Here is a 57,086-nt window from a genome sequence, read left to right as displayed (position 1 = left end):
ACTCGCCAGCAAGGGTGTTGATATCTTCGCGCAGGAATTCAATTCCAGTTCCGTCGACTTTCTCGTCCGATGGTGGGCCGGATCGACGCCGCGTGCGGGTTGGGAAAGCAAGGACAAGGTCATCCGTGCGATCAAGGCCGCGCTGGATGACGCCGGGATCGAAATTCCTTTCCCCTATGTGACGCATACTTTTAAAGAGACGGTGCCCGTCAGTCTGTTGGGTGACACGACGCAAAAGACGCCATAAAGGTCCGAACACAGGACCGGCTTTCGCGGTCAGATTCAGGGAAATATCGGTGACCCATGCACCAGGACGTTGGGCGTGAGCCAGCCTACGCGACTGACCGGCGCTCAGGAAACTTCACTGGCAATTGCTGCGGCAGTGGTCACTGCTAACGCTTACTACATCCATCCGATAATCGCCGAAGTGGCCGATTATTTCGGGGTCAGTCATTCCCGAATCGGTTTAGTCCCGGCACTCAACCAGATCGCTCTGGCCGTAGGCATTTTTCTGCTCCTTCCGCTTGGCGATCGTATTTCGAACCGCAGGCTGACGATCACCTTTGCTGCTGGTCAGACCGCTTCGATCGCCCTGATGGCCATCGCCAAAGGTTTCACGCTGTTCGTCATCGGGTCCACGATGCTCGGCTTTTTCACCATAGCGCCCTATCTTTTGCCGGCCTACGCTTCGAAGCGTGTTGCGCCGGAACGACTGGGTCAGGTGACGGCGAAATTGGCTGCGGGCGTTATTCTCGGGATCCTTATTGCACGGGTGGGTGCTGGTGTGGTTGCCGAGCATTTCGGATGGCGAATGATCTATTGGATCGCAGCGGCACTGATGTTGGCTGTCACACTCGCCTTGCCGCGACTTATGGAAGGTGGGGAACGATCTGCACGAGACCGGCAGTCCTATCTTAATCTCTTAGTCTCAGTATTCCCATTGATAGGCAAGCATCGGGAGATACTGTTTTCGGGCGCGATCCAGGCGCTGAACTTCGGTCAGTTCATTGCCGTATGGCTCGGCCTTGCACTTTATTTGACCTCTCCCGAAATGGGGTATGGGACGGACACGGTCGGGTATCTTGCGGGCCTTGCTGCGATCTCCATTTTTTCCACGCCCCGGCTTGGCCGATGGGCCGACGAAGTCGGCGCCCGCAAGGCGCGGGCGATCTTCGCGTTCTGTCAACTCGCAGGCATCTTGCTCCTCTGGCCCCTCGGGGGCTCGCTCTGGACCCTCATAATCCCGCTCATGATCACGAATTTCGTGGGCCCGGGTGTCGATGTAACCGGTCGAATGACTTTCCTCGCACTCGATCCGGGTGTGCGAACGCGGTTGACCACGGTTTACGTCGTCATGATGTTCATCGGTGGCGGCATCGGCAGCTATGCTGGCACGGCCGTTTACGACGCGTTCGGATGGGCAGGAACCTGTGGCCTACTTGCTCTGTGCTCGCTTGCACTAGCTTCTCTCGCGACCGCAGCCAAACGGTTCGGCCGATAAATGGTCACGGCGCCTTTTGATCTCGCATCGCATCACGTACACCCCGACCCGTCCCACTCAATGAGCACCCACGTTCTGACCTGACCATACTTTTAAGTATAATGGTGCGGTTCTGCAGTAGCGCGCTCTTAACATGCTGCAGGTTAAGCTCCGACGATCTCATTTAAACTAGGAACGTCAGTGGTCGCAGGATCAATAGAAGAGAGGCGTTTGGCAGCGCCCGCTTCCAAAGAAAAGTTCGGGGCGGGATCGGAACCCGCCTATGACGCGATCACCAAATTCGCTTCGAACGTGTTTGACGTTCCCATAAGTATTCTTTCGCTTGTTTTAGAAGATGAGCATGGGTTCAAGTCTGGCCATGGCCTCGACATGTACAACGTTGAGAGGGCGCGCGCTTTGTGCGCGCATGTACTCGGTACGCTCGAGCCGCTAATAGTCCTGGACGCCCGCTTCGATCAACACGTCCCCGGCGCTCCAGCCTTTGACGGCGAGGAGGAACTACGTTTTTTTGCCGGGGTTCCGCTCCTCAATTCGAGTGGTCACCCCCTGGGTGTGTTATTCATCGGCGACACCCGCCCGCGCGAAAGCTTTGATGCCAACACATGTGAGAAGCTTGAAGATCTTGCCGCGCTAGCCACTGCCTTGGTGGAGGAAAGCCGCACCAGTCTGCCAGATCGTGCAATCAGCAGTTTTGCGAAAGTTATGGGGCTGGCGTTGATAACGTCGAACGCAGCTGGGAAAATCACTTACTGGAACCCCGCCGCAGAGGATATCTTCGGACATTCGGCATCGGAAGCCATCGGTAAACCCATCGAAATCATCATCCCGGAAAGGTTCCGTGAACATCATGTCGCGGGAATGAAGCGTGTTTCCACGACCGGTGTCTCCAATTTGTCGGGCAAGACGATTGAGCTTGTCGCTGTTCGCAAGAACGGAAGTGAATTTCCTGTCGAAATGAGACTTGCGAGCTGGCTTGGTCCCGATGGGATCGAAATCGGCGCCCAAATCCACGACATCACCGACCGTCGGGAGCGCGAACTTCGACTGGAACACCTTGCCCATCATGATGCGCTTACCGGTCTAGCCAATCGCAATGGCTTCTCCAAAAAGCTGGAAGCGGTGATCGCTCGCGGACACGCTACGGTATTCGCCATCGATCTTGATCGCTTCAAGGAAGTCAATGACACGTTCGGTCATGCGGTTGGCGACACTTTACTCCAAGGCGTCGCCGTTCGCCTCGTTGGCCTACTCGAACCTGGCGCAACAGTTGCACGTCTGGGGGGAGACGAATTCGCAATCCTGCTTCCGGGGAATGGCGCACAAAGCAGTGCGACGGCAACGGCAAAGCGACTGAATGACGCCTTTAAAGAGCCCTTCGTGTTGTCCGGGCACCGCATGCAAATCGGACTGAGCATTGGAATTGGCCTCGCGCCGCTTCATGCCGAAGATGCCGAAGAACTATTGCTGAGGGCCGATCTTGCCCTTCTCGAAGCGAAGAAGACCGGCCAGGACAATATCCGCGTCTTCGACCCTCCGATTGCCAACCAATTGACCGCGCGGCGAGCGTTCAAAGACGAGCTGCGCTTGGCGACCGAGCGCGGGGAATGGGAGCTCACGTATCAGCCTCAGGTCCGGCTGTCCGATCAGGAACTGATCGGTGTGGAAGCGTTGTTGCGTTGGAAGCACCCGGAACGCGGGCTGCTCTTCCCGGCGGACTTTTTGAACACCCTCGAAACACATCTCGTTGCTCATGAGGTCGGCGAGTGGGTCATAGATGAAGCGTGCCGACAAATGGCGGTCTGGCGAATGCAGGGCCTGGATGTGCAACGCATGGCATTGAACCTGTTCGCGGCCCAATTCACTAACGGCAATTTGGGGAAGGCTATCAGTCATGCATTGGAGAAACACGCGCTCTCGCCAGCGGACATCGAAATAGAAATCACGGAAACGATTGCGCTGCGCTCGGACGATCAAATTTTGACAGCATTGAGTGAGCTACGGGATTGCGGAATCAACATTGCTTTTGATGATTTCGGGACCGGCTTTGCATCGCTTTCCACTCTGGCACGTCTCCCTGTTACAAGGCTGAAAATCGACCGTTCCTTCGTTCACGATCTTTGCAACAGGCCTCAAGGCGCAGCGATTGTATCAGCCGTGATTTCACTCGGGCGGAGCCTCAACTTGGAGGTAACTGCCGAAGGGATCGAAACCGACGAGCAAAGAATTCGCCTGCTTGCTCTCGGTTGCCGGGAAGGACAGGGTTATCTATTCGGTAAACCCGTTCCGGCTAGCGATGATTGCTGGCTTGATCGTAAGTGGCTCCCAGCAAGAAGCGCTTCAAGCGGTTAGTTTCGACTGAAGATCCAATTGCCGGTTCACCGGTTTGCGCCTGAAACGACAAATCCGAGAATACTGCCAGTTTTCGAAAAATGGTGCGCCCGACAGGATTCGAACCTGTGGCCCCCAGATTAGGAATCTGATGCTCTATCCTACTGAGCTACGGGCGCGCCGGTGCCTCGTATAGCGGCTCGAACCGCCGAGGCAATCAGTTGAGTTCTTCTGGTGGTGCTACCGGTACGAGAAGAGGTGCTACGGAAATTCCTTCGGCCATCATGTCCTCCGCCTCGTCTCTGGTGGCGCGACCGTGAATCGGGGCCTCATCGGCTTCGCCGTAATGCATTTCGCGGGCTTTCTCTGCGAATTTGTCGCCGACCCATGTGCTGCTCTCCAGCGCTTTCGCCTGAGCTTTCGCCAGTTTCTCCAGCGCCTTTTTCACCTCGGCCGGCATTTCGCCTTTAACTACCTGAGTGGTTTCGACGGGCGCATGCGATCGGGTATTGCTCTTGGCTGGCACTGAAGGGGCCATTGGCGCCTTGCCGATTTCCTCGCTGCCGCACTGCGGGCAGACGAGCAAACCGCCTGCTTTCTGATCAGCATAATCGTCCGACGAGCCGAACCAGCCTTCGAACCGATGGCCTTCGCTACAAGAGAGATCGAACACTATCATTGTGGCGGCCTATTTCGCTATTTCTCGGCGATTGGCAAGGCTTGGCACCTGCGCACGAACTTCAGCAATTCTGGCAAGATCGAGATCACAGTAAGCAAGCGCCGCGTCGTCGCTCTCCATTTCAAGCAAGACGTCACCCCAGGGGTCCACGACCATGCTATGGCCATAGGTCCGGCGCCCGTCGGCGTGTTCACCCACCTGCGCCGCGGCAACGACGAAAGCGCTCGCTTCAATCGCCCGGGCCCTTTGGAGAACATTCCAATGGGCCCTTCCGGTTGGTACGGTGAAGGCGGCAGGAATGGCGATGCAATCGCACTGCGCCCTACCCAACTGCTCGTACAGTGCGGGAAAACGAATGTCGTAGCAAACCGACAGGCCCAATCGCCCAACCGGAGTTCCGGGGACCGTTACCACCTCTTGCCCTGGCTCGTAAGCGTTCGATTCGCGCCAGCTTTCCCCGCTGTCGAGATCGACGTCGAACATATGTATCTTGTCGTAGCGGGCCGCGATATCTCCGTTCGGATCGATCACGAATGCGCGGTTTGCCCACCTGTCATTTGGAGACTTTACGGCAAGCGATCCGAGCGCAACCCAAATGCCCGCCCGATGTGCGGCATCCCGCGCCTTGGCCAGCGCTGGAGTGTCGCTTTCCAAGACTATCGACTTCGCTGCCCGCTTTCGATCGCGATCGATCAGGCCCGACATTTCCGGCGTGAATATCATGGCAGCGCCATTGTCAGCTGCCGAGCCAATGGCGTTTTCAATGGCTGTAGCGTTGTCTTCGGGATCGATACCCGAAGTCATCTGCAAGATGCCGATGCGGGCCATTCAACCCGTCAGCATAGCGTCGAGTTTTCCATCCCGCTCGAGCGCAGAGAGGTCGTCCGATCCACCCACATGGGTATCGCCGATAAATATCTGCGGCACGGTCGTGGCTTGCGGTGCCCGAGCCAGCATTTCGTCACGCTTTGACCCACCCATGGTGATGTCGAATTCGTTATACTCGACCCCTTTTTCCTCGAGCAGGCGCTTGGCGCGAAAACAGAATCCGCAACCAAACTTGGTGTAGATATCGACTTGCGGCTGACTCATGGAATTCCTCTATCTTTCCAACGCCCGAAATAGCGTGCGCTTGGTCTACTTGAAAGCCCGATCCGCAAACCTATTTCGGAATCGTTGTCATGCCTCGCATGGCGACGACGAGGTGCCGAATGCGGGCCTCGTCTGGTTAAAATCGCTCACAAGAGGATTTGTTTCGATGAACCGTATGGACCTTACACCTTTCCGCCGCTCCACCGTAGGTTTCGATCGTGTATTCGATCTGATGGAACGACAGGCGCGCAACGCTGGCGGAGATAACTACCCCCCCTTCAATATCGAGCGCCGCGGCGATGACGATTATCGCATCACGCTGGCAGTTGCAGGGTTCCGCTCGGGTGATCTCGACATCGTCGCGCAGCAAAATTTGCTGGTCGTTACCGGCAAGAAGCGTGACGAATTCAACGAAGGCGAAATGCTGCATATCGGCATTGCCAACCGTGGATTCGAACGCCGGTTCGAACTGGCGGATTACGTGCGGGTGGACAATGCGGACCTTGCTGATGGGCTGCTTGTCATCGACCTCGTTCGCGAAGTGCCCGATGCGATGAAGCCGAAGAAGATCGCTATCGGCGGGCAGCAACCGCTCGAAGTGGTCAAGACTGACAAGGAAGACGGCACCAAGGCCGCCTGATCATCTGGTCAATCTGGTGAAAATGTAGGGGGCGGAACAAAAGTTCCGCCCCCGCGACGCTTTACGCCGCCCAGCCCCGAAATCGGCCGTCCGGGTCGCAGAAGACGACCGTCATCGGGGCAAGCCCCACCGCATGTTGGCGAAGCGCATCTCTCTACCCTCTGTCCTCTGATGCGGATCTGACAGGATTTTGCACCAGATGTATCAAAAGATAAAGCGTCGACGGCTGGGCGCGATGATTTTGTCGCCTCGTTACAAGCGCCCGAAAATCATTGATCTGCGATTTCAGTCGGTTGCCGGATCGGCTGCTTTTTACCCCGTCAGACCAGCCTGGCCTGTTCGAGCGCAGCGCCAACAAAACCGGCGAACAGCGGGTGCGGATCGAACGGCTTGGACTTCAGCTCCGGATGGAACTGTACGCCTACGAACCATGGGTGATCCGGCCGTTCTACGATCTCGGGAAGCAACCCGTCCGGCGACATTCCCGAAAACACGAGACCCTGACTTTCCAGGGAATCGATATAGGCGCTGTTGACCTCGTACCGATGACGATGGCGCTCGGAAATCATCGTATTGCCGCCGTAAATTCGCGACACGTGGCTGTTCGCGGAAAGCTTGGCATCATACGCGCCCAAGCGCATCGTTCCGCCCAGATCGCCGCCTGCCTCACGCGTTTGCAGGCCTTCTTCCGTCATCCATTCGGTAATGATACCGACGACCGGCTCGGCCGTTTCGCCGAACTCGGTCGAGCTGGCGCCGGCATAGCCTGCGGAACGTGCCGCTTCGATGCAGGCCATCTGCATACCCAGACAAATGCCGAGAAACGGCACCTTGCGTTCGCGTGCGAAACGGACTGCGGCGATCTTGCCTTCGCTGCCACGCTCGCCAAAGCCACCGGGTACCAGGATAGCGTGCATGGGCTCCAGCTTCGCGGCAATATCGGCGTCGTCGCCTTCAAATATTTCGGCATCGATCCACTTTGTGTTGACCTTCACCCGGTGGGCCATACCGCCGTGAACCAACGCTTCATTGAGCGACTTGTACGCGTCCTGCAGGCCGACATATTTCCCGACCACGCCGATCGTGACTTCGCCTTCCGGATTGGAATGGCGGTCCACTACATCGTACCAGCGCGACAGATCGGGGTCTGGCGCATCGGTAATCCCGAAGGCGCGCAGCACTTCGGCGTCCAGCCCTTCACCGTGATATTGCAACGGCACGGAATAGATCGAGGGCGCGTCCAGTGCCGGAATCACGGCCTCCTGTCGCACGTTACAGAACTGCGCGATCTTGCGCCGTTCGCTGTCGGGGATTGGGTGTTCCGCCCGGCAAAGCAGGACATCGGGCTTGATCCCGAGGCTCGCCAGCTCACGTACCGAATGCTGGGTCGGCTTCGTCTTCAACTCACCCGCAGCAGCGATATAGGGCACGAGGGTGACATGCACGCTCAGCGTCTGCCATGGCTCCAGCTCATTTCGAAGCTGGCGGATGGCCTCCATGAACGGCAGCCCTTCGATATCGCCGACAGTGCCGCCGATCTCACACAGGATGAAATCGTGATCGTCCTGCCCGGCAAGCGCGAAGGCCTTGATCTCGTCCGTGACGTGCGGAACCACCTGCACCGTCGCGCCGAGATAATCCCCCCGCCGCTCTTTGGCGATGATGTCCTGATAGATACGACCGGATGTAATGTTGTCGCCCTGATGCGCCGACACCCCGGTAAAGCGTTCGTAATGGCCCAGATCCAGGTCCGTTTCCGCCCCATCGTCCGTCACATAGACTTCGCCATGCTGATACGGGGACATCGTCCCTGGATCGACATTGAGATAGGGGTCGAACTTTCGAATACGGACCTTGTAGCCACGCGCCTGGAGGAGAGCAGCGAGCGATGCTGCCATGAGACCTTTGCCGAGCGAGGAGACCACGCCGCCGGTGATAAATATATACCGCGCCATGGGAGTCGGGCCTTAAGCTTAGTGTTTGAGTCGGGGCAAGCGCAAACAGCTGCAAATCGCGCCGAGCATGCGGCGCAATCCACAAGCCTGCGATGTTCTGAAGATTATTCGGCTGGGGTTGCCAGCGGATCGGGATTCGCGGGCGCTTCCTGTCCGGTGGCGGCAGGCTGATCGGTGGTTGCCGGACCGAGCGGGTCTGCGGGCGCGGCCGGGGCGACCGTACGATCAAGTGTCGATTCGATTGCATCGCCGCCCGTCGTCTCGACCGCAACTGCGGCAAGGCCGATCGACAGGACCACAAAAAGAATGGCAAGCCACTTGGTGGACCGGGTCAGAAAGTCCGCGGCACCGCGGGCACTCAGCATGCCGGACGGGCTGCCGCCCACTCCGAGGCCGCCGCCTTCCGAACGTTGCATCAGGATGACGCCGACTAGCGCGGCTGCGACGATCGCCTGAACGACGGTAAGGAAGAGGAACATGCGAGTACTCTTGGAATGTGATTGGCTGGGCTCACGCGCATTTAGGCGCGCGAGCGGAAAACGGCAAGGCGGGCCTGCTTATACCTCTTCGGCTTCCGAGGCGCCCACGACGATGCCGAGGAAGTTTTCGGCCGAAAGGCTGGCACCGCCGACAAGCGCGCCACCCACTTCGGGCACCGCAAGAATCTCGCGCGCGTTATCCGGCTTCACCGAACCGCCATAAAGAATGCGAACCTTGGCAGAAACATCTTCGCCAAACGTCTCATCCAGTAGAGCGCGTATAGCGCGGTGCATGGCGGCAATGTCTTCGACCGTCGCGGTACGACCCGTGCCGATGGCCCAGATCGGCTCATACGCGATCGTGAGCCGGTCTGCCGGATCCTGAAATATCGGCAACGCTGCGCGAAGCTGACCCAGAACGAAGCTTTCCGCCTCTCCCGCATCGCGGGTTTCCAGCGATTCGCCACAGCACAATATCACGCGAAGACCAGCTTCCAGCGCCGATTCGATCTTCGCGTTGATCAACTCGTCGGTCTCGGCATGGTCCTGGCGCCGTTCGCTATGTCCCAGTATGACGAACTTCGCGCCGGCGTCGGCCACCATCGATGCGTTGATATCACCAGTGTGCGCGCCTTCGGCGCCGGAATGGCAATCCTGTGCACCGATCCCGATCTGCTCGGCTTCCTTATGAACCGCGTGAATCAGAGTGTAAGGTGGCGCGACGGCAACCTCGACCTTCATGTAGCGCTGGGCCGCACGATCGATAGCGCGCGCTTCCGAAAGCATGGCGCGCGTGCCGTTCATTTTCCAGTTTCCAACGATGTAGGGCCGTTCGGCCATGTGTACGTCCTGCAAATTGTCTGAGTGAGGGCCCCGCTATATGGGGCAAGAGTTGCGCTCCGCTAGACAAGGTTTCTTCCCGCGTCAAAACCCTTTGCAGCCTGTTGCTCATGGGTCGCAGGGCGGATAAAGCGCCCCAACCCGTTCCGGCCCCGCCAGAACGACAGCAGCAACCCGATGGGATCGCCCGCAGATCATGTTCCAGTTCTTCCGCAACTTCTTCAAGACCAAACTCGGCCTTGCCATTTCTCTGGCATTCCTTGGACTTATAGCCCTCGCCTTTGCCAGCGCAGACGTTTCCAGCACCGGCACGTTCGGTGGAATCGCAGGCGGCGATCGCGTCGCCGTGGTCGGCGATGAAAAGATTGGGACTGCCGATCTTGTAGTGGCTGCGAATAATGGCCTCGACCGTCTTCGGCAGGAAGATCCCACGCTTTCCATGCCGGAATTCGTTGGCAGCGGTCAGCTGGAACTGGTTCTGGAAGCTCTGATCGATCGCAACGCGATCCAGGGATACGCCAGAAAATATGGGTTCCGTGCCGGAGAGAATTTGCTGAATAGCGAAATTCGCATGATCCCCGCCTTTCGCGGCGCGGACGGCAATTTCGACGAACAGACGTATCGCCAGGCGCTGGCCGTGCAACGGATCAGCGATGCTCAGGTCCGCAGCGATCTCGGTGTCGGCTTGCTTTCGCAGCAATTGCTGATTCCGGCCAGTTTCGGGGCGTCGGTGCCGAACAAGCTGGCCTACCGCTATGCACAGTTGTTCAAGGAACGCCGCCAGGGTTCCATCGCCCTTCTGCCCGCTGCAACATACGCCCCGTCGGGCGCCGCCGATCCTGAAGTTCTACGTGCTTATTACAACGCCAACCGGGAAGCTTTCGTCCGCCCCGAGCGCCGCGTGATCCGCTACGCTACGTTCGATTCTGATGCCTTGGGCGACCGGATCGAACCGACCGAAGCCGAGATCGCAGCCCGCTACAAGCGCGACGCCGAACAATATGCCGCAAGCGAAACGCGGAACTTCACGCAATTGATCGTACCCACCGAAGCTGCGGCAAAGTCGATTCGCGACCGCGTTGCTGGCGGCGCCTCCTTCGAACAGGTCGCACGGGAAGCGGGTCTGCGCGCGTCGCCGGTGGTGGACGTCACACGCAGTGCTTTGGCCGCGCAATCCTCTCCCGCCGTTGCCGCAGCATATTTCGCCGCGGCAGATGGCGCGATGACAACACCGGCCCGCAGTTCGCTTGGCTGGCACGTCGCACGTATCGATTCGGTGGATGCCACCCCGGCACGCAGCCTTGCCGATGTCCGCGGAGAAATCTCCGACACGCTTCGCGAAGAAAAGCGCGTTCGCGGCCTCGCCGATCTCGCTACCGAGATTGAGGAGCAGCTGCGCGACGGCGCTACGCTCGCCGAAGTTGCCGACGATCTGGATCTTCAGCTGTCGAACACCGGACCGACGCTCGCCGACGGCCGCATGTTCGAAAATCCGGAACAGTCCGTGCCAGACGTCCTGCGCCCCGCACTCGCCACGGCTTTTCAGATGGAAGTGGAAGAGCCCGAGATCGCACCGGTCGATGGCGGACAGACTTATCTCGTCTATGAAGTCGGCGACATCACCGGCGCCGCTGTCGCCCCCTACCAGGAAATCGAACAGCTCGTCGAAGCGCGCTGGCGTGCAACCGAGGGCATGAAGGCGGCCCAGGCCGCTGCCGATCGGGTGATGGCCCGGGTGCGTAAAGGCAATACGATGCAGGCAGCCCTTGCTGCAGAAGACCGCCGCGTGCCCCCGGCTCAATCGGTTGATATGACGCGCGAGGATCTCGCTCGCCAGCGCGAGCAGCGCGTACCGCCGCCGCTCGCCCTCCTGTTCAGCATGGCCGAAGGCACCACGAAAAAGCTCGATGCCGGCGGCAACACCGGGTTCTTCGTGGTCAAGGTCAACGACATTACCATGGACGACATCGCCAAGGACGACCCGCTGATCGAACAGGCTACCCGTCAGATGGGCCCCCTGATCGGCGAAGAATATGCCGAACAGCTCCGCCTCGCCATGCGTGAAGAGCTGGGTGTATCGCGCAATTCGTCGGCTATCGATGCTGTTCGCAAGCAGCTGATCGGCAACTGAGGCGCATTTGAGCACAAGTCTCAAAGGCGTCGACCAGGCGCGTAAAGCGCTGGCTGACGGCAGGCCTGCGCTGGTCTGGCGGCAGGTGGTCGCAGATACCGAAACGCCTGTCGGGGCGGCGCTGAAGCTATTTTGCGAAGGCCGCGGCGATTTTCTGCTCGAGTCGGTGGAAGGCGGCGACGTGCGCGGCCGTTACAGTCTCATGGGTCTCGATCCGGATCTCGTGTTCAGGGCGACCGGCGATCGGGCGGAGATCAATCGCGACTGGCAGAACGATCGAAATGATTTCCACGCTTGTAAAGGTGGCACCCTCGAAAATCTTCGCGCATTGGTGGAATCCTGCCGCTGCGATGTGCCCGGTGAATTGCCGCCAGCCCTCGCCTGCCTCGTCGGCCATTTTGGCTACGAAACGATCGGCCTCGTGGAGAAGCTGCCCCGCCCTCCCCACGGCGAACTCGATCTGCCGGACATGCTGTTTGTCCGGCCCACGGTCCTGCTCGTTTTCGACCGACTGAGCGACGCGCTGTTCTGCGTCGCGCCCGTCTGGGACGAATTGGCGATGGAACTTGCTGGCGAACGGATCGACGACGTTCTGCGCAAACTTGCTCAGCAATTACCACCATCCGCAAACGCGGTAACGGACCATGTCGAACCTTCCTTGGCCCCGACCATGTCCGCCGCGGATTACGAAACGATGGTTCTCAAGGCTCAGGACTACATTTCGGCTGGCGACATTTTTCAGGTCGTCCTCTCTCAGCGCTTCACTTCGCCTTTCACACTCCCGCCGATGGACCTCTATCGCGCGTTGCGGCGCGTGAACCCATCGCCTTTTCTTTATTTTCTCGACATGCCCGGCTTTGCCATTGTCGGCTCCAGCCCGGAAATCCTCGTACGCGTGCGCGATGGCGAGGTCACCATCCGGCCGATTGCCGGCACACGGCCGCGCGGCGCCAATTCTGCGGCAGACCGGCTTGCCGAACAGGACCTACTGGCCGATCCCAAGGAACGCGCCGAACACCTGATGCTGCTCGATCTCGGACGCAACGATGTCGGCCGCGTCGCCGCGTCCGGGACCGTTACCGTGACGGAAAGCTTCACTGTCGAACGCTACAGCCACGTCATGCATATCGTCAGCAACGTCACCGGGCGACTCGATCCGTCGAAGGATGCGATCGATGCGATGTTCGCCGGCTTCCCTGCGGGCACCGTCAGCGGGGCGCCCAAGGTCCGCGCCTGCGAGATCATCGCCGAACTCGAGCCGGCTACGCGCGGCCCCTACGCTGGGGGCGTCGGCTACTTCGCCCCTGACGGTTCGGTGGACAGCTGCATCGTATTGCGCACAGCCGTGGTCCAGGACGGCATGATGCATGTGCAGGCTGGCGCAGGTATAGTCGCCGACAGCGATCCCGCCTATGAACAGAAAGAATGCGAAGCGAAGGCGAGCGCCCTGCTCGCTGCGGCCAAGGAAGCCGTACGCCTCGCGAGGGAGCCCGGATTCGGTCAATGAGAATTACAATCGCCGCCCTCGCCCTCCTGTCATTGACTGCTTGCGAAGCGCAGCCCGAAGGCGAACCCGTCGCCCGCGCGCGCATCGATGGCCAAGCGCAGGTGGATCCCACACCAGATCCGACCCCGACCGAAACGCTCGCAAGCCAGGTCGAAAGCGCCTGCCGTTCGATCATTTTCGAAGATACGCCGGTCACGCATTGCCTTGCCGTCCCGGCGCGTCACAGCATCAGCATGGCACTTGGGCGTGACGGCAAGTTCTATCGCAGCCTGACCGACTTCGCGGCGGCCACCGATGCGCAGACCGTCGCCTTTGCCATGAATGCAGGCATGTTCGACGATGACGGCGAACCGATCGGGTATTTCGTGGAAGATTCGGAACGGCTGCATCCGCTCAATACCGCCGATGGCGAAGGCAACTTCCACATGAACCCCAACGGCGTTTTCTACGGCACCGATGGCGAATGGGCCGTGCGCGCCACGGATTGGTTTCTGGAAAATGTGACGGAGCGTCCTCAATTCGGGACGCAATCCGGCCCCATGCTGGTTGTCGATGGCAAGATTCACCCGGAAATCACGCGCGACGGACCGTCTAAATTCGTGCGCAACGCCGTGGGCGTGGACGATGAAGGCCGCGCGCATTTCGTGATCTCGAATGCGCCGATTTCGTTCGGCAAGCTCGCCCGTTTCTACAAGGACGAGCTGCACGTGAAGAACGCGCTGTATCTGGACGGGAATGTTTCCCAACTCTGGAACCCCGCCACGGAACGGCTCGATACCGGGGCCCCGATCGGCCCCATCGTCGTGGTTAGAAAGAAAGCTTCCGAATGACCGATACGCGCTGCGCCCTCTATCCCGAGATCGAACCCTATGAAACCGGGATGCTCGATGTCGGCGAAGGCCATTCGCTCTATTGGGAACGCGTCGGCACCAAGGGGGCAAAACCGGCCGTCTTCCTTCACGGCGGTCCAGGTGGCGGGATGTCGCCTGCCCATCGCCGCCAATGGGACCCCGAACTTTATGACGTGCTTCTGTTCGACCAGCGCGGCTGCGGCAAATCGCTTCCTTTCGCTGAAATCGAAAACAACGATACCTGGCGCATAGTCGAAGATATCGAACGTCTGCGCGAAATGTGCGGGCATGAAAAATGGCAGGCTTTTGGCGGTAGCTGGGGCTCCACCCTTGCCCTCGCCTACGCCCAGAAATATCCCGAGCGGGTGAGCGAGCTCGTATTGCGCGGCGTGTTCCTCGGCCGGCAAAAGGAAAAAGACTGGCTCTATTCCTACGGCGCCAGCGAAATAATGGCCGAACAGTGGGACGACTTCACCGGCCTCATTCCAGAAGCCGAACGCGGCGACCTCGTGAAGGCCTATCACAAGCGTCTGACCAGCGATGACGAGGACACGCGCCTTGCCGCGGCAAGGGAATGGTCGCTGTGGGAAGGAACCGTCGCCACGCTTCTTCCCGATCCCGCCCTGCTCGACAGTTTTGCCGATCCGTCCAAGGCCGTTCCCTTTGCCCGCATCTGCGCCAAGTTCTTCCTAGAGGATTTCTTCCTCGAAGAGGCGCAATTGCTGAAGAACGTCGACAGGCTCGCCGGCATTCCGGGTATCATCGTCCAGGGCCGCCACGACATCTGCACTCCGCCTGTCTCCGCGTGGGAGTTGAAAAAGGCCTGGCCCGAAGCCGACCTTTGGATTGTTCACGATGCGGGGCACAGCGCAGGAGAAACCGGGATCGTCGACGGTTTGGTTAAGGCGACGGACAAGCTGGCAGGCAAGAAAGCCTGACGTCACGCCGACGTTTCGCATCCCGCAGCTTTCCTTGCTTGAAAGCCGCGCATCGCGCCTCCATTGACGCCACGAATGACCGACCGCCGATCAATCCTCGTAATCGACAATTACGACAGCTTTACCTTCAACCTGGTCCATTACCTGATGGAACTGGGGGCTGAGGTCGAAGTCGTGCGTAACGATGCCGTCACTGCCAATGAAGCTCTGTTGGCAGGTCACGCAGGTTATCTCATATCGCCGGGCCCCTGCACGCCCAATGAAGCCGGCGTCAGCCTTGATCTGGTGGCAGCATGTGCAGACGCCGGAAAGCCGTTGCTCGGTGTGTGCCTCGGCCATCAATCCATCGGCCAGTTTTTCGGCGGACGCGTGGTCCGCGGGGGGCTGATGCACGGCAAGACGTCACCCGTCACGCACGATGCCACTGGCGTATTTGCCGGACTGCCGTCTCCGTTCACGGCAACGCGCTATCATTCGCTCGTGGTCGAAGACATTCCCGCCTGCCTCGACGTGAACGCCACCAGCGAAACACCTGGCCTCGACGGCAGCAGCGTCATGGGGTTCCGACACCGCGATCTGCCCATTCACGGGGTCCAGTTCCACCCGGAAAGCATCGCGACCGAACATGGTCACGCCCTGCTCGCCAACTTCCTCGAAATCTGCGGCATCGCCGCCAGGGTCCCGGCATGAAAACGCTTCCCGACGCAAAGCAACATCTTGGGGAAGCGGAAGCCGAAGAGGTTTTCGGCTGGATCCTCGACGGTGAAACCGATGACGATGCGATCGCACGTTTCCTGGTCAATATGTCCGCGCGCAGCGAAACATCTGACGAGATCGCCGGCGCTGCGCGCGCGCTGCGGCAAAGGCTCATTCCCGTCGACGCGCCCGAAGGCACGGTCGATTGCTGCGGAACCGGGGGTGACGGACACCATACCCTCAACGTCTCGACTGCTGTCAGCCTCGTCGTCGCAGCTTGCGGCGTGCCCGTCGCCAAGCACGGCAATCGGGCCGCCAGCAGCAAATCCGGCGCGGCCGATACGCTCGAGGTACTCGGCCTCGACATGGAAGCTGCAGGAAAAAGCGCCGAGAAGACTTTGGCGGAACTCGGGATCTGCTTCCTATTCGCCAAGAACCACCACCCGGCCATGGGACGGATCCAGCCCATTCGCCAGAAGCTTGGCGTTCGTACGATCTTCAATCTGATGGGTCCGCTTTCGAACCCGGCCGGCGTGAAGCGGCAGCTTATCGGTATCGCGCGCCCGGCCTATGTCCCCATCTATGCCGCAGCCAAGGCAAAGCTGGGCACCGAACGCACTTTCATCGCCTCGGGAGACGAAGGGCTGGACGAACTGAGCCTTGCCGGCGGCAACGAACTGGCAGACGTTCAGGGCAACGATTTCGAGATGCGCCGGGTGCTCGCGGTACATGCCAATCTGCCCCACGCACCGGTCGAGGCTATTCGCGGCGGCGATCCCCGTCACAATGCCCGCGCGTTGGAAGCCCTGCTTGCGGGCACACCCGGACCTTATCGCGACGCGGTACTTTTCAACGCCGCGGCCACTCTGATCGTAGCCGACCGTACGGAGGACTGGACGGAAGGCGCCGAGATCGCCGCCGAAGCACTGGATTCCGGCAAAGCCAGGACCTTGCTCGAAAGCTGGATTGCAATGGCCACCTGATATGAACAAGCTAGAACAAATCTGCGCCACCAAACGGGAAGAAGTGGCCGCACGCAAGCGCATGCGGTCGCTGGCCGATCTCGACGCTTCCGCTCGCGAACAGACCGCCCCGCGTGGTTTCCGCTCTGCGCTCGAACGTGCGGAACGGTCCGGCTTCGGCCTCATCGCCGAAATCAAGAAGGCTTCACCCTCGAAGGGCTTGATCCGGGAAGATTTCCATCCCGCTGCCCATGCCCGCGCCTATGCTGCAGGGGGCGCTGCGTGCCTTTCGGTTCTCACCGACGCCCCGTATTTTCAGGGTCACGAAGATTATCTGGTCGAAGCGCGATCGGCCTGCGAATTGCCCGTCCTGCGCAAGGATTTCATGGTCGATACCTGGCAGGTGGCCGAAGCGCGCGCACTCGGCGCTGATGCGATCCTGATCATAGTCGCCGCACTCGATGATGGTGCGATGGTGGAGATCGAACGGGCCGCGGTGGAATATGGCATGGACGTATTGGTAGAAGTCCATGATCACGCAGAGATGGAACGTGCAGCATTGCTACAGTCGCGCCTCATTGGCGTGAACAACCGGGACCTGCGGACCTTCTCGACCGATCTCGCCACGACCGAAGCCTTGGCGCCTCTGGCACCGGAGGGTTCGCTTCTGGTCGGCGAAAGCGGCATTTCTCTATTCGAAGACTGCCAGCGCTTGTCACACGCCGGGGTGAACAGCTTCCTAGTCGGCGAAAGCCTGATGCGCCAACGCGATGTCGAAGCGGCAACTCGCATGCTGCTCGGGAACTGATCTGTCCTACACGCTGCTGACCGGTTAAAGGTATCAGCTCCAGACCAAACCCGCTGCGTTCTGGCGCGATTTCGGCCTCGGTGCGGGGTGACTTTTTATCCCCTTGTACAGTGGTCCATGTGGTCCATGTCTCCCCTGCGCGACCGAAAAGCTTAACGACAGCGGTTTCTCAGCGCCCTGATCCGGATCGAACCATGAACGGTTGTTCCGCAAGGAACGGCTGAATTGCTTGACTTTGTTATTTTGGTTGCTTAATTGTTCCGCATTCGTTCACGCCTTTTGTGAACACGCGATACGGAGTTCGCACAATGCTGACCGCCAAGCAGCACGAATTGATCCGGTTCATCCAGCAGCGTCTGGAAGACACCGGCATTTCCCCCAGCTTCGAAGAAATGAAGGAAGCGCTCGATCTGAAGAGCAAGTCGGGCGTACACCGCCTGATCTCGGCACTCGAAGAACGCGGCTTCATCCGGCGCCTTCCCAATCGGGCGCGTGCGCTGGAGGTGGTCAAGCTTCCTGAAAATGCCGTGATGGGGTCGCCCGCTCCGGTGGCGGCTAACGACGCCGTATCGGCTGCGATCCCGGCAAAGGCGGTGGCGCCCGAACCGGCAAACGACATCATCGATGTTCCGCTTCATGGGCGGATTGCCGCCGGCGCCCCGATCGAAGCGATCGAAGGTCAGTCCAGCATGCCCGTGCCGGCCGCGCTGCTCGGTCCGGGCGAACATTATGCCTTGGAGGTTTCCGGAGATTCCATGATCGAAGCCGGGATCTTCGATGGCGACTTCGCTCTGGTAAAACGCACGGACACGGCCCGCGATGGCGAGATTGTCGTGGCGCTGGTCGACAACGAAGAAGCGACCCTGAAATACCTTCGCAAGGATGCAGGCCGCGTCGTGCTGGATCCGGCCAATGGTGCATACGAAGCGCAAGTTTATGAACCCCACCGGGTTCAGGTTCAGGGAAAACTGGCGGGCCTGCTCCGCCGCTACCACTGATTTGCTGGCGCGCGCCTACTCACGTGGCGCGCGCCACCATCCATGCTCGCCCTGATCCTGGGCGACCGTATCGATCTTTTGGTCTGCCAGATAGATCGAAGCGCCCCCTTCCCGGTCGAGAAACCTTCTGTCCGCTTTGAGCCAGCGCGGCTGACAACTGTACGGCAGATACCGGTCGGCAATAACGATGTCGGCCCGCATGCAAGCCGCGGCCAGGGCCCGCTCTTCCACGAGATATCTATTGCGGGCGACGAGGACGGACCAGGGTCGCCCACCCCGTTCTAGGGAGAAGACGCAAAACTGGTCGCTGCACCGGCTGCGCAGCCAGTCGGCAATCTCGATAGGGCTCTGATCCGTACCGGCCAGTTCGAGCAGATTGTCCTGAGCATATCCGCCTTCACGATCGTGCAGAACCAGCAACCGTTCGGCCTCGTTGGCAACGCCTATATCGCGTCCGTCACGCGTAATGAGGATATCGGGTATCGGGGCGGTGATCATCAGCACAGCAGAGGCGAGAATTGGCCCAAAACCCAGCAGGCGCGCCCTGCCTTGCCATAACGCCACCCAGAGCGCCCCGCTCACGTATAACCCTATCGCTCCCATACCGATACGCGGCGCAAGCTTGACCGACCCCGGCTGCTCGGCAAAGAAATGGGCAATGGCCAGCAGCAGGGCGAGCGACTTGCCCACTAGCCACCACGCCGGCGCGCCCGCTCCGATCAGATCGAGCGCCAAAGCAAGCGCCACGAGCGGCATCGATATGAATGTGACCAGCGGAATGGCGATCAGATTGGCCGCCGCTCCATAAACGCCGGCGCGATGGAAATGGAATAAGACGATTGGCATCAAGGCCAGCTCGATGACCAGTCCAGTCAGGAACAGCATCACCGCCCGTCTCGACATGCGACGCAGCCAGCTCTCCTGTCGCGGTGCGAGAAAGTCCCGTACCGCATGCACATTGTGGAGCGATACGATGGCGATGACTGCCGCAAAGCTCATCTGGAAACTCGGCCCGACGAGCGATTCCGGCCACAACACGAGCACGACTCCCGCCGCGATAGCGATCATCCGCATGGATAGCGGTTCTCGCCCCACAGCCAATGCGACCAGTACGAGCAGAGCTCCGATACAGCTACGCACGGTCGGCACTTCAGCGCCGGTAAGCAGTGTGTAGGCAATGCCGGCGATCGCTGATGCCCCGGCGGCCACCAGCGGCAGCCGGATGCGCAGCGTCAGCCAAGGCCAGAACGCGAGCAGCTTCAGAACAATGAAATAGGTCGCAGCTATGATGGCGCTCACGTGAAGACCGCTGATGGACAGCAAATGGGTCAGCCCGGAATCGCGCATTGCCTCTTCGTCCGCTTCGGGAATCGCTCCGCGGTCCCCGCTCGCCAAGGTGGCTGCGATGGCACCGGACGTCCCTTCGAGATTGGCGCGAACGTGTCGCGAGAGCTGTCTCTGAGCGGATGCTATGGACAGTCGGGATGCGCCAGGCGGCTCGATGATCTCAACATCGCCGACAGCCGATCCAGTTGCGGCAAGCCCATCGAACCAGGCTCGTCTGGCGAAGTTGTACGCACCGGGAACGATCGGCGGTGACGGAGGCATGAGACGTGCCGACAGCCTGACCCTGGCACCTTCTCGCAATTCCGGGCTGTCCGCAGACAGCGGCACATTGACCCGATATGCGTGCGCTTTTCCCGTCTCGCCGTCGCGCGCGGCCAGGACCAGCCTAACCCTGTCTTCGGCCGGCTGCTCTTCCCGGCTCAGCACCCGCCCATCGATCCGCTCGAAACGTGGATAGGCAATCGGTTCTGCGCCCACCATCGCCGATCGGGCCCACACGACCGACACGCCTGCAGCAACGGCCAGAGCCAATGAAATAACTGCGGCAAGAGTGAATGCGCGACCGGGCTGATGGCGCCAACCCGCCCACGAGAAAACAGCCATTCCCAAGAATGCTGAAATCATCGCGACCCACTGCCACGGTGCGGCGAGATAGAACCACAGTCCGATCCCGCACCCGAACGCAACGGTAAGCCAGGGCCCGCGGTCGAACTCGGCGGCCTCCAGAAACGCTTCAAACTTGTGCGCGGAACTGGACAAGAGACCGTGCGTACGCCAAGTGCGCGGCACTGTCTCGCGGGCCGTATCGCCCGCATCCCCCATAGGTATTGAAGGCGTCCCCTGCCTCGCCATGCAAGTGTTTGAAAGGAAATGAGAGAAAATGGCAAGCGATAGTGACCGCAAGGTTTCTCCGGTCGTCACCCGCTTCGCTCCCTCTCCTACCGGTTATTTGCATATCGGAGGTGCGCGGACGGCACTGTTCAACTGGCTCTATGCGCGCCATCACGGCGGCCGCACGCTTCTGCGGATCGAGGATACCGACCAGAAACGCAGCACCCAAGACGCTATCGACAAGATTATCGAAGGCCTGGACTGGCTTGGTCTCAACTTCGACGATGCCCCCGTATTCCAGTCCGATCGGGCCGAACGCCATGCCGAAGTTGCCCACAAACTGCTGGAAGCCGGCCACGCCTATAAGTGCTTCGCCACTCCCGAAGAGCTGGAGCAAATGCGAGCCGAACAGCGGGCAAACAAGCAGCCCATGCGGTATGATCGCCGCTGGCGTGACCGCAGCGAAAGCGAGGCGCCGGACGGCGCGCCGTTCGTCATTCGCCTGAAGGTTCCGACCGATGGCGAAACCACGATCCACGACGCGGTTCAGGGCGAGGTTACGGTCAAGAATGCCGAGATCGACGATTATGTCCTGCTGCGTGCAGACGGGACCCCGACCTATATGCTAGCCGTTGTGGTGGACGATCACGACATGGGCGTTACCCATGTGATCCGCGGCGACGATCATCTCAATAACGCATTCCGCCAGTTGCCGATCATCCGCGCCATGGATGAAATCGAGGGCGGTTGGCCCGATCCGGTCTATGGCCATGTTCCGCTGATCCACGGGCCCGACGGCGCGAAGATGTCCAAGCGCCACGGCGCTGTCGGCGTCGAAGGCTACCGGGACGAAGAAGGTGTCCTTCCCGAAGCGCTGTTCAATTATCTCCTTCGCCTCGGCTGGGGACATGGCGACCGTGAAGAAATCACCAAGTCGGAAGCGATAGAACTCTTCGATCTCGACGGCGTGGGCAAAGGCCCGGCGCGCTTCGACATAAAGAAGCTGCAGAACCTCAACGGCCATTATATCCGTGAGGCGGACGACGCGCGCCTTGCTAAAATCGTGGCTGCGCGAATGGACAGACAGGCCGATCTCGATCTTCTGACGCGGGCCATGCCGTTCCTCAAGACGCGTGCGAAATCGATCAACGAACTGGTCGAGGGCGCGGCGTTTCTGTTTGCGGAACAGCCGTTGGAAATGACCGACAAAGCCGCTGGCCTGCTGGACGATGAAGCGCGCCAGCGCCTCGCCGGATTGTCGGAAATGCTGCATGTGCAAAATGACTGGACAAGCGAGGCTCTGGAAGCCACTACGAAATCGTATGCTGAGAAGCTCGAACTGAGCCTTGGCAAGCTCGCGCAGCCCATGCGCGCAGCGCTGACGGGGACTACCACGTCCCCCGGCATTTTCGATGTGCTGGTCCTGTTGGGCAAGGAAGAGTCGCTGCTTCGTATAGACGCGCAGGCCTCGCCCACAGGCACCGAAGAGAACGACTGAGGAGACACGCGTGGCCGATAAGCAGGCAACTCTTGATCTGGGTGGACAGACCCAGGAATTTCCCGTGCTGCAAGGCAGTGTTGGCCCGGATGTGGTCGATATCCGCAAGCTTTACGGAACGACGGGCAAGTTCACTTACGATCCCGGCTACAAGTCGACGGCAAGCTGCGAAAGCGCGCTGACCTATATCGATGGCGAAGAAGGGGTCCTGCTCCATCGCGGTTATCCGATCGGTCAGCTTGCCGAAAATTCCAGCTTCATGGAAGTCAGCTACCTCCTGCTCAACGGCGAACTGCCGTCGCAGGACGAGCTCGACGATTTCACCTACACGATCACGCGCCACACCATGGTGCACGATCAGCTGCGCCAGTTTTACCAGGGTTTCCGCCGCGACGCGCACCCCATGGCCATCATGTGCGGTGTGGTCGGCGCGCTCTCGGCGTTCTACCATGACAGCACCGACATTTCGGACCCCGAACAGCGCAAGATCGCAAGCCACCGCCTCATCGCGAAAATGCCGACGATTGCGGCAATGGCCTACAAATATTCGGTCGGCCAGCCCTTCATGCAGCCGAAGAATTCGCTGAGCTACACCGGCAACTTCCTGCGCATGACCTTCGGCGTTCCGGCTGAAGAATACGAAATCCATCCTGCGATCGAGCGCGCGATGGACCGGATTTTCATCCTTCACGCCGACCACGAGCAGAACGCGTCGACATCGACCGTACGTCTGGCCGGCTCGTCGGGTGCAAATCCCTTCGCCTGTATCGCGGCCGGCATTGCCTGCCTGTGGGGCCCAGCGCATGGCGGCGCGAACGAAGCCGCGCTCAACATGCTGCAGGAAATCGGTTCGCCCGACAAGATCCCGCATTACATCGAACGCGCCAAGGACAAGAACGACCCGTTCCGTCTCATGGGCTTCGGTCACCGCGTCTACAAGAACTACGATCCGCGTGCGACGGTCATGCAGAAGACGCTTCGCGAAGTGTTCGAAGCGCTCAACGTCAGCGATCCGGTTTTCGAAACCGCGCTCCGGCTCGAAGAGCTCGCGCTCAACGACGATTACTTCAAGGAAAAGAAGCTCTTCCCCAATGTGGACTTCTATTCCGGCATCATCCTGAACTCGATCGGCTTCCCGACCACCATGTTCACGGCTCTCTTCGCCCTTGCTCGCACGGTCGGCTGGGTCGCGCAGTGGAACGAGATGATTTCGGATCCCGCACAGGTTATCGGCCGTCCGCGCCAGCTCTATACCGGTCCGACCCAGCGCGACTATGTCGCCATCGGCGATCGTTAAGATGCGCTTCGTCCTCATGGTCTTCGGAGTAGCTCTCATGCTCTCCGGAGGCCTGTGGGCACTTCAGGGCCTCGGGATTGTCATGTGGCCTGCAGAAAGTTTCATGCTCGCCGAGCGGCAATGGGCCATCTACGGCAGCGTCACCTTCCTGATCGGGCTGTTCTTGTTCTGGCGGGCGTCTGCCAGACGCTGATCAACGCGGTACTTCCCGCATTTCATCAGCCGCAGGTACCGACAGGGTAAAACGCGCGCCAAGACCCGGCGCGCTTTCTACCGTCAGGTCGCCATCCATCGCGCGCGCGATCCGACGTGAGATATACAGCCCCAGACCGGAGCCCCCATCCCCGCTGCGGCCAAGGCGTTCGAATTTCTCGAAAACCTGCTCCTTCTGCGCATCTTCAAGACCGTGCCCCTGGTCGGCCACGGTGATCAGCGCGCGGTTTCCAATCCGATCGAGCCTGATCCAGACCTGGCTTTCCTCCGGCGAATACCGGATCGCATTGCCGACAAGGTTCAGCAGAATCTGCAGCACGCGGCGGAATTCGGCGATCGCCAGTTGGCTTTCGCCTTCCGGAGGCGCCACCAGCGTGATCCCTTTCTCGCGCGCCCTAACCCCCAATATGCCGCAGGCTCTGCGAGCGACATCGGCCAGTTCGATCCTGTCCGGTGCCGTGGCAAAATCGTCCGATTCGACGACTTCGAGATCGGACAGGTCGTCGATCAACGCCAGCAGGTGTTGGGCCGCAGTCGCAATGTCGGCAGCGTAGGAACTGTATTCGTCGGCCAGCGGTCCCGCCAGCTTCGTACGGATGGTTTCCGCATTGGCGATGATCCGGTTGATCGGTTGGCGCAGGACGGGTGTCAGATCTCGTCCGAAGGAGGGGCCGTCGGGACCTGCAGCCTCTTCGTTCGTCAGGCCTGCCGACAACGGGCTGTCCGCCGTCAGGTAAAGGACAAAGCCCGCGCTGCCCGGTTGTGGCTGCCCCAGGGGCTCGAGGTGTGCCGTCCAGCTACGGCTCGATCCCTCGACAGTGCACTTCGTACCGTCGAGCAGACGCCAATGGAGCGGCTGCTGATGGCTGTTGCCTGGTAAACTGACCAGATCCGTCCAGGGCTTGCCGACATTGGCAAGGGCCGCATCGGCAAATTCGGCGAGATCGGGGGCCTGCGTATCGACGGAGAGCAGCCGCTGGCTGGAATCGAGCCTTGCGGTACAATCGGCAAGATGGCGGTTTATCTCGACACGCCTGCGCGCACCCTCGATGTCGTTTTCCGGCGGAAGACCCTCGCTATGCCAGCTGACCACATCGATGGTGCTGCCGGAGTCTCCATCCTCGTCACTCGACTGTGGCGCTATTTCCACCCACGCCGTGACCCGATTTTCGCCGTCCACCGCCTCGAACTGACGGGCGAGGCGCAAACCATATCTCTGGGCCTTTTCGACAAGGGCGAGAAGCTCCGGAATGGCGATGCGGGAACCGATGGTCCCGCCACAGGCTTGCTGCAGCCGCGCCAGCACCTCGTCGGCTTCGATCAACCTTCCTTCGGCGTCGGCCTTGGCAGTTGCGATATACCGGCTTTCGACAGAGGCCATGATCACACGACTCCAGCGCTTGCAGATTCGGACAGGATCTGTCGGGCGGCTTCAGGTGGCATTTCGGCGATCTCGCGAGGGGGCACCGCCTTCGGATCGATCCGGAGGACCTGCCGCTCCACTTCCGCGCTGTCGAGACCGGCGCCGCGCAGTCCCAGCGCCAAACGCGCAGTCTGCTCGTGATTTGTCGAAAGCACGGCCGCGACCCTCGATTGTCCGGTTCGCGTTGCCAATGCTGTAAGATAGAAGGCTGCCCCGCCATGATCGATATCGAGCGCCCGCCTGCCCTCGCCTCCCATGCTGGCAATCACCCGGGACATCAGTGCGATCCTTCCGGCCCCTTCATCGAAGGCGTTGCGTAACTTCGCTTCGGCCCGGATCATGGCATCGGAACGAAGCTGCCCGCTATACGCACGCCAGTTCATCAGCAAATCGTGAAAGATGTCCCCCGGCAGTTCCGCCAGCGGTAATTCCATTCGGCGCTGCGCCTGGGCGAAACGCGCCTGTGCCGTCAGCGAAGCCATTGCCGAACTGGCCAGCCCGCTGTCTTCGGATGCGATCAGCTCCTGCACCAGCGGCGACAGTACAGGATCGATGCCGTATTGCGTTTCGAGCCGTTCCGTCAGCTGCCATTCCAGCGCCAGGGCGTGGCAATGCGCCAGCAGACCCGGAGTGGCGAGCATATGCTCCGCCAACGCCGCGCCATGTCGTTCAGCAAAAGCCTCGCGGCCTGCCTGACCTGCCGCCTCGGCCTGCGCTCGCAGGACCTGCCACGCGAGGTGGTGACACATTCCCCGGATACGCGCGATGATCTCGTCACTGAAAAGGGAGTGGTCCGGTGTCGCCATCAGGTGGGCAAGAATGGGACCGATACGCGCAAGGGTCGCATTCCCGCGAACGAGGGCATCGCGCAGGCTTTCGTGGTCGGCGGCGACCGGGGTGGATGCATCAGGCATCGGCATGGTTCGTCGGTAAAGCTAACATGGTTAAATCCGCGTTAGTCGCGCGGACCGGAAGTAAGAAAAAGTGTTACCAGAATGGCGAGGGAAAGAACCGCCACCACCGGTTGTGTTACGCCCAGAATCACCGCGGGAAGCAACATTACCGTCAAAAGAACCCTGTCGGCATAACTGCGCCGCCAGCGCGGTACGCTGATCCGGTCGCCAAGATGCAGCAGGCCGAACAGTATCGCTGGCACGAAAAGCCGCAGCCAACCGGTGTCTTCAGGTGAAGCCAAAGCTATCAATATGACCAGCAACGGGTCGAACAGGATCGTGATCGCCTGAATTAACGGCGGCACGCGGGGTTTGACCTGCCCTGCATTGGATACGCGCCTCACCACTTCTTCCATCGCGAAAAGCAAGGCCGCCAGGATCGCCAGGCCGAAGGCAGGCAGCAGCCAGCCCCCGATCGCCGATGACAGCGCGAGAAGCCCGGAGAGCGCGGCACTTAGGGCTAGAATTCTCGGCAACCGCCCACCGATCGTGTCCTGCGCAAGCCGCACTCCCATGCGCTCGGCGATGGCGAGGCCGGGTGCGGTAAACGCAGCAACATCCGCATGGCCCGAAACCCAGCTTTTTTCGCGGAAGGCGAGCTCTTCGGGAGAGGGATCCCGCAACCAGATATGTTCTTCCAGAAGCCGCGTTTCCAGCGGGACGGTCCTCATTCCGCTCTGCAACGCTATCCGCAAAAGAGCCGAAGGCGCATCGATGTCGCCCGGTAGCTGTGCGAGGGTTTCAACCGCATTGCCCTTCGTCAGCAATGCACCTGCCCAGGCGAAATGCGCATCGATGCGTTCGTAGCCCCGGTTGATTGCCGGATCTTCTGGAAAAGCGAGAATAAACGGCTTCGCCAGGTGGCGCAGGATGACCTCGTCATCGGGCAGGATACCGGGCGCGATAACGAGCAACTCGTCGCTCGCAGTCACCAGTCCGGACAGTTTCCGCGGTTCGCGAATTGCTATGAACCGCGCCCCGGCGGCCTCTGCGCGGTGCTGCAGGTCCATCACCTCCCGGCCGACCACATTCACGAGGCACGCGATGCTCTCGCATCCGGCCGCCAGCGCGATGTCGAGCTGTCGTTCGACTAGCCGCGCGCCTGCCAGCCTGCGAAAAGGGGCTGGCACTTTGCGCGGATCGGATTGGCCATCAAGCACAGACAGCAGGGCGATGCGCAACATTAACTCCGGACAGGTTCTGAACGACGAAAGCCGCTTCTAGGGGCGGTAATGGGTGGTCGCCAACCCAGTCCTTACATTTTCTGTGAGAGCAAGCGACAGATAGTCTTGTGAGGGTAAGTGATACGTCGCGGTCACACTCCCCGGCAAAGAGGTTAATTAGAGTTTAAGGCTGTGCGGATTGGTGATAGATTTCACCTCGATGACAAAGCACCCATTGATACAGGCAGTCGATCACCCGGCTGAAGTAGATGCTCCGGAAATGGCTAATTCCCAGGGTGTTATTGATGAAACCTTAGTCGAAGACGAACCTCTCTTTGAAGAAGATTGGGCGGAAGACGAGCCCGGCCAGGCGAGACGGTGGGTTGCACCTGCCTTGGCAATTTTCGCCGTGCTTGGCTGGACTGCCTTCTTCCTCTGGGCACGTCAGGCCGAAATAATGGCCGGCACCGACCCCGCCGCCTGGACCGCACTCGTATCGCAATGGGCCGTGCCGGTATTGCTCGTAGTTGCGCTGTGGCTTGTCGCCATGAGGAACTCGACCCGGGAAGCGCGACGGTTTTCACAGGTCGCTTATTCCCTGTCGACCCAATCGGCAGAGCTTGAAGCTCGACTGGCCGTCATCAACCGGGAATTGAGCCTCGCGCGGGAATTCCTCACGAGCCAGACGCGGGACCTGGATTACCTTGGCCGCACTGCGACGGACCGTCTTTCGGAACATGCCGATCGCCTGCAAGCTCTGATCGTCGAAAACGGTGACCGGGTGGAAACGATCGCCACTGTCAGTGCCAACGCTTTGGACAATATGGACAAGTTGCGGAACAACCTGCCCGTCATAGCGAATTCGGCAAAGGATGTGTCCAACCAGATCGGCGGCGCCGGTCGTCAGGCGAGCGGCCATCTCGACGACCTGATCGAAGGCTTCCAGCGGCTCAACGAATTCGGCGCGGCCAGCGAAAGGCAGGTCGCGTCACTGCGCAAACGTGTCGATGCGTCTCTCGAAGCATTCGCGGCGCAGGCCGATCAGCTTGCCGATATTACGGAACAGCGGTTTAGCGAACTGCGTGAAAACAGTGAGATCTTCCGCGGCGAACTGGACAGCAGGGAAGTCGACGCACTGGCGTCGATCCGCAGCCGCTTCGAAAGCCTGCGGCATGAAATGGCTGATACGGAAGCCGCATCGGCTGCCGAACGCGACGCGGCAATGGATGAACTCAACCACCGTCTCGAGAAAATTCGGCGCGAAAGCAGCGAATTTGCCGATGAAGTGCGCGATGGCGAAGCTGCTGCTCTTTCGGCTTGGGCAAGTCAGATCGAAGCCATGCAGAAGCGCCTCAGCGAAGCGGTTGCCGCCGTTGCCCGTATCGATCAGGAAGCCCTCGATTCTGCCAATTCCAAATTGCAGGAATTGTTCAGCGAAGCGGAAGCGGTCGATGGCAGGATTGCCGAGCGGAACCGGCTCTTCGCGGAAGAAACGGGTAAACGCCAAGCCGCATTCCGGGAGGCGGAAGAAGCCGCGCACGCCAGCCTGACCGACCATTTCGCCAGGCTCGACGAAGCGATCTCGGATCGTCGCGCCCAGCAGGCAGAACAGCTTTCGTTGCTGGCAGCGGAAGGCGAAGAGCTCGGTGACAGAATTGCAGCCCTCAGCACGACGTTCGAACGGGTTTCGTCGCACGGACGTGAAGCACGCGTCGAACTCTCCGAAGGGATCGAAGCGCTCAATACGAAACTGGCCGAAAGCCGCGACGCGCTGGACGGTACGGACATGGCTGTGTCGTCGCTCACCGATGCCAGCGTGCGCCTGCTCGAACTGATCCAGGCGAGCGCCAAGCATAGCCGCGAAGACCTACCGGTCGCCATGGAAGCCAGCGAAACGCGCCTGGCCAACATCGAACACCGCGCCGACGAGGTTCGCAACCTGCTCGATCAGGCAAAAGCCTCTGGCGAGATGCTGACGTCCAGCATGGCAGCTGCCGAAGCCCGCAGCCGCGATGCGATGAACGGTGTCGATGAATTCCAGGCTCGCTTTGGCGAAACTGCCGCCGCTCAGGTCGATGGGATCGAGCGTTTGCGCGTAAGTGTTGCAGCTCTCAGCGACGAGAGCCGGGAACTCTCAGCCCATGCGCAGGGCGAGCTGCGCAACGCGATCGCCTCACTGGAAAGCAGCGCGCGCAACGCACTGACCGCGATCGAGGCCGAACAGGCTGAACGGATCGCACGGATCGCGGAAAAGGTAGGCGAGCAGAGCGCCGAGGCCATCGACAGGTCCCTGCAGGAACACACCGAACAGGCCATCGCTTCGCTCGATGCCGCGACCGAACGGTCGGCAGAGACCGGGCGCGAGGTTATGCGTCAGCTCCGCGATCAGCTGGCGAAGGTCAACGAACTCACGGGCAATCTGGAAAGCCGCATAGCGCATGCCCGCGAACGGGCGACAGAGGATGTCGGCAACGACTTCTCGCGCCGCGTCGCGCTCATCAGCGAAAGCCTGAATTCGAACGCGATCGATATCGCCAAGGCGCTCTCCACCGAGATTACCGACACCGCCTGGGCCAGCTATCTGCGGGGCGATCGCGGGATATTCACCCGCCGGGCCGTGCGCCTCCTCGACAATGCCGAGGCACGCGAGATCGCCGATCTGTACGACAGCGACCACGACTTCCGCGAACACGTCAGTCGCTACATTCACGACTTCGAAGCCATGCTCCGCACCATGCTCTCCACCCGCGACGGCAACGCCGTCAGCGTGACGCTGCTCAGCAGCGATATGGGTAAGTTATACGTAGTTCTCGCCCAGGCGCTGGAGCGCTTGCGGTAGAGGTCAGTCCGCCCACGGCCCCCAGAACATGATGTCGTTCACGGTGATCCAACCGTAGATGTAGTTCAGCACATAGGCCGTGGTCACGAATGCCGCGAGAACCGCTGCGCGCAGCAGCAGGCGTCCTCCGCGGAATTCAGCCGGCGCGCTGTCAGCCTGCCCCGGCACCATCTCGAGCCCCGCCTCGTCATGCGTCCGCACGCCGAAGGGCAGCAGGATGAACGCGCTGAACACAAAGAACAGGAAATAAATGGCGAGGACGCTCGTCCACTGCATCGCCTTGGCTCCTAGAGATTAGGGACTATTACGCGGACTTGCGGTCGCTTGCCCGACCATCGTTGCGCAGCCCGCCGTGCTGCAAGCCGTGCCGCTTCGTGCACGCTCTGTTCGTTGCGTCGATCCGCACCGCGCAATTTGCCGATGGCGCTTCTGATATCTGACGTCGCTTCGGTGACGAAATCGGCATAATCTTCGTCGAGCGGCAATCCGAGACTGTCGATCCTGGGATTGAGGTCGCCGTCCAGCGCGACGATCACGACGCCTTCGCGCATGATGCGCCGCCGCATGGCAATCGCCTCTCCGTCGGCCGGTACGATTATATCGCCGTCGAGGACGAGGCGGCCGGTGCGGACATCTCCGATTTTTCCGGGTGCGCCGGGAGCCAGTCGAACCATGTCGCCATTTTGCTGAACGACCTGATCGGGGATACCGCTGGCCTTCCCCAACCTGCCCTGCTCCTGCATGTGCCGCATTTCGCCGTGAACGGGCACGAGGATATCGGGCCGAAGCCACCCATACAGGGCTTCGAGTTCCGGACGTCCCGGATGGCCGGAAACGTGTATCATGCTCTGGCGATCGGTCACCATGGTGATGCCTCGTTCGGCCAGCTTGTTCTGCACCGCACCGATGGAAATCTCGTTGCCCGGAATCTGACGGCTGGAAAAAAGCACCACGTCGCCGCTGACAAGTTCGAGTGGGTGATTTTCGTCGGCAATGCGCGCCAGGGCTGCACGCGGTTCGCCCTGCCCGCCCGTGGCCAGTATCAACACTTCACCACGCGGAAGGCTCATGGCGCTATCGAAATCGATAAGCTCAGGCAGATCTTCGAGATAGCCGTTGTCCTGCGCCACTTCGATAATTCGGTCGAGCGACCGCCCCGCAACGCATAGCTGACGGCCAGTCTCGCGCGCTACATCGCCCAGCGTCTGGAGGCGGGCGACATTGCTGGCAAAAGTGGTGACCAGAACACGCTTCCCGCTGTGGCGTTGCACCTCTTCCAGCAGACCCTTGTGCACCGCGCCTTCAGATCCGCTCGGAGAAGGATTGAAAACGTTGGTGCTATCGCAAACCAGCGCAAGAACGCCCTCGTCTCCGATTGCGGCCAGTTCTTCTTCAGTGGTCGGCTCGCCGATGATCGGATCTTCGTCGAGCTTCCAGTCGCCCGTATGAAACACGCGGCCGTGCGGTGTGTCGATCAGCAAGGCGTTGCCTTCGGCAATAGAGTGCGCCAGCGGAATATATGTTATTTCGAAAGGGCCGACTGTGAAGCTGCCATGATCGGCGTCGATCACCCGCAATTCCACCCTGCCCACCAATCCAGCTTCTTCAAGCTTTCGCCGCACAAGGTCAGCCGTGAACGGCGTGGCGTAGATAGGCACATTCAGTTCGGCAGCGAAATACGGTACCGCGCCGATATGATCTTCGTGTGCATGAGTCAGGACGATCGCATCAAGCTTGTCGGCACGATCCTCGATGAATTCCAGATCTGCAAAGACCAGATCCACACCGGGGTATTGATCTCCCGAGAAGGTCATGCCCAGATCGACCATCAACCATCGGCCCTGACAACCATAGAGATTGACGTTCATTCCGATTTCGCCCGACCCGCCAAGCGCGAGGAAAAGCAGTTCGTCTTCGGGGGTGAAATCCTTCTTCAAGCCGCTCGCTCCGCTAATATGGCCAAACCTTCCAACGTAAGGTCGGCATCGACTGCATCGAACAGATCGGTATGCTCGTCGAACAGAATGGCCAGTCCGCCTGTTGCAACTACTCTTGCAGGACGACCGATCTCTTTCTTCATTCGGGCAATCAGCCCCTCGATCAAGGCGACATAGCCCCAGAAGACACCAATGAGCATCTGGCTTTCGGTATTGCGCCCGATGACGCTGTCATTGGCGGGTTTTTCGATCGCAATGCGTGGAAGCTTAGCCGTGTTGCCAACCAAGGCATCGAGCGAGAGATTGATGCCGGGTGCGATGATGCCCCCCTTGTACGCACCGTTGAAATCGATGACATCAAACGTCGTCGCAGTACCGAAATCGACGAGTATCAGGTCACCATCGTATTTCGCATGAGCAGCCAGCGTATTTAGCGCCCGATCGGCGCCCAGCGAACTGGGTTGTTCGATGTCCAGCTCAAAGCCCCATTGCGCCCCGTCCTGCCCAGCAATAAGCGGCGTTATGCCGAGATACTTCTCGGATAGGACAGTAAGATTGTGGATCGCGCGGGGGACGACCGAACCAATGATGACCTGCGTGATGTCGCTCTTGTCGAAGCCCTGAAATTCGGCGAGCTGCAACAACCACACAGCATACTCGTCACCCGTACGGCGCGGGTCGGTTGCTATACGCCAGCGCGACTTTATCTCGCGCCCTTCGATCAGCGCGAAGACAACATTTGTATTTCCGACATCGGCAGCGAGCAACATCGCTCAGTTCCCTTCATCCGCGAGCATTACGTCACCTGCGTGAATGGCACGCGTCGAGCCATCCTCCAAGCGCAGTAGCAGGGTGCCTTCTGCTGTAAGACCGTCGAATGCCCCTTCGATACGCTGCTCGCCCGGTACATTAACCGTGAGAGATGCTCCTCTTGGGTGGGCAACACTCTCCCAGCGCCGAATGAGAGGTTCGAGCCCGTAGGTCCGCCAACGGTCAAGCTCCTGATCGAACGCATAGGATAATGAACGTGCGAAGATTTCACGGTCCGGAGGCGGCCCGAAGTTTGTCAAAGCAATCGTTCTGCGATCGGGCAAGTCCGGAGCGGCGACGAGATTGACCCCCATACCGACGATCACGGCATTCCCTTCCCGCTCGAGGAGGATGCCGGCGAGCTTCGCATTCCGCAGAAGAAGGTCGTTTGGCCACTTGAGCTTCAGTAAGCTCGGATCAGCTAGAACGCCCGACACCGCTTCATATGCGGCCACGCCAGCGACAAGGGCAAGCGTTGCCGGATTGGGATCACGGGGTGACAGATGCACCACGGTCGAGCCCATGAAGTTGCCGTAACCATCGAACCAAGCACGCCCCTGGCGCCCGCGGCCCGACACCTGTCGGTCGGCTACCAACCACTCGCCTTCGGGCACTGCCATACCCGCACGCAGTTCGCTAGCAAGGTCCGTATTGGTAGAACCGGTTTCGGTGACGAAGCGGATCACATCGCCGCGACGAAAGAGGCTGCAGCCTGCGCCGTCCAGTCACCAAGCGGCAAGGTAAGGAGGTAACCGAGCGGCGAGATGATTGCGACACAGATCGCCAGCACTGCCCAGTGCGATGGCGGGCTCTCCGTTTCAATCTCGCGCATCGGCTCATCGAAGAACATGACCTTGATGAACTTCAGATAATAGAAAGCGCCGATCACGCTCGCGGCTATGCCGATTGCAGCCAGAGCGACAAGATCAGCCTGTACCGCGGCCTGGAAGACGACAAATTTGCCCCAGAAGCCGAACAAGGGCGGAATACCGGCAAGGCTGAACATCAGCGCGAGCAAGGCCCAAGCCAGAGCCGGTCGCTTGGTCGAAAGACCGGATATGTCGGTAAACGTCTCAAGATTGTTGCCGGCGGGATCGCGCAGCATCAACAGCGCGGTGAAGCTTCCGAGGACCATCGCAACGTAGATAGCCAAATAGGTAAGCGAGGCAGACACGCCTGCGGGGGTCGCAGCTGAAACACCGATGAGAATGAAGCCAACGTTATTGATCGATGAATAGGCAAGCAGGCGCTTGAGGTTCTGCTGGCCAATTGCGCCCAGGGCACCGACCACGATCGAAGCGAGTGCCGCGAAAATGACAATCTGACGCCAACTGTCCACTTCGCCGCCAAACGGATCCATGGCCATGCGCAAAAGCATTGCCATGGCAGCTACCTTTGGCGCGGTAGCGAAGAAAGCCGTGACTGGCGTGGGCGCGCCTTCGTAAACGTCCGGCGTCCACATGTGGAACGGCACGGCGCTAACCTTGAAGGCCAGGCCGGCGAGCACGAAAACCACACCGAACAATGCGCCGGTCGAAAAACCCGCATCGAATGAGGCGCGGATACCTTCGTAATTCGTCGATCCGGTGAAGCCATAGACCAGGCTCACACCGTAAAGAATGATGCCGGATGCCAGGGCACCGAGAACGAAATACTTCAGGCCGGCTTCACTGGATCGGCTGTCTTCCTTGAGGAAGCTGGCAAGAACGTAGCTCGACAGGCTAGACATCTCGAGACCGATATACAGGGTCATCAAATCGGTGGCGGACACCATCATGCCCATGCCGACAGCATTGAACAGCATCAGCACCGGATATTCGGCCCGGTAGCTCGCCCGTTGCGTGAAGAAACGCGGTGTAATTACAAGAATGGCCGCAGCGGCTAAATATATCAGGATCTTTGCAAAGCTGCCGAAAGCGTCAGCGCGATAGAGATCGCCATAGGCGCGGCCAGCGACTTCACCTGCGGCCCGTTCAAACAAACCCATACTGAAGATCGCAGCACCGACCAGGGCCGCTACACTGAGGATAGTGACCATCCTGGCCGATTTCGTTCCAGTCCATGCCGCAACCAGCAGCAAAGCGAGCGCCGCGAGCGACAGGCCGATTTCCGCGCCCGTGAGGTAAAAAGACGTCGCGTAAGACATCAGTGCGCCCCCTCTTCGCCATGCGCAGCAGCGACGTAGTTCGCGTTATGCTCGCGCGGGGTGCCGATCACATTGTCGGCGTCGAAATGAGGTGCGGCGCGCGCGATACGCGCTTCTAGAGCGGCAATGTCCTGACGCATGGGGGCAAGAAAGCTTTCGGGGTAAACGCCCATCCACAGCACGGCGGCCGCGATTGGGGCTAACATGGCCCATTCGCGGGCATTGAGGTCGGGCATCCGCGCGGCATCTTCGTTGATTTGTTCGCCAAAAGCCACGCGGCGGTAAAGATAGAGCATGTAAGCAGCACCGAGAATGATGCCGGTGGTGCAAACGAGCGTCACCAGTGTCGAAACCTTGTAAAGGCCCGCCAGTGCAAGGAATTCGCCAACGAAGTTGCTTGTGCCCGGCAGTCCGACGGATGCCATCGTGAACAGCATGAAGAACAGCGCATATTTAGGCATGTTGATGGCAAGCCCGCCATACCGTGCAATCTCGCGAGTATGCAGCCGATCATAGATTACACCCACGCACAGGAAGAGCGCGCCCGACACGAGACCGTGGCCGAGCATGACCATCATCGCACCTTCAAGCCCCTGCGCATTGAAGGCGAACAGACCGGCCGTCACGATCGCCATATGGGCGACCGAGGAGTAGGCGATCAGTTTCTTCATGTCGTTCTGCACGAGAGCGACGAGCGAAGTGTAAATCACGGCAATCATCGACAGGATGAAAACCAGCCAGGTAAACTGAGCGCTCGCTTCCGGGAACATCGGCAGGCTGAACCGGATAAAACCGTATCCACCGAGCTTCAGCAAAACACCCGCTAGAATCACGGAACCGGCGGTCGGCGCCTGGACGTGTGCGTCCGGCAGCCACGTGTGCACCGGCCACATCGGCATTTTCACGGCGAAACTGGCGAAAAAGGCAAGCCAGAGCCAGGTTTGCGCCTGTGGATCGAAATCGTAGTTCAGTAGCGTGGGAATGTCGGTCGTGCCTGCTTCATTCACCATCCACATCATCGCGATCAGCATCAGCACCGACCCGAGAAGCGTATAGAGGAAGAATTTGTACGACGCGTAGATACGGTTATCGCCGCCCCAGACACCGATGATAAGATACATCGGAATGAGGCCTGCTTCGAAAAAGATGTAGAACAGGAACATGTCCTGAGCGGCAAAGACGCCGATCATCAGGACTTCCATCAGCAGGAAGGCGCTCATGTATTCGCCCACGCGCTTGGTGATCGAATCCCAGCTCGCCAGGATGCAGATCGGCATGAGGAACACACTCAGCATGATCAGCATCAGTGCGATACCGTCGATACCCAAAGCGTAGCTGAACCCGGCGAATATCTCGGCCCGTTCGACGAACTGCCACTGCGCTCCGCCGATGTCGTAGTTGAGCCACAGCACGACGCCCAGCGCGAGGTTCGCGAGCGTGGCGACAAGAGCCACCATGCGCGCACTCTGCGCACCGAGGAACAGGCAAGCAATGGCGCCGACGAGCGGAACCGCGAGCATCAGAGAGAGGATGGGAAACTCCATCAGAACAGCACCCAGGTGATCGCCGCGACAAGTCCGAGGAGCATCACTAGCGCATAACTATAAAGATAACCGGTCTGGAACCTCTTGGCACCAACGGCGCCCTTCTCGACCACCCAGGCAACGCCGTTCGGGCCGAACCGGTCGATCGTGCCGACATCGCCGAGCTTCCAGAACTGGCGGCCAAGCCAGAAGGCCGGCACAACGAAAAGGTAGTGATATAGCTCGTCGAAATACCACTTGTTGTAGAGGAAACGGTAAACCGGGCCGAGCTGTTCGGCAGCTTTCGCCGGCACCGATGTATCCTTGATATAGGCATACCACGCGACAATCAGTCCAAGTAGCATCACGATAAAGGCGGCATACTTCACGAGATACGGCACACCATGCATCGCATGGATCAGCGGTTCGTTATAGAAGATCGAGCTACCCCAGAACGCTGCATCGTCGAGGAATGTCGGTGCAAAAACCTGTCCGGCCAGCACTGCTCCCACCGAAAGGATGACGAGCGGGATGAGCATCGTCAGTGGGCTTTCGTGCGGATGATAGCCGGCCGTGCCTGCTTCGTAATCTTTGGACGGCACTGCATGATGTGCATCATGTCCGGCGTCTTCCTGCGATGCAGGATTATGTTCGTCCGATGCATCATGGCCATGGTGGACGGCGTGCTGAATATGCTCACTCTCAGCCCAGCGCGGCTTGCCCCAGAATGTCAAGAACATGAGCCGCCAGCTGTAGAAACTGGTCAGCAGAGCTGCGAACGTACCCATCCAGAAAGCGAAGTTACCGAGCTCGGTGCCGCGCCCGTAGGCGACCTCGAGGATGGCATCCTTCGACCAGAAACCGGCAAAGCCTCCGCCGAGATGGTAGATGCCAACACCGGTGATCGCGAGCGTACCTGCCATCATTGCCCAGAATGTGAGCGGGATGTGCTTACGAAGCGCGCCGTAATAGCGCATATCCTGCTCGTGGTGCATCGCGTGGATGACGGAACCGGCGCCCAAGAACAGCAGCGCCTTGAAAAAGGCGTGTGTGAACAGGTGGAACATCGCCGCGCCATAAGCGCCGACGCCCGCAGCGAAGAACATGTAGCCGAGTTGCGAACAGGTCGAGTACGCGATCACCCGCTTGATGTCCCACTGCGTCGTACCGACTGTCGCTGCGAAAATGCAAGTAGCCGCACCGACAAAGGTGACCATACCGAGTGCCACTGGAGCCGCTTCGAACATCGGGGACAGACGACACACCATGAATACGCCTGCCGTCACCATGGTGGCGGCGTGGATCAGTGCCGATACAGGCGTTGGGCCCTCCATCGCGTCGGGAAGCCAGGTGTGGAGGCCAAGCTGCGCAGACTTGCCCATCGCGCCGATGAAAAGGAGAATGCACAGAACGTCCATTGTCTGAACAGTGTATCCCAGGAAGCCGATGGTCGCTCCGCTCATGCCCGGCGCAGCAGCCAGTATTTCACTGATCGATACGGTGTCGAACACCAGGTAAGTGCCGAATATCCCGAGCATGAAGCCGAGGTCGCCTACCCGGTTGACCACGAAAGCCTTGATAGCAGCCGCGCCAGCGCTCGGTTTCCGGAACCAGAACCCGATCAGCAGATAGGACGCGAGGCCAACGCCTTCCCAACCGAAGAACATCTGAACCAGATTATCTGCCGTCACCAACATCAGCATGGCGAAGGTGAACAGCGAGAGATAGGCGAAGAACCGCGGCTGGTCCGGGTCTTCGTCCATATAGCCCCAGCTGTAAAGGTGGACGAGAGCCGATACAGTGTTGATCACCACCAGCATGATCGCGGTCAGTGTGTCGACCCGAAGTGCCCAGTCGAACGTCAGGGTGCCGGACTGAACCCATTTGAGCACGGGCACGACGGTAGGCTCATACGTACCACCCACGAAGCCCAGGAAAATGGGCCAGCTCAGCGCAGCGCCAATGAAGAGCGCGCCTGTCGTGATCGCTTTTGCGAACACACTCGGCGCAGACTTGTTGGTGAACCCTGCAACGATCGCCGCGATCAGCGGCAGAAAAACAATGATGAGTATCGAATGCACCGTGGCTTACCCCTTGAGCCGGTCGACATCGTCTACCGCGATGGTGCCGCGGCCACGGAAATAGATCACCAGAATGGCGAGCCCGATTGCGGCTTCGGCCGCTGCGACGGTCAGGACGAACATCGCAAATACCTGTCCGACCAGATCGCCAAGAAACGCGCTGAAGGCAACGAGTTGAATGTTAACGCTGAGCAGGATGAGCTCGATCGCCATCAGGATGACGATGATGTTCTTCCGATTGAGGAAGATGCCAAGCACGCCGAGTACGAAGAGCATCGCACTCACCACGATATAATGCTCGATACCGATCACAGCTCGACCCCCTCGCCCACGGTGGGCTGCTTCATGACGGTTGCCTCGTTCGGATTGCGACGAACCTGCTTGGTGATGTTCTGCTGTCCGCGCCCACCGGGCCGCTTGCGGTGCGTCAATACGATCGCGCCGATCATGGCGATAAGCAGCACAAGCCCGGCCGCTTCAAACAGGAAGAGATAGTCACTGAACAGGACTGCACCGATGCTGGCGGTGTTCGACGCATCGAGGATCAGCGACGTTGCACCACTCGCAACGCCGAGTTCGATCCGTCCGGCCTGGTAGGCGCCGATGCCGAAAATCAGCTCCGCCGCCAGGATAAGCGCAATGATGATGCCGAGCGGGAAGTTCTTTACGAACCCGGCGCGCAGTTCGGCGAAATCGATGTCGAGCATCATCACCACGAAGAGGAACAGCACGGCTACCGCGCCGACATAAACGATGACCAGGAGTGCGGCGATGAACTCCGCACCGACCAGAACCATCAGGCCGGCCGCGTTGAAGAACGCGAGGATCAGCCAGAGCACCGAATGCACCGGGTTGCGCGCCATGATGACCATGACGGCGCTGGCGATGACGAGCGCAGCGAAAAGATAAAAGGCAAGCGTCTGGATCACCATGTCATATCCCTTGGCGCGGGCCCCTAACGGTACGGCGCATCGGCTTCAAGGTTCGCGGCAATGGCCCGCTCCCACTTGTCCCCGTTCGCCAGCAGTTTCGCCTTGTCATAAAGCAGTTCTTCACGCGTTTCGGTGGCGTATTCGAAGTTCGGCCCTTCGACGACTGCATCGACCGGGCACGCTTCCTGGCAGAAACCGCAATAGATGCACTTGGTCATGTCGATGTCGTAGCGCGTGGTACGACGGCTGCCGTCCTCACGCGGTTCACTCTCGATGGTTATTGCCTGCGCGGGGCAGACAGCTTCGCACAGTTTGCAGGCGATGCAGCGCTCTTCGCCATTGGGATAGCGACGCAGCGCGTGCTCACCGCGGAATCGCGGACTGATCGGGTTCTTCTCGAACGGATAGTTGATCGTCACCTTGGGCTTGAAGAAGTACTTCAGCGTGAGGGCATGAGCCTTCACGAACTCCCACAAGGTAAATGCTTTGATGGTTTGCGCGATACTCATCCGAAATGTCCCGTGGCCATCAGATAGCCCGAAATGACAACAACAAAACCGAGGCTGATAGGAAGGAACACCTTCCAGCCCAGGCGCATCAGCTGGTCGTAACGATAGCGCGGAACCGTCGCCATGACCCAGCTGAACATGAAGAAGAAGAAGAAAGTCTTGAGCAGAAGCCAGACAATGCCGGGCACGTAATACAGTGGTGCCCAGTCGATCGGCGGCAGCCAGCCACCCCAGAACAGCAGGGCATTGAGAATGCACATCAGCAGGATGTTGGCATATTCGCCCAGCCAGAAGAGCGCGAAGCTCATCGAGGAATATTCGGTCTGATAACCGGCAACGAGTTCGCTTTCGGCTTCGGTAAGATCGAAGGGAACGCGCTGCGTCTCGGCGAGCGAGCTAATGAAGAACATTACCCACATCGGGAACAGCAGCGGATGAATGACATAGGCATTGACGATGCCGAGGCCAAACCCTTGCTGAGAGCGTACGATATCATTCAAATTGAATGTACCTGCGAACAGCACCACACAAACCAGGATAAACCCGATCGAGACTTCGTACGAAATCATCTGAGCCGCGGCGCGCATGGCGGAAAAGAACGGATATTTGGAGTTACTGGCCCATCCGCTCATCACCACGCCGTACACCGACAGTGAACTGATCGCGAGAATGTACAGCAGCCCGATATTGATATCGGCGAGTACTGCGGTGGCACTGAAAGGAACGACGGCCCATGCAGCAAGCGCCACCGTGAAGGTAAGGATAGGCGCAAGCAGGAATATGCCCTTGTTCGCCGCGCTCGGAATAATGGTTTCCTGCAGGAAGACCTTCAGACCATCGGCAAAACTTTGCAACAGGCCGAAGGGGCCGACCACGTTCGGCCCGCGACGCAGGTTGATCGCCGCCCAGACTTTGCGATCGACATAGATGATCATCGCCACCGACAGCATTAGCGGCAGAGCAATCAAAAGGATGCCGGCAATGGTGGCAACGAACCACGCCCATTCGTAGTTCATGCCGAGGGATTGGAAGAATTCGGTCATTTGTGCTTCCTGCCCTTCCCTGCTTTCTCGCGCGTGGAATAGGCTTCGTTGCGCCAGCCATTGGCGGCGCTGGATTTGTTGCTGTTATCGCTGCGGAAGCCGCGCCAGACGGCAAGGCTGCTGGCACCGATGATGGCGAGTGGTATGATCGGGAATGCCATTATTCCGCTGCCTCCGCCAGTTCACCGCCGCCAAGCAGTTCAGCCGAACATTGTTGCATTACTGCGCTTGCCCGCGCAATCGCATTGGTCAGGTAGAAGTCCTTGATCGGATAGGCCGAAATGGTGCCATCCGCCCTGACATTGGCGGACGCCTTGGGCATAGCACCGAAATCAGCAAGACCTTCTTCGCCAAGCGCGGGAACTTCGGCGATCATTGCCGCCTGAAGCTCGGCAAAACTGTCGAACCCGACCGAAACGCCCAGAGCGTCGGCAAGGGCGCGGAGAATCGTCCAGTCCTCGCGAGCATCACCTGGTGCGAACACGGCCTTCTCGGCGAACTGCACGCGACCTTCCGTATTGACGTAGGTTCCATCCTTCTCGGCGTAGCTAGCGCCAGGCAGGATGATATCAGCCGCATGCGCGCCCTTGTCGCCATGATGGCCGACATAGACCTTCAGCGCATCGGCGAAGGGTTCGAAGTCCATTTCGTCTGCGCCGAGGCTGATGACTACCTTGGGCTTGGCCGTGACGATGTCCTTCATCCCGCCTTTCTGCGCAAAGCCGAGCATCAGCCCGCCCATCCGCGCAGCACTGAAATGCAGAACGTTGAAGCCGTTCCAGCCCTCGCGGACGAGATTGAACTGCTCAGCAAAAGCAAGGCCAGCGTCCAATGCGCCGTGGGCCAGAGCCGCTCCCCCCATGATGATGGCGGGCCGTTCGACCGAACTGAAGATTTCAGCCACTGCTTCGGGCAGTTCACCCAGCGACGACAACTCATCGCCGAGGAATACTGCCGGATAAGTCGTGTCCCAGAACGCCCCGATCACGAAAACCTTGGCGCCGCGTTTCACTGCCTTGCGAATGCGCACATTCACCAAGGGTGCTTCCCAGCGAATATGGCTCCCCACGATCAGGATGGCGTCTGCAGTCTCAATACCAGCCAGCGTCGAATTGAAATTCACTGCGGCGAGGTTGGAAACGTCGTAATCCATTCCCGTCTGGCGACCTTCGAGCAGGGACGAACCACTGGCTTTCAACAGAGACTTTGCTGCGAACATCGTTTCGCAATCGACCATGTCGCCCGCAATTGCGGCAATGTCCTTGCCGGGTTTGGCTTTCGCGATCGCTTTGAAGGCCTCGTCCCAGGTCGCGGGCTTTAGTCCGCCATTCGTGCGCATGAAAACTTTGTCGAGCCGACGCCTCGACAGGCCATCGACCTGATAACGTGCCTTGTCGGAAATCCATTCTTCGTTGACGTCATCGTTGATGCGCGGGAGCGCACGCATGACTTCCCGACCACGACTGTCGAGCCGAATGTTGGCACCGATCGCATCGGACACGTCGATGCTCAGCGTCTTCTTGAGCTCCCATGGACGCGCTTCGAACGCGTAAGGGCGCGACGTGAGTGCACCGACAGGACACAGATCGATCACATTGGCCGACAGCTCATGCTCAGCTGCCTGCTCGAGATAGGTGGTGATCTGCATGTCCTCGCCGCGACCGACTGCGCCGATCTCGTCAACCCCCGCGATCTCCTCACTGAAGCGCACGCAGCGGGTACAGTGAATGCAGCGGGTCATGACCGTCTTGATCAGTGGCCCCATGTACTTCTCGGTTACCGCGCGCTTGTTTTCTTCATAGCGCGAACCACCACGGCCATAAGCAACCGACTGATCCTGAAGGTCGCACTCGCCGCCCTGATCGCAAATTGGGCAATCGAGCGGGTGATTGATCAGCAGGAATTCCATCACGCCTTCGCGCGCGGTCTTCACCATCGGCGTATCGGTGCGGATCTCCTGACCCTCGGTTGCCGGCAACGCGCAGCTTGCCTGCGGCTTCGGCGGTCCAGGCTTTACCTCGACCAGACACATGCGGCAGTTTCCAGCGATACTCAGCCGTTCGTGATAGCAGAAGCGCGGAATTTCCTTCCCGGCAAGCTCGCAGGCCTGCAGGACGGTCGCGCCGTCAGGAGCGTCAATTTCCTGTCCGTCTACGGTGACTTTGGGCATTATTCAGCTGCCTCGGCAAACTTGGCGTTGTGTTCTTCGATCCGGCGTTCAAGCTCGGGGCGGAAGTGGCGAATCAACCCTTGGATCGGCCACGCTGCCGCATCGCCCAATGCACAAATGGTGTGACCTTCAACCTGCTTGGTGACTTGCTGCAGCATGTCGATTTCCTCGATTGCAGCATCGCCCGTGCGCAGACGTTCCATCATACGCCACATCCATCCCGTGCCTTCACGGCACGGTGTACACTGACCGCAGCTTTCGTGCTTGTAGAAATAGCTGATCCGGGAAATCGCGCGGACGATATCGGTCGACTTGTCCATCACGATGATGCCGGCCGTACCAAGCCCCGACCCCAGATCCTTGAGCCCGTCGAAATCCATAGGCGCGTCCCAGATCTGATCGGCCGGAACGAGCGGAACTGATGATCCACCCGGAATCACAGCGAGCAAATTGTCCTTGCCACCAATGATGCCGCCACAATGCTTTTCGATCAGTTCGCTGAACGGGATGCTTAGCGCTTCTTCGACCACGCAGGGCTTGTTTACATGCCCGCTGATCTGGAACAGCTTGGTACCCTTGTTGTTCTCGCGACCGAAAGAGCTGAACCAGCTCGCTCCTCGACGCAAAATGGTCGGCACGACCGCAATGGATTCGACATTGTTGACTGTCGTCGGACAGCCATAAAGGCCCGCACCTGCAGGGAACGGCGGCTTGAGGCGCGGTTGGCCCTTCTTGCCTTCCAAACTCTCGATCATCGCGGTTTCTTCGCCACAGATGTAGGCGCCTGCGCCGCGGTGCAGGAACACATCGAAATCGTAACCCGACTTGCTCGCGTTTTTCCCGATCAGACCAGCATCATACGCTTCGTCGATCGCAGCCTGCAGGGTTTCCGCTTCGCGGATATATTCGCCGCGGATGTAAATGTATGCCGCCCTTGCCCGCATGGCATAACCAGCGACTAGCGCGCCCTCGATCAGCTTGTGCGGATCGTGGCGGATTATCTCGCGGTCCTTGCAGGATCCGGGTTCGGATTCGTCGGCGTTGATGACCAGAAAGCTAGGACGTCCGTCTTTGCTCTCTTTTGGCATGAAAGACCATTTGAGGCCGGTCGGGAAGCCAGCACCACCACGACCACGAAGACCGGAAGCCTTCATTTCCTCGATGATATCGTCATGCCCGCGCGCGATCAGCGACTTGGTGTCATCCCAGTCGCCACGCTGCTGCGCCGCTTTCAGGCCCCAGTCCTGAAAGCCATACAAATTGGTGAAGATGCGGTCCTTATCGGCAAGCATCAGAATGCGCCCCCTTGCGAGAGGAGATAGATTGCGGCGACTGCAATAATCGCGAGTGCGCCAAATTTAACGATACCGACGAGAACCTTCCACGCGATCCACGCGAGTACCAATGCAACGAGGATGGTGACGACTTCCATTACCATTCCCCCCGGTAATCGTGGTTTGCGCCGACCATGTCCTTCAATGTGGTGGGACCACCTTCAGGTTCGCTGGTGCGCTTGCCTTCGATTTGGGTGCCGGTCTTGGGCTGCTTGCCCGCGGCCAGTTCATCGAGAATGGCGTCGAGCCGTTCGGGCGTGAGATCCTCGTAATTGTCGTCGTTTATCTGGACCATGGGCGCGGTAGCGCAATTGCCCATGCATTCGACCTCGGTGAGGGTCCACAGGCCATCGTCAGAGACGTGACCCTTGCTCATGCCACGCTTCTTACAGGTTTCGAACAAGCCGTCGGAGCCGCGCAGCATACACGGTGTCGTTCCGCATACCTGCACGTGGTACTTACCCACGGGCTTCATATTATACATGAAATAGAAGCTGGCGACTTCGAGTACGCGGATGACCGGCATGTCGAGATAGTCGGCGACATATTCGATCACCGGCAGTGGCAGCCAGCCCTGCGTGTTAGTCTCTTCTCCGACCTGCCGCTGGGCAAGGTCGAGCAGTGGCATCACCGCCGAGCGCTGGCGCCCCTCGGGATAGCGTGCAATCGCTTTGTCCGCGCGCTCACGGTAGCTTTCGGTAAACTCGAAAGCACCCCAGCGCTCACGCAGTTCGGGAGTGTCGGGTGCGGGGTTCCGGTCGGCCATTAGCGATCACACTCCCCAAAAACGACGTCGATGGCGCCGAGAATGGCAGTGGCGTCGGGCAGCATGTGACCTTTGCTCATAAAATCCATTGCCTGGAGGTGGCTGAAAGCCGTCGGACGTATCTTGCAGCGGTAAGGTTTGTTCGAGCCATCGCTGACGAGATAGACGCCAAATTCACCCTTGGGGCTTTCGGTCGCCACGTAGACCTCACCGGCCGGCACGTGGAAGCCCTCTGTATACAGCTTGAAGTGGTGGATCAGCGCTTCCATCGACTGCTTCATTTCCGCGCGCTTGGGCGGCGAAACCTTGCGATCGTCAGAGCAGATCGGGCCGCCCGGCATTTGTGCCAGACACTGCCTCATGATCTTGGCGCTTTCGTACACTTCCTTTACGCGAACCACGAAGCGGTCGTAACAATCCGAATTGGTGCCGACGGGAATGTCGAACTCCATACGGTCGTACACATCGTATGGCTGACTCTTACGCAGATCCCATGGAATGCCCGCTGCGCGGATCATCGGGCCGGAGAAGCCCCAAGACACCGCATCGTCCTTGCTCACCACAGCGATATCGACGTTCCGCTGCTTGAAAATGCGATTGTCGAGAACGAGGCTCATGGCATCACCGAACAGTTCGGGCAGCCGCGTGTCGATCCAGTTGCCGATATCGACGAGCAGTTTCTCGGGTACATCCTGATGGACGCCGCCTGGACGGAACCACGCGCTGTGCATGCGCGCTCCGGAAGCCCGTTCGAAGAAATTCAGACAGTCTTCGCGCAGCTCGAAGACCCAAAGGTTGGGCGTCATGGCGCCGACGTCCATGACGTGCGCACCGATGTTGAGCATGTGATTGCAGATGCGGGTCAATTCGGCGAATAGTACGCGCAGATATTGAGCGCGCTCCGGCACCTGGACGTTGAGCAGCTTCTCAATCGCAAGAACGTAGCTGTATTCCTGCGCGAGCGGGCTGCAGTAATCGAGCCGATCAAAATAGGGCAGCGCCTGCAGATACGTCTTGTGCTCGATCAGCTTCTCGGTGCCGCGATGCAGCAGGCCGACATGCGGATCGACCCTCTCGATGATCTCACCGTCGAGTTCCATCACCATACGAAGAACTCCGTGCGCCGCAGGGTGCTGCGGTCCGAAATTGATCGTGTAGTTGGTGATCACCTCGTCGCCGGTAGTCGGCGACTGTTCTAAATGCATGGCGTGGCTCATCCGCAGATCCAATTGCCGCTGTAGCTTTGTGATTTGCCGGCTGCATCCCGTACGAGGACATTGGCAGGGCGGCGCTGCTGATCGCCCTCTGCCGGGGAAACAGTAACGGTAAAACCTTCACCTTCGAAGGTCGTGCCACTCTTGACCGCATCAAGACCACCGACCGATGCGTCGACAGTCGTCAGGCTATCGCCGATCCTGACAACGGCTTTGCCAGGTATCGCACGGTCGTTGACGCCGCCTGCTATGATCATCTCATCCTTGCCAATCATCAAGGTGCAACCGCCTTCGCGTGTGCCAAGATTGACACCACCGATATCGCCCAGCTTCTGAAGCTGAGTAAGATCGGCACCCTGGGGCGGTTGTGCATTGGCGGTATTGGGCTTGTCCGGATTGGCCATCCCGTCAACTGCCGCCGATTCATTCTGCCCGATACGATTGGCAAAATCATCGGCGCCCTCCTGCTGGGAGGGCTCTGAAGAACAGGCCGTAAGAGCCAATGGTAGTGCGATAAAAAGGAGCCTACTCATTACTTCGGATCCTTTTTTGCCACAGCAGGCTTACGTTTCGCCGGGGCACGCTTCTTTTTTGGCTCGGTCGCTTCAGCAGTATCGCTTGTTTTGCCCTTGCGTTTTGGGCGCGCGGGTTGATCCTCGGTCGGCTCCGGCGCGGGAGCCTCTTCGCCACCATCTTTCTCGGCGGGTGCTCCCGCAGTGACCTTTTCAGACGCCTGCTTGTCAGTCTTGGCCCCAGCACCGGTATCGGATGGCTTCTCGGTCGTCTTGGGCTCATCTACCGGAGACGTATCTGCCTTTTCATCGCCGGGAAGAACGTAATCCGCCCCTTCCCATGGACTCATGAAATCGAACTGTCGAAGATCCTGTGCAAGTTCGACAGGCTCATAGACAACGCGCTTTTCATCTTCCGAGTAGCGCAGTTCATGATAGCCCGTAAGCGGGAAGTCCTTGCGGAAGGGATGGCCTTCGAACCCATAATCGGTGAGGATGCGGCGAAGGTCCGAGTTGCCGGCGAAAAGCACCCCGTACATGTCGAATACTTCGCGCTCCAACCATCCCGCATTCGGCCACAGCGTCGTGACAGTAGGAACCGGAGTATCTTCCGAAGCCGAACACTTCACCATGATCCGGCTATTCGTCGTCAAGGAAAGCAGCATGTAGACCACTTCGAACCGTTCGGCACGGCTCGGGTAATCAACACCTGCGATCTCCATCAACTGCTGATACTTGTGCTCGTCGCGCAGCATGCGAAGCACGTCCTCAACGCTGTCACGCTTTACGGTGAGCAACAACTCACCATGCTCTTCATGGGCGCCGAGCAGATGATCGCCCAACGCCTCGCTGAGCGCACTCTTCAGCCCGTCGATCATGGTAAAGCGGGGCGCGGAATGTAACGTTGCCATTCGGCCTTACCTTTCGATCGTTCCCGAGCGGCGAATCTTCCGCTGCAACTGCATGACACCGTACAGAAGCGCCTCTGCTGTCGGTGGGCACCCCGGGACGTAAATGTCGACCGGTACGATCCGGTCGCACCCACGCACGACGGAATAGCTGTAATGGTAGTAGCCACCCCCATTGGCGCAGCTTCCCATCGAGATGACGTATTTTGGCTCCGACATCTGGTCGTAGACCTTGCGAAGGGCAGGCGCCATCTTGTTGCACAGCGTACCGGCAACGATCATCACGTCCGACTGGCGGGGTGAGGCGCGCGGGGCGACACCGAAACGCTCCATGTCATAACGCGGCATGTTCACATGAATCATCTCGACCGCACAGCAGGCAAGGCCGAACGTCATCCACCATAGCGAACCGGTGCGCGCCCATTGGAACAGATCTTCGGTGCTGGTGACGAGGAACCCCTTGTCGTTCACCTCTGTTTGAAGCGCATTGAAATAGTCCGCTTCGGGCTGACGAACCTCACCACCCTGGGCGGCAGGAACGGCGTTGGGCGGGGTGATAATGGTCGAATTGTTCATGGCGTTATTCCCAATCCAGGGCGCCCATCTTCCACTCGTAGGCGAGGCCTACGGCGAGGATGCCGAGAAAGATCATCATACCGATCCAGCCTTCCCACCCTGTGAACTGCAGACTGACTGCCCATGGGAAGAGAAAAGACGCTTCGAGGTCGAACAGCAGGAAGCTGATCGCAACGAGATAAAATTTAACATCGAACTGGCTGCGCGAATCCTCGAATGCGGGAAATCCACATTCATATTCGCTGTTTTTCTCGGCATTGGGCTTGTGAGCCCCAGTTAGCCGCGAAACACCCATCGGAAGGAATACGAACAATGCCGAAAGACCAACGGCAATGAACAGGAAAATCAGGATGGGCAGGTATTGTTCGAGGTCGACCACGAATGATTCCTAGGCACGGGGAGCTTGTTTTCGCGCCCGCCTCTAGGCCCCTCACCCAGATGGTGCAAGGGTGGAGAAATGCGAACTATTCGCAATAAATCCGCGACATGCGCCGCGCTCCACACCCGGCCCGCTATTTCATTATGGTTTTGACAGCTTTTTCTGTGGCCGCTCCGTATGGCGGCTTGAAGCCGCCCAGTTTGGCAACGTCGATTTTTGGCTGTGTATAGATGCTGCGAGCATGGCTGAATTCGCGAAATCCCTCGACCCCATGATAGCTGCCCATGCCAGACGGCCCCACTCCACCGAACGGTAGATCATCCATCGAAACGTGGAACAGAACATCGTTCACGGTCACGCCGCCACTGATGGTTTTGCTCAACACCTTCTCGCGCTCGCTGCTATCCTGTCCGAAATAGTACAGCCCCAGCGGACGGTCGTGCTGGTTCACGTAGTCAATAGCCTCATCGATATCGGCATAGATCTTCACCGGCAGGACCGGTCCGAAGATTTCTTCCTGCATTGCCTTCATGTCTTCGCTGACATTCTTCAGGATCGTCAGCGGCATCTTGCGCGCATTGGTGTTGGAGAAATCCTCGTTAGCGGGATTGACCTCGATCACCTCCGCACCCTTGTCGCGAGCATCTGCTACGATCGCCTGCAGGCGATCAAAATGCCTGTCTGTAACGATGCTGGCATAATCCTCGTTGTCGAGCAGTGAGGGGTACATGGCGGCAGTCCCCTCCCATACACCGTGGATCGCCTCATCCACTTTGCTTTCGGGCACGTATAGATAGTCCGGAGCAAGACATATCTGGCCTGCATTCATCATCTTGCCCAGGGCCACGCGTTCCCCAGCCTTCGCGAAATCGGCGCTTTCGCCCATGAATACAGGGGATTTTCCGCCTAATTCGAGCGTCACGGGTACGAGATTTTTGGACGCCGCCTCCATGACCTTGCGCCCTGTTGCGGTCGATCCCGTAAAAACGAGGTGATCGAATGCAAGTTCACTGAAAGCAGCGGCAACTTCCGGCCCCCCGGTGAAGACAGCACATTCGTCTGGCGTGAAATATTCCTCGATAAGTTCCTTGGTGAGCAAACTGGTCTTTTCAGTAAACTCGCTCGGCTTGATCATCGCACGATTGCCGGCGGCAAATACCTGCATGAGGGGGCCGAAGCTGAGGTTCACCGGGAAATTCCAGGGCGACAGTATCCCGACGACGCCCTTGGGCTCGTAACGAACCTCTGCCTTTGCTCCGAGCAGGCCCAAAGGAAACTGGATGTGGCGCTTTTCTGCCCGCGCCCACTTGTCCATGTTCTTGAGGCAATATTTTCCGAAATTCGCAGTTCCCGCAATGTCGGTAATCATCGACTGAAGCGGCGAACGGTTTCCGAAATCGGCAGCCATCACTTTGCACAGATCATCGCCGTGCTTTTTCAACAAGGTTATAGCGCGCTCGATGCGATCCCTGCGCAGGTTCATGGGCTCGGGTCGCATTTGATGATGGGCGGAGCGCTGCTTCCTAAGCACGGCTTCCATTGGCGCTCTGCGATCTTCAACCATCCTAAACTCCCTCGGTCCATGTTGCGTCGCAGCGACGCACATCCTATCTCGGCAGCGAGATATTCCAGAACACAAGGACCAGCACAAGCATGCCCCAGTTCAGCGCATCCGATCCCGTCGTCATTCTGTCTTATGCCCGGACCCCAATGGGGGGAATGCAGGGCGCGCTTGCGGATGTTTCGGCAACCGATCTCGGCGCGACAGCGGTTAAAGCAGCGGTGGAACGGTCGGGTGTTTCCGCCGATAAGTTTGATCGCACCTACATGGGCTGCGTTCTGCCGGCAGGGCTCGGTCAGGCCCCTGCGCGGCAAGCGTCCATCAAGGCCGGCCTCCCGAAGTCGGTCCAGGCAACCACGGTCAATAAGGTCTGCGGCAGTGGCATGCAGACTGTTATCATGGGCGCAGAAGCGCTCGCGAGCGGCACCATCGATTACGTCGTGGCCGGTGGCATGGAAAGCATGACCAATGCGCCGTATCTGCTGAAAAAGCACCGTAGCGGTGCGCGCCTCGGACATGACACTGCTTACGATCACATGTTCCTCGATGGGCTGGAAGATGCGTACGAAGAAGGCCGTGCGATGGGCACTTTCGCCCAGGACACGGCAAACGATTACCAGCTCACCCGCGAAGAAATGGACGCATATTCGATTGAATCGCTTCGACGTGCAAACGCGGCCATCGAAAACGGCGCATTCGCTGGAGAAGTTGTGCCGGTCACCTTCTCCACCCGCGCCGGCGAAGTAACTGTCGAACGCGACGAGCAGCCCGGAAAGGGCAAGCCCGACAAGATCCCTACCCTCCGCCCGGCTTTCGCCAAGGATGGGACGATTACGGCGGCGACTTCGTCCTCGATTTCGGACGGTGCCGCCGCCGTTGTGCTGACGCGTGAAAGTGTTGCAGAGAAAAATGGACAGACCCCCGTCGCCCGGATTGTTGCCATGGCAGCCCATGCCCAGGCACCATCCGAATTCACGGTTGCTCCGGTTGGCGCTATAAACAAGGTTCTCGAAAATGCCGGCTGGTCGGCTGACGAAGTTGAGTTGTGGGAAGTTAACGAAGCCTTTGCCTGCGTTGCAATGTTTGCCATGCGTGACATCGGCATCCCTCACGACAAGATCAACGTGAATGGCGGCGGCACGGCGCTTGGACACCCTATCGGGGCAAGCGGCACGCGGATTATCGTCACCCTTCTCAACGCACTCAAGGAACAGGGGAAGAAGCGCGGAATCGCATCTCTCTGCATCGGTGGCGGTGAAGCGACGGCAGTGGCGGTCGAACTCGTCTGATTTTCGGGACCCTCCCCCTTTCGCGCGCGTTGTGCCCGCGAAAGGGGAGAACCGATGAAAAAGCTTATGGTCTTCGCCGCTTGCGCTGCGCTCGCCGCATGCGGTTCGAAAGAGGAAAAAACGCCGGAATCCACCAACACCGCGGCTGCAACCGCTAGCGGGACTGCTACGGGTGACGTAACCGGCACTTACGAAATCAAATTAGCCGATGGTAGTGTAACGCTGCAAACCATCAACTCGGACGGAACATACGTCGAGACTACGCCAGACGGTGATCGAACCGGTGGCGGCAAATGGCGAACCGGTGATGACGGTGCGATGTGCTTCGATCCGGAAGGTAACGAAAGCGAAGAATGCTACACCGGCGCAGCCCCCGGAGAAGACGGCAGCTTTGCAATGCAGGATGAGGATGGCAACACGACTACGGTGCGCAAGGTCAATGGCGGCGCTACACCCACAAGTACTCCGGGCACCTAGATGGCCAGCAGATCGGGGCGTTTGCCATCGCGCTTTTCGACGGCCTTTACCCTCACGCTGGCGGGCCTGCTCGTGACGGGTTGCGGTCAGGAACCAGAAGCCCCCTACGCACACGACACCACCGAAAACGATGAAAAAGCTCCCTCGCCAGATGCTTATGTCTTGGCACCCGGAGTGTACTCGATCGAGAGCAGCGACGGCAGTCTCTACTTCCAGATGGTGATAGAACAGGATGGTACCTATTCGACACGCAATCCGGATGGGGAGACAATCGTAACAGGCAGATGGCGCGACGACCGCGGAACAGCGTGCTTCGATCCGTCCGGTGCGGGAGAAGACAAGCAAGAACGCTGCTGGATCAATTCGTCCCTCTCCGAAGATGGAACGTTCACCACAACGGGTGCGGATGGCAGCGATAGCTACACCGTTCGTCCCGTAGAGAGCTGAGGGTTACGGAGGCCCCGCCCCCCAGAGGCGGGACGCAAGAATGTATCCCCGCCGTTCCCCGATGGAAAATTCACACCAGCCATCGTCGCAATCGCCAAGTACGCCCACGACGCCAGGTTCAACGCGCCATTTGATGTCCGACCCTGAAGACGCACCATCACGCAATTCGGTCGATGCGTTTCCTATCACGATGGCGCCCCGATCTGGACTCAACAGGCGGGCGACGACCCAGCCCCGCGCGCCGTCCGGATCTTCGATCAGACGCCAGCCCTCCATCAGCCTCACAACCTTCACTGGCAGGCCCGGACGATGGTAGACCCAATCAATACGATAGTCCGCGCTCGGCCCTACTCGCATGTTAAGCTCGCTAGCCCTTATGGTGGCCCAATAGGGCACGTCGCGGTCCTGAGCCTGCACTGTGCTGGCCAAACCGAGAAGAACAAGAAAGGGAAGAAAAAGTCGCATGACCATGCAGCCACGAATTGAAGAAATTTGGCGAACAGTCAACGCGATTGGCAACAGCTTCCCCGCCCAAATCCTTGACCATCGACCCGGCGCCGTCCTAGCGATGCAATACGATGGCAAGCACGAACTCTACGCACTCCAAACGTCTCGAACGTAAACCCCGGGTATTCGTCACGCGGCATCTGATGCCAAGCGTGGAAGACCGCATGGTCGACCTATTCGATGTCGTGCTCAATGCGGACGACAACCCGCTGACGCGTGATGACCTGACCGCAGCTATGAGGGATTGCGATGTGCTGGTCCCGACAGTGACGGATCGGATCGACACCGATATGATAGCCGCCGCCGGAAAGGACCTCGGTCTGATCGCCAATTTTGGCGCAGGAACGGAGCATATCGACCTTGAAGCCGCAGCGGAGCGCCATATTCTCGTCACCAATACGCCAGGCGTATTCACTGACGATACTGCTGATCTTGCCATGGCAGGGATCATTGGCGTGCCGCGCCGTATCCGCGAAGGTGTCGAGCTCATCAGGAGCGGTGAATGGTCCGGCTGGACGCCAACTGCCCTGCTTGGCGCAAAGCTCGCTGGGAAGGTTCTGGGCATCGTCGGTATGGGCCGCATAGGCCAGGCTGTCGCGCATCGCGCCCGCGCGTTCGGATTGGAAATCGCTTACCACAATCGCAAACGGCTGCCCGAAGCCGTTGAGCGTATGTTCAGCGCCCGTTGGGTGGACAGCCTCGAGGGACTGATGTCGGAGGCCGACATCCTGACGCTGCACTGTCCAGCAGGTCCGGACACGCATCACATGATCGACGCACAAAGGATCGGCCTGATGAAAGATGGGGCAAGCCTAATCAATACGGCGCGCGGCGACCTCGTCGATCAGGAAGCGCTCATTGCGGCTTTAGAGGCCGGAAAACTTGCGGGAGCAGGTCTCGATGTTTATCCGGACGAGCCGCATGTCGATGCCCGTCTGATCCGGCATCCGAATGTGATGACGCTTCCCCATATTGGAAGTGCCACCCTCGAAGGGCGCGAAGAAAGCGGCATGAAGGTCATCGCCAACATTCGTATGTGGGCGGATGGCCACCGACCGCCCGATCAGGTCCTGACCGGTTTGGCCTGAACAGTCATAGGCGTTTTTCGTAGAAGACGTTGAATTCCGTTTCGACATAATTGCCGTAGGCGCTTCTCCGAGCGAAGCCATTTCGCAGGTAGAGGCGGTTTGCCGGTTCGAAGACAGGTCCCGTTCCGGTTTCCAGCACCAAGAGTTTCAAAGACCTGTCCCGGGCGGCAAACGTGATCGCGTCCAGCAATGCCTGCCCCACACCGCGGCGAAGTGCCAGTTCCTTTGTACGCATGGACTTGATCTCGCCCATTGCCGACGAAAGCTGCATGAGCGCTCCAATGCCAAGCAACTCGCCGTCCTGCCTTGCATCGAAGACCGTCACATCGGGTCGTTCGAGGCCGCTGAGATCAAGGGCGAACGACGTTCCTGGCGGCGATGCATTATACATTTGCCGCTGATGCAGAGCGATTAGATCGCGAACATCGGCGTCGGCGAGGTTGGCGACGCCGACTTCCAAATCAGTCACCTGTCAGGATACGGTCGACCAGTTCCTTCACGGTCGGCGTGAAATTATTGGAATAGAACGGGTCTAGTTTGAAGCGATAGGCAGCATGCCCCGCAAAGGCGAGATTCTCGTCCGGATCGCCCCCATGGGCGATATCCTGGAGGGTCTTTTGAATACAGAAGCTTCGCGGATCGGCGAGCCGGCCGGTTGTGTGATTATCGTGATCTTTCCAGCTGCTGAACTGGCAGTGCGACAGACACCCCATACAGGCTTGCTGGTCCTCTCGAATTTGCTCAGCGCTTTCCGGGGTCACGAAGACCACTGTATCGTCGGGAGTTTTCAGCGGCTCGGAAAATCCTTCGTGCATCCACGACAGCGCCTTGCGCTGGTCGCCAGGATGAACCCAAAAATACTTGGCTTTACCGTGATCCGACAGTGGAACGGTGCCATCTTCCTCATCGCGCTTGAAAATTGGAATTTGCCGATCCGACCGATGCATCAGGTCGTAGAGGAAGGGGGTCTTTACCGCACTGGAATAAAAGCCTGTCGGGCTGAATTTGTGCAGCAGCACATCACCCGGTTCCACCGTGCGAAGCATGTCCTTCCAGATCTGCGGGATCGGGCTCTCATGCGTCAGCAACGGACGAGTTCCGAACTGGAACATGATCTTGCCGATTTCGGGATTGTCGATCCAGTCGTTCCATTCGCGCAGGAACCACACGCCGCCCGCCATGACGATGGCGGTATCTTCCGACACGCCTTCCTTGCGCATAGTCTCGCGCAGCGCAGCGACACGAGGGTATGGATCTTCAGGCTTGGTCGGATCTTCGGCGTTGGACAGGCCGTTATGTCCGCCGGCCAACCAGGGATCTTCATAGACCACGGCTGCCATGAGATCGGGAACCTTGGAGTAGCTGCGCTTCCACAATGCCCGAAAGGCACGGGCCGAGGAAACGATGGGCAGATAGTGGACGTTGTAACGCGCCGCGATTTCCGCAAGTTTATACGGCATACCTGCGCCGCAAGTCACGCCGGTGACCAATCCCGGGCAGTTTTCGAGCACACCTTCCAGAACCTGCTGCGCACCACCCATTTCCCACAGCACGTTGATATTGATGGCGCCCTTGCCACCGGAAATTTCATGGGCGCGCTTCACCTGTTCGGTCGCGCCGTCTATGGCATAACGAACCAGTTGCTCGAACCGCTCCTTACGCGTCGCCTGCGGGTAAACTTGGGGGATCGGATTGCCATCGTCGTCGTAGCTGTCAGCATTGACTGCGCTGACAGTTCCAATGCCGCCAGCGGCTGCCCATGCGCCGGAGCTCAGATGGTTGGTTGCGGAAACGCCCTTGCCACCTTCGACCAGTGGCCAGACTTCCTTGCCGCCATAGCTTATCGGCTCCAGACCCTTGAAACTCATTGGATTACGCTTTCTTTTCTTTGCGGGCGCCCTGCGCCTCGTTGCCCAGCGCGGCACGTTCGCCGCGGCATGGCTGTATCTCTCCGGGTTCCGGCCTCGTAGCGGCTGCCTTGAACTGTGCATAGTACCCGGCCAGTTCAGGCGAATCCTTGAAGGTGACGAGTTCATACCCTGCGGCTTTGAACTCGCAGCTTAACAGCAAGGGATCGATCCCGTGCTTGTCCGTCGCACGATCGATGTCGACCACGATCACCTGCCCACCTTTTCTTAAGGCAGGCCACATACGCCACAGGAATTCGTAAGGTTGTGCGATCTCATGATACATATGCACCATGAAGATGCGGTCGAAACTGTTTTCCGGCAGCTTGGGATCAGCTAGTTCGCCCTGCCGGATCGATACGTTTTCAAGCCTTTGCTTTTCGATCCGCCGGCCCAAATGGTTGAGAGCATCGCGATCGATATCCTGCGCCAACACCCGCCCATCCGCGCCAACCCGTTCCGCAAGTCGGACGGTGTAATAGCCGTTTCCAGCGCCAATATCGGCCACCGTCATTCCGTCTTCTATTTCGGCGAGGTCCATCACCGTCTTCGCTTCGCCGCGACTGTCTCGCTGGTCTTCAGTCGAAAACTGGTTCGAACCCAGGTCGGACACAGCCCTGTCTGGCTCAGGAAAGCGCGGCTCGTCGTCATCGACGAGAACCTGCCCCTTGCACGCGCCAAGCATGGCAAGCGGAAGGATCAAGGCCGCAACGGGTTTCAATCCTCATCCTCCACATCGACCGTCTCGCCAGTTACTCGCTGCGCCAAGGCAGCCGAAATGAACTGATCAAGCGCACCATCCAATACGTCATCCGGCGTCGGAGACTGCACACCGGTGCGCAGATCTTTCACCATTTGATACGGCTGGAGAACATAGGACCGGATCTGATGCCCCCACCCGATCTCGCTCTTCTCCTGATATTCCCCCGAAGCCGCGGCCTCGCGCTCTGCCATCTCGCGCTCGAAGAGGCGCGCTTTCAGCATGTTCATGGCGGTCGCAC

57 protein-coding genes and 1 tRNA gene (2 of these 58 only partly in view) are annotated in these 57,086 nt (G+C 59.3%); 20 read left to right on the top strand and 38 right to left on the bottom strand.

What is annotated here, in order from left to right; all coding sequences use genetic code 11:
- The 3 genes from K3177_RS11645 to K3177_RS11635 form a co-directional block, all read left to right on the top strand.
- On the top strand, positions 1 to 247 hold the 3' end of the coding sequence (locus K3177_RS11645) for a mechanosensitive ion channel family protein (RefSeq protein WP_345725399.1). It extends 632 nt beyond the left edge of the window; 247 of the gene's 879 nt are visible here — the last part of the coding sequence; its start codon lies beyond the left edge, outside the window; its stop codon occupies positions 245 to 247.
- Positions 248 to 322: 75 nt separating this feature from the next.
- Positions 323 to 1,501, top strand: a complete 1,179-nt coding sequence (locus K3177_RS11640) for an MFS transporter (protein WP_221598381.1) — start codon at positions 323 to 325, stop codon at positions 1,499 to 1,501.
- 210 nt (positions 1,502 to 1,711) lie between these two features.
- Positions 1,712 to 3,850 (top strand): putative bifunctional diguanylate cyclase/phosphodiesterase, encoded by a 2,139-nt coding sequence (locus K3177_RS11635; RefSeq protein WP_221598380.1) that lies wholly within the window; start codon positions 1,712 to 1,714, stop codon positions 3,848 to 3,850.
- 81 nt (positions 3,851 to 3,931) lie between these two features.
- Here the strand turns inward: K3177_RS11635 and K3177_RS11630 are convergent.
- The 4 genes from K3177_RS11630 to grxC form a co-directional block, all read right to left on the bottom strand.
- Positions 3,932 to 4,008, bottom strand: a tRNA-Arg gene (locus K3177_RS11630).
- Positions 4,009 to 4,046: 38 nt separating this feature from the next.
- The gene (locus K3177_RS11625; protein WP_221598379.1) at positions 4,047 to 4,508 is read right to left on the bottom strand and encodes a DUF1178 family protein; all 462 of its coding nucleotides are present in this window, start codon (positions 4,506 to 4,508) and stop codon (positions 4,047 to 4,049) included.
- A 9-nt stretch (positions 4,509 to 4,517) separates the two neighbouring features.
- Positions 4,518 to 5,336 carry a carbon-nitrogen hydrolase family protein gene (locus K3177_RS11620; RefSeq protein WP_221598378.1) on the bottom strand — a complete coding sequence of 273 codons (819 nt, stop codon included), beginning with the start codon at positions 5,334 to 5,336 and terminating at the stop codon, positions 4,518 to 4,520.
- Entirely contained in the window at positions 5,337 to 5,600 is a 264-nt protein-coding gene (gene grxC, locus K3177_RS11615) for a glutaredoxin 3 (RefSeq protein WP_196846096.1), read from the bottom strand. It abuts the gene before it with no gap.
- 166 nt (positions 5,601 to 5,766) lie between these two features.
- Here grxC and K3177_RS11610 point away from each other — a divergent pair, with 166 nt between their 5' ends.
- The gene (locus K3177_RS11610; RefSeq protein ID WP_103023841.1) at positions 5,767 to 6,240 is read left to right on the top strand and encodes an Hsp20 family protein; all 474 of its coding nucleotides are present in this window, start codon (positions 5,767 to 5,769) and stop codon (positions 6,238 to 6,240) included.
- A gap of 320 nt (positions 6,241 to 6,560) precedes the next feature.
- Here the strand turns inward: K3177_RS11610 and K3177_RS11605 are convergent, their stop codons facing one another.
- The 3 genes from K3177_RS11605 to tpiA form a co-directional block, all read right to left on the bottom strand.
- Entirely contained in the window at positions 6,561 to 8,195 is a 1,635-nt protein-coding gene (locus K3177_RS11605; RefSeq protein ID WP_221598377.1) for a CTP synthase, read from the bottom strand.
- Positions 8,196 to 8,299: 104 nt separating this feature from the next.
- Positions 8,300 to 8,674: a preprotein translocase subunit SecG gene (gene secG / locus K3177_RS11600; protein WP_221598376.1), complete on the bottom strand. Its 375-nt coding sequence runs from the start codon at positions 8,672 to 8,674 to the stop codon at positions 8,300 to 8,302.
- 78 nt (positions 8,675 to 8,752) lie between these two features.
- Positions 8,753 to 9,514 (bottom strand): triose-phosphate isomerase, encoded by a 762-nt coding sequence (tpiA, locus tag K3177_RS11595; protein ID WP_196846093.1) that lies wholly within the window; start codon positions 9,512 to 9,514, stop codon positions 8,753 to 8,755.
- Positions 9,515 to 9,710: 196 nt separating this feature from the next.
- Between tpiA and K3177_RS11590 the strand changes: the two genes are divergently transcribed.
- The 8 genes from K3177_RS11590 to lexA all read left to right on the top strand — a co-directional run bounded on the left by K3177_RS11590 (position 9,711) and on the right by lexA (position 18,405).
- Positions 9,711 to 11,645: a peptidylprolyl isomerase gene (locus tag K3177_RS11590; protein WP_221598375.1), complete on the top strand. Its 1,935-nt coding sequence runs from the start codon at positions 9,711 to 9,713 to the stop codon at positions 11,643 to 11,645.
- A gap of 7 nt (positions 11,646 to 11,652) precedes the next feature.
- Positions 11,653 to 13,152, top strand: a complete 1,500-nt coding sequence (trpE, locus tag K3177_RS11585; RefSeq protein ID WP_221598374.1) for an anthranilate synthase component I — start codon at positions 11,653 to 11,655, stop codon at positions 13,150 to 13,152.
- On the top strand, positions 13,149 to 13,982 hold the full coding sequence (locus K3177_RS11580) for a phosphodiester glycosidase family protein (RefSeq protein WP_221598373.1): 834 nt from the start codon (positions 13,149 to 13,151) through the stop codon (positions 13,980 to 13,982). The genes trpE and K3177_RS11580 overlap by 4 nt, the downstream gene beginning before the upstream one ends.
- A complete protein-coding gene (gene pip / locus K3177_RS11575) occupies positions 13,979 to 14,941 on the top strand; it encodes a prolyl aminopeptidase (protein ID WP_221598372.1) in 963 nt (320 codons plus the stop codon). Before K3177_RS11580 ends, pip begins: the two co-directional genes overlap by 4 nt.
- Before the next feature lie 75 nt (positions 14,942 to 15,016).
- Positions 15,017 to 15,631: an anthranilate synthase component II gene (locus K3177_RS11570; protein WP_221598371.1), complete on the top strand. Its 615-nt coding sequence runs from the start codon at positions 15,017 to 15,019 to the stop codon at positions 15,629 to 15,631.
- Positions 15,628 to 16,620 (top strand): anthranilate phosphoribosyltransferase, encoded by a 993-nt coding sequence (trpD, locus tag K3177_RS11565; protein ID WP_221598370.1) that lies wholly within the window; start codon positions 15,628 to 15,630, stop codon positions 16,618 to 16,620. Before K3177_RS11570 ends, trpD begins: the two co-directional genes overlap by 4 nt.
- A 1-nt stretch (position 16,621) precedes the next feature.
- Positions 16,622 to 17,407, top strand: coding sequence for an indole-3-glycerol phosphate synthase TrpC (gene trpC, locus K3177_RS11560; RefSeq protein WP_221598369.1), 786 nt, complete (start codon positions 16,622 to 16,624; stop codon positions 17,405 to 17,407).
- Positions 17,408 to 17,715: 308 nt separating this feature from the next.
- Positions 17,716 to 18,405: a transcriptional repressor LexA gene (gene lexA, locus K3177_RS11555; protein ID WP_103023779.1), complete on the top strand. Its 690-nt coding sequence runs from the start codon at positions 17,716 to 17,718 to the stop codon at positions 18,403 to 18,405.
- A 15-nt stretch (positions 18,406 to 18,420) separates the two neighbouring features.
- On the opposite strand, the gene K3177_RS11550 is transcribed toward lexA, so the two are convergent.
- The gene (locus K3177_RS11550; RefSeq protein ID WP_221598368.1) at positions 18,421 to 20,604 is read right to left on the bottom strand and encodes a ComEC/Rec2 family competence protein; all 2,184 of its coding nucleotides are present in this window, start codon (positions 20,602 to 20,604) and stop codon (positions 18,421 to 18,423) included.
- A 28-nt stretch (positions 20,605 to 20,632) separates the two neighbouring features.
- Between K3177_RS11550 and gltX the strand changes: the two genes are divergently transcribed.
- Genes gltX through K3177_RS11535 form a run of 3 tightly spaced genes read left to right on the top strand, consistent with a single transcriptional unit; the run spans position 20,633 to position 23,571 of the window.
- Positions 20,633 to 22,081, top strand: coding sequence for a glutamate--tRNA ligase (gene gltX, locus K3177_RS11545; protein ID WP_221598367.1), 1,449 nt, complete (start codon positions 20,633 to 20,635; stop codon positions 22,079 to 22,081).
- A gap of 10 nt (positions 22,082 to 22,091) precedes the next feature.
- A complete protein-coding gene (locus K3177_RS11540) occupies positions 22,092 to 23,378 on the top strand; it encodes a citrate synthase (protein WP_103023776.1) in 1,287 nt (428 codons plus the stop codon).
- 1 nt (position 23,379) lies between these two features.
- A complete protein-coding gene (locus K3177_RS11535) occupies positions 23,380 to 23,571 on the top strand; it encodes a hypothetical protein (protein ID WP_221598366.1) in 192 nt (63 codons plus the stop codon).
- Here K3177_RS11535 and K3177_RS11530 read toward each other — a convergent pair whose 3' ends face one another.
- From K3177_RS11530 to K3177_RS11520, 3 genes are read right to left on the bottom strand one after another with little or no spacing between them, the layout of a single operon-like run.
- Positions 23,572 to 24,972, bottom strand: a complete 1,401-nt coding sequence (locus tag K3177_RS11530; RefSeq protein ID WP_221598365.1) for a sensor histidine kinase — start codon at positions 24,970 to 24,972, stop codon at positions 23,572 to 23,574. It lies immediately after the preceding gene.
- 2 nt (positions 24,973 to 24,974) lie between these two features.
- Entirely contained in the window at positions 24,975 to 25,928 is a 954-nt protein-coding gene (locus tag K3177_RS11525; protein WP_146029838.1) for a hypothetical protein, read from the bottom strand.
- A 41-nt stretch (positions 25,929 to 25,969) separates the two neighbouring features.
- A complete protein-coding gene (locus tag K3177_RS11520; RefSeq protein ID WP_221598364.1) occupies positions 25,970 to 27,151 on the bottom strand; it encodes a hypothetical protein in 1,182 nt (393 codons plus the stop codon).
- A 199-nt stretch (positions 27,152 to 27,350) separates the two neighbouring features.
- Between K3177_RS11520 and K3177_RS11515 the strand changes: the two genes are divergently transcribed.
- A complete protein-coding gene (locus K3177_RS11515; RefSeq protein WP_221598363.1) occupies positions 27,351 to 29,969 on the top strand; it encodes a coiled-coil domain-containing protein in 2,619 nt (872 codons plus the stop codon).
- 3 nt (positions 29,970 to 29,972) lie between these two features.
- On the opposite strand, the gene K3177_RS11510 is transcribed toward K3177_RS11515, so the two are convergent.
- The 22 genes from K3177_RS11510 to K3177_RS11405 form a co-directional block, all read right to left on the bottom strand.
- The gene (locus K3177_RS11510) at positions 29,973 to 30,245 is read right to left on the bottom strand and encodes a DUF1467 family protein (protein ID WP_103023770.1); all 273 of its coding nucleotides are present in this window, start codon (positions 30,243 to 30,245) and stop codon (positions 29,973 to 29,975) included.
- An 11-nt stretch (positions 30,246 to 30,256) separates the two neighbouring features.
- The gene (locus K3177_RS11505; RefSeq protein ID WP_221598362.1) at positions 30,257 to 31,906 is read right to left on the bottom strand and encodes a ribonuclease J; all 1,650 of its coding nucleotides are present in this window, start codon (positions 31,904 to 31,906) and stop codon (positions 30,257 to 30,259) included.
- Positions 31,903 to 32,676, bottom strand: a complete 774-nt coding sequence (locus tag K3177_RS11500; RefSeq protein ID WP_103023769.1) for a type III pantothenate kinase — start codon at positions 32,674 to 32,676, stop codon at positions 31,903 to 31,905. Before K3177_RS11500 ends, K3177_RS11505 begins: the two co-directional genes overlap by 4 nt.
- A 3-nt stretch (positions 32,677 to 32,679) precedes the next feature.
- A complete protein-coding gene (locus K3177_RS11495; protein ID WP_221598361.1) occupies positions 32,680 to 33,402 on the bottom strand; it encodes a biotin--[acetyl-CoA-carboxylase] ligase in 723 nt (240 codons plus the stop codon).
- Positions 33,399 to 34,862, bottom strand: a complete 1,464-nt coding sequence (nuoN, locus tag K3177_RS11490; protein WP_221598360.1) for an NADH-quinone oxidoreductase subunit NuoN — start codon at positions 34,860 to 34,862, stop codon at positions 33,399 to 33,401. Before nuoN ends, K3177_RS11495 begins: the two co-directional genes overlap by 4 nt.
- Positions 34,862 to 36,406, bottom strand: a complete 1,545-nt coding sequence (locus tag K3177_RS11485; protein WP_221598359.1) for an NADH-quinone oxidoreductase subunit M — start codon at positions 36,404 to 36,406, stop codon at positions 34,862 to 34,864. The genes nuoN and K3177_RS11485 overlap by 1 nt, the downstream gene beginning before the upstream one ends.
- Positions 36,406 to 38,466 carry an NADH-quinone oxidoreductase subunit L gene (gene nuoL / locus K3177_RS11480; RefSeq protein WP_221598358.1) on the bottom strand — a complete coding sequence of 687 codons (2,061 nt, stop codon included), beginning with the start codon at positions 38,464 to 38,466 and terminating at the stop codon, positions 36,406 to 36,408. The genes K3177_RS11485 and nuoL overlap by 1 nt, the downstream gene beginning before the upstream one ends.
- A 6-nt stretch (positions 38,467 to 38,472) precedes the next feature.
- On the bottom strand, positions 38,473 to 38,778 hold the full coding sequence (nuoK, locus tag K3177_RS11475; RefSeq protein ID WP_103023764.1) for an NADH-quinone oxidoreductase subunit NuoK: 306 nt from the start codon (positions 38,776 to 38,778) through the stop codon (positions 38,473 to 38,475).
- Positions 38,775 to 39,395, bottom strand: a complete 621-nt coding sequence (locus tag K3177_RS11470; RefSeq protein ID WP_221598533.1) for an NADH-quinone oxidoreductase subunit J — start codon at positions 39,393 to 39,395, stop codon at positions 38,775 to 38,777. The genes nuoK and K3177_RS11470 overlap by 4 nt, the downstream gene beginning before the upstream one ends.
- Positions 39,396 to 39,421: 26 nt before the next feature.
- Positions 39,422 to 39,907, bottom strand: a complete 486-nt coding sequence (gene nuoI, locus K3177_RS11465; RefSeq protein WP_050601230.1) for an NADH-quinone oxidoreductase subunit NuoI — start codon at positions 39,905 to 39,907, stop codon at positions 39,422 to 39,424.
- Complete coding sequence (gene nuoH, locus K3177_RS11460) at positions 39,904 to 40,950, bottom strand: NADH-quinone oxidoreductase subunit NuoH (protein WP_103023762.1); 1,047 nt, start codon at positions 40,948 to 40,950, stop codon at positions 39,904 to 39,906. Before nuoH ends, nuoI begins: the two co-directional genes overlap by 4 nt.
- Entirely contained in the window at positions 40,947 to 41,111 is a 165-nt protein-coding gene (locus tag K3177_RS11455; RefSeq protein ID WP_158246629.1) for a hypothetical protein, read from the bottom strand. Before K3177_RS11455 ends, nuoH begins: the two co-directional genes overlap by 4 nt.
- On the bottom strand, positions 41,111 to 43,120 hold the full coding sequence (gene nuoG, locus K3177_RS11450; RefSeq protein WP_221598357.1) for an NADH-quinone oxidoreductase subunit NuoG: 2,010 nt from the start codon (positions 43,118 to 43,120) through the stop codon (positions 41,111 to 41,113). Before nuoG ends, K3177_RS11455 begins: the two co-directional genes overlap by 1 nt.
- The gene (gene nuoF, locus K3177_RS11445; protein ID WP_196846070.1) at positions 43,120 to 44,412 is read right to left on the bottom strand and encodes an NADH-quinone oxidoreductase subunit NuoF; all 1,293 of its coding nucleotides are present in this window, start codon (positions 44,410 to 44,412) and stop codon (positions 43,120 to 43,122) included. Before nuoF ends, nuoG begins: the two co-directional genes overlap by 1 nt.
- Entirely contained in the window at positions 44,412 to 44,552 is a 141-nt protein-coding gene (locus K3177_RS11440) for a hypothetical protein (protein ID WP_158246628.1), read from the bottom strand. The genes nuoF and K3177_RS11440 overlap by 1 nt, the downstream gene beginning before the upstream one ends.
- On the bottom strand, positions 44,552 to 45,220 hold the full coding sequence (gene nuoE / locus K3177_RS11435; RefSeq protein ID WP_103023759.1) for an NADH-quinone oxidoreductase subunit NuoE: 669 nt from the start codon (positions 45,218 to 45,220) through the stop codon (positions 44,552 to 44,554). Before nuoE ends, K3177_RS11440 begins: the two co-directional genes overlap by 1 nt.
- Positions 45,220 to 46,425: an NADH-quinone oxidoreductase subunit D gene (locus K3177_RS11430; RefSeq protein ID WP_420493673.1), complete on the bottom strand. Its 1,206-nt coding sequence runs from the start codon at positions 46,423 to 46,425 to the stop codon at positions 45,220 to 45,222. Before K3177_RS11430 ends, nuoE begins: the two co-directional genes overlap by 1 nt.
- A gap of 8 nt (positions 46,426 to 46,433) precedes the next feature.
- Positions 46,434 to 46,967 carry a hypothetical protein gene (locus tag K3177_RS11425; RefSeq protein WP_221598355.1) on the bottom strand — a complete coding sequence of 178 codons (534 nt, stop codon included), beginning with the start codon at positions 46,965 to 46,967 and terminating at the stop codon, positions 46,434 to 46,436.
- Positions 46,967 to 47,857, bottom strand: a complete 891-nt coding sequence (locus tag K3177_RS11420; protein ID WP_221598354.1) for an NADH-quinone oxidoreductase subunit C — start codon at positions 47,855 to 47,857, stop codon at positions 46,967 to 46,969. The genes K3177_RS11425 and K3177_RS11420 overlap by 1 nt, the downstream gene beginning before the upstream one ends.
- Before the next feature lie 6 nt (positions 47,858 to 47,863).
- The gene (locus K3177_RS11415) at positions 47,864 to 48,430 is read right to left on the bottom strand and encodes a NuoB/complex I 20 kDa subunit family protein (RefSeq protein WP_173830024.1); all 567 of its coding nucleotides are present in this window, start codon (positions 48,428 to 48,430) and stop codon (positions 47,864 to 47,866) included.
- A 4-nt stretch (positions 48,431 to 48,434) separates the two neighbouring features.
- Positions 48,435 to 48,809 carry an NADH-quinone oxidoreductase subunit A gene (gene ndhC, locus K3177_RS11410; protein ID WP_103023755.1) on the bottom strand — a complete coding sequence of 125 codons (375 nt, stop codon included), beginning with the start codon at positions 48,807 to 48,809 and terminating at the stop codon, positions 48,435 to 48,437.
- Positions 48,810 to 48,942: 133 nt separating this feature from the next.
- Complete coding sequence (locus tag K3177_RS11405) at positions 48,943 to 50,373, bottom strand: coniferyl aldehyde dehydrogenase (RefSeq protein WP_221598353.1); 1,431 nt, start codon at positions 50,371 to 50,373, stop codon at positions 48,943 to 48,945.
- 89 nt (positions 50,374 to 50,462) lie between these two features.
- Here K3177_RS11405 and K3177_RS11400 point away from each other — a divergent pair, with 89 nt between their 5' ends.
- The 3 genes from K3177_RS11400 to K3177_RS11390 are packed head-to-tail and all read left to right on the top strand — an operon-like array spanning position 50,463 to position 52,583.
- Positions 50,463 to 51,659 (top strand): acetyl-CoA C-acyltransferase, encoded by a 1,197-nt coding sequence (locus K3177_RS11400; RefSeq protein WP_221598352.1) that lies wholly within the window; start codon positions 50,463 to 50,465, stop codon positions 51,657 to 51,659.
- A 54-nt stretch (positions 51,660 to 51,713) separates the two neighbouring features.
- Positions 51,714 to 52,136, top strand: a complete 423-nt coding sequence (locus tag K3177_RS11395) for a hypothetical protein (protein ID WP_221598351.1) — start codon at positions 51,714 to 51,716, stop codon at positions 52,134 to 52,136.
- Complete coding sequence (locus tag K3177_RS11390) at positions 52,137 to 52,583, top strand: hypothetical protein (protein WP_221598350.1); 447 nt, start codon at positions 52,137 to 52,139, stop codon at positions 52,581 to 52,583.
- A gap of 3 nt (positions 52,584 to 52,586) precedes the next feature.
- On the opposite strand, the gene K3177_RS11385 is transcribed toward K3177_RS11390, so the two are convergent.
- Positions 52,587 to 53,048 (bottom strand): SH3 domain-containing protein, encoded by a 462-nt coding sequence (locus K3177_RS11385; RefSeq protein ID WP_247714434.1) that lies wholly within the window; start codon positions 53,046 to 53,048, stop codon positions 52,587 to 52,589.
- 113 nt (positions 53,049 to 53,161) lie between these two features.
- On the opposite strand from K3177_RS11385, the gene K3177_RS11380 reads away from it, so the two are divergent.
- The gene (locus K3177_RS11380; protein ID WP_221598348.1) at positions 53,162 to 54,178 is read left to right on the top strand and encodes a 2-hydroxyacid dehydrogenase; all 1,017 of its coding nucleotides are present in this window, start codon (positions 53,162 to 53,164) and stop codon (positions 54,176 to 54,178) included.
- Between the two features lie 4 nt (positions 54,179 to 54,182).
- Here the strand turns inward: K3177_RS11380 and K3177_RS11375 are convergent, their stop codons facing one another.
- The 4 genes in view from K3177_RS11375 to prfB are tightly spaced (at most 32 nt apart) and all read right to left on the bottom strand, a layout consistent with a single transcriptional unit that may run on beyond the window.
- Positions 54,183 to 54,647, bottom strand: coding sequence for a GNAT family N-acetyltransferase (locus K3177_RS11375; protein ID WP_345725397.1), 465 nt, complete (start codon positions 54,645 to 54,647; stop codon positions 54,183 to 54,185).
- A complete protein-coding gene (locus tag K3177_RS11370) occupies positions 54,640 to 56,046 on the bottom strand; it encodes an NAD(P)H-dependent flavin oxidoreductase (protein ID WP_103023748.1) in 1,407 nt (468 codons plus the stop codon). Before K3177_RS11370 ends, K3177_RS11375 begins: the two co-directional genes overlap by 8 nt.
- Positions 56,047 to 56,050: 4 nt before the next feature.
- Entirely contained in the window at positions 56,051 to 56,770 is a 720-nt protein-coding gene (locus K3177_RS11365; protein WP_196848082.1) for a class I SAM-dependent methyltransferase, read from the bottom strand.
- 32 nt (positions 56,771 to 56,802) lie between these two features.
- Positions 56,803 to 57,086: the 3' portion of a peptide chain release factor 2 gene (prfB, locus tag K3177_RS11360; protein WP_221598347.1), read on the bottom strand. Its footprint extends 844 nt past the window's final position; only the last 284 of its 1,128 coding nucleotides appear in the window; its start codon lies beyond the right edge, outside the window — the gene reads right to left on this strand; its stop codon occupies positions 56,803 to 56,805.

The sequence above is a fragment of the Qipengyuania pacifica genome, assembly GCF_019711555.1.
Classification (GTDB): domain Bacteria; phylum Pseudomonadota; class Alphaproteobacteria; order Sphingomonadales; family Sphingomonadaceae; genus Qipengyuania; species Qipengyuania pacifica.
Note: the sequence above shows the minus strand (reverse complement) of the source record. Positions and strands in the feature narration are given on the sequence as shown.

Bases quoted from the DNA above. Each gene is read 5' to 3' on its own strand.
- gltX (WP_221598367.1), top strand. From the start codon at position 20,633: ATGGCAAGCGATAGTGACCGCAAGGTTTCTCCGGTCGTCACCCGCTTC.
- K3177_RS11395 (WP_221598351.1), top strand. From the start codon at position 51,714: ATGAAAAAGCTTATGGTCTTCGCCGCTTGCGCTGCGCTCGCCGCATGC.
- K3177_RS11610 (WP_103023841.1), top strand. From the start codon at position 5,767: ATGAACCGTATGGACCTTACACCTTTCCGCCGCTCCACCGTAGGTTTC.
- K3177_RS11515 (WP_221598363.1), top strand. From the start codon at position 27,351: ATGACAAAGCACCCATTGATACAGGCAGTCGATCACCCGGCTGAAGTA.
- K3177_RS11390 (WP_221598350.1), top strand. From the start codon at position 52,137: ATGGCCAGCAGATCGGGGCGTTTGCCATCGCGCTTTTCGACGGCCTTT.
- K3177_RS11580 (WP_221598373.1), top strand. From the start codon at position 13,149: ATGAGAATTACAATCGCCGCCCTCGCCCTCCTGTCATTGACTGCTTGC.
- grxC (WP_196846096.1), bottom strand. From the start codon at position 5,600: ATGAGTCAGCCGCAAGTCGATATCTACACCAAGTTTGGTTGCGGATTC.
- K3177_RS11525 (WP_146029838.1), bottom strand. From the start codon at position 25,928: ATGCCTGATGCATCCACCCCGGTCGCCGCCGACCACGAAAGCCTGCGC.
- K3177_RS11485 (WP_221598359.1), bottom strand. From the start codon at position 36,406: ATGGAGTTTCCCATCCTCTCTCTGATGCTCGCGGTTCCGCTCGTCGGC.
- K3177_RS11400 (WP_221598352.1), top strand. From the start codon at position 50,463: ATGCCCCAGTTCAGCGCATCCGATCCCGTCGTCATTCTGTCTTATGCC.
- K3177_RS11590 (WP_221598375.1), top strand. From the start codon at position 9,711: ATGTTCCAGTTCTTCCGCAACTTCTTCAAGACCAAACTCGGCCTTGCC.
- pip (WP_221598372.1), top strand. From the start codon at position 13,979: ATGACCGATACGCGCTGCGCCCTCTATCCCGAGATCGAACCCTATGAA.
- K3177_RS11370 (WP_103023748.1), bottom strand. From the start codon at position 56,046: ATGAGTTTCAAGGGTCTGGAGCCGATAAGCTATGGCGGCAAGGAAGTC.
- K3177_RS11380 (WP_221598348.1), top strand. From the start codon at position 53,162: ATGGCAAGCACGAACTCTACGCACTCCAAACGTCTCGAACGTAAACCC.
- trpC (WP_221598369.1), top strand. From the start codon at position 16,622: ATGAACAAGCTAGAACAAATCTGCGCCACCAAACGGGAAGAAGTGGCC.
- K3177_RS11385 (WP_247714434.1), bottom strand. From the start codon at position 53,048: ATGCGACTTTTTCTTCCCTTTCTTGTTCTTCTCGGTTTGGCCAGCACA.
- K3177_RS11605 (WP_221598377.1), bottom strand. From the start codon at position 8,195: ATGGCGCGGTATATATTTATCACCGGCGGCGTGGTCTCCTCGCTCGGC.
- K3177_RS11510 (WP_103023770.1), bottom strand. From the start codon at position 30,245: ATGCAGTGGACGAGCGTCCTCGCCATTTATTTCCTGTTCTTTGTGTTC.
- K3177_RS11550 (WP_221598368.1), bottom strand. From the start codon at position 20,604: ATGGCGAGGCAGGGGACGCCTTCAATACCTATGGGGGATGCGGGCGAT.
- nuoH (WP_103023762.1), bottom strand. From the start codon at position 40,950: ATGACCGAATTCTTCCAATCCCTCGGCATGAACTACGAATGGGCGTGG.
- K3177_RS11440 (WP_158246628.1), bottom strand. From the start codon at position 44,552: ATGGAAGTCGTCACCATCCTCGTTGCATTGGTACTCGCGTGGATCGCG.
- K3177_RS11405 (WP_221598353.1), bottom strand. From the start codon at position 50,373: ATGGTTGAAGATCGCAGAGCGCCAATGGAAGCCGTGCTTAGGAAGCAG.
- nuoG (WP_221598357.1), bottom strand. From the start codon at position 43,120: ATGCCCAAAGTCACCGTAGACGGACAGGAAATTGACGCTCCTGACGGC.
- tpiA (WP_196846093.1), bottom strand. From the start codon at position 9,514: ATGGCCGAACGGCCCTACATCGTTGGAAACTGGAAAATGAACGGCACG.
- K3177_RS11455 (WP_158246629.1), bottom strand. From the start codon at position 41,111: ATGGCATTCCCGATCATACCACTCGCCATCATCGGTGCCAGCAGCCTT.
- nuoF (WP_196846070.1), bottom strand. From the start codon at position 44,412: ATGCTTGCCGATAAGGACCGCATCTTCACCAATTTGTATGGCTTTCAG.
- K3177_RS11530 (WP_221598365.1), bottom strand. From the start codon at position 24,972: ATGGCCTCTGTCGAAAGCCGGTATATCGCAACTGCCAAGGCCGACGCC.
- K3177_RS11570 (WP_221598371.1), top strand. From the start codon at position 15,017: ATGACCGACCGCCGATCAATCCTCGTAATCGACAATTACGACAGCTTT.
- K3177_RS11425 (WP_221598355.1), bottom strand. From the start codon at position 46,967: ATGAGTAGGCTCCTTTTTATCGCACTACCATTGGCTCTTACGGCCTGT.
- K3177_RS11535 (WP_221598366.1), top strand. From the start codon at position 23,380: ATGCGCTTCGTCCTCATGGTCTTCGGAGTAGCTCTCATGCTCTCCGGA.
- trpD (WP_221598370.1), top strand. From the start codon at position 15,628: ATGAAAACGCTTCCCGACGCAAAGCAACATCTTGGGGAAGCGGAAGCC.
- K3177_RS11500 (WP_103023769.1), bottom strand. From the start codon at position 32,676: ATGTTGCTCGCTGCCGATGTCGGAAATACAAATGTTGTCTTCGCGCTG.
- K3177_RS11420 (WP_221598354.1), bottom strand. From the start codon at position 47,857: ATGGCAACGTTACATTCCGCGCCCCGCTTTACCATGATCGACGGGCTG.
- nuoI (WP_050601230.1), bottom strand. From the start codon at position 39,907: ATGAGTATCGCGCAAACCATCAAAGCATTTACCTTGTGGGAGTTCGTG.
- K3177_RS11520 (WP_221598364.1), bottom strand. From the start codon at position 27,151: ATGTTGCGCATCGCCCTGCTGTCTGTGCTTGATGGCCAATCCGATCCG.
- secG (WP_221598376.1), bottom strand. From the start codon at position 8,674: ATGTTCCTCTTCCTTACCGTCGTTCAGGCGATCGTCGCAGCCGCGCTA.
- K3177_RS11430 (WP_420493673.1), bottom strand. From the start codon at position 46,425: ATGCATTTAGAACAGTCGCCGACTACCGGCGACGAGGTGATCACCAAC.
- K3177_RS11365 (WP_196848082.1), bottom strand. From the start codon at position 56,770: ATGCTTGGCGCGTGCAAGGGGCAGGTTCTCGTCGATGACGACGAGCCG.
- K3177_RS11625 (WP_221598379.1), bottom strand. From the start codon at position 4,508: ATGATAGTGTTCGATCTCTCTTGTAGCGAAGGCCATCGGTTCGAAGGC.
- K3177_RS11620 (WP_221598378.1), bottom strand. From the start codon at position 5,336: ATGGCCCGCATCGGCATCTTGCAGATGACTTCGGGTATCGATCCCGAA.
- nuoN (WP_221598360.1), bottom strand. From the start codon at position 34,862: ATGTCTTACGCGACGTCTTTTTACCTCACGGGCGCGGAAATCGGCCTG.
- lexA (WP_103023779.1), top strand. From the start codon at position 17,716: ATGCTGACCGCCAAGCAGCACGAATTGATCCGGTTCATCCAGCAGCGT.
- nuoE (WP_103023759.1), bottom strand. From the start codon at position 45,220: ATGGCCGACCGGAACCCCGCACCCGACACTCCCGAACTGCGTGAGCGC.
- K3177_RS11415 (WP_173830024.1), bottom strand. From the start codon at position 48,430: ATGAACAATTCGACCATTATCACCCCGCCCAACGCCGTTCCTGCCGCC.